At 33.5% G+C, this 57671-nt stretch carries 54 protein-coding genes (2 of these 54 only partly in view); 14 read left to right on the top strand and 40 right to left on the bottom strand.

Translation table 11 applies throughout. The features are described 5' to 3' along the window. Positions 1-149 carry the beginning of a tRNA (adenosine(37)-N6)-dimethylallyltransferase MiaA gene (gene miaA / locus ACUL40_RS10765; protein WP_000504929.1) on the bottom strand. Its footprint begins 805 nt before the window's first position, so the window shows 149 of its 954 coding nt (coding positions 1-149); the start codon lies at positions 147-149; its stop codon lies beyond the left edge, outside the window. Between the two features lie 180 nt (positions 150-329). Here miaA and ACUL40_RS10770 point away from each other — a divergent pair, with 180 nt between their 5' ends. Next, on the top strand, positions 330-575 hold the full coding sequence (locus tag ACUL40_RS10770) for a hypothetical protein (RefSeq protein WP_445422637.1): 246 nt from the start codon (positions 330-332) through the stop codon (positions 573-575). Between the two features lie 62 nt (positions 576-637). Here ACUL40_RS10770 and entD read toward each other — a convergent pair whose 3' ends face one another. The 8 genes from entD to gabP all read right to left on the bottom strand — a co-directional run bounded on the left by entD (position 638) and on the right by gabP (position 9637). Further along, on the bottom strand, positions 638-1588 hold the full coding sequence (gene entD, locus ACUL40_RS10775; protein WP_000734640.1) for a cell wall-binding protein EntD: 951 nt from the start codon (positions 1586-1588) through the stop codon (positions 638-640). 349 nt (positions 1589-1937) lie between these two features. Next, positions 1938-3794: a PTS fructose transporter subunit IIABC gene (locus tag ACUL40_RS10780; protein ID WP_000704605.1), complete on the bottom strand. Its 1857-nt coding sequence runs from the start codon at positions 3792-3794 to the stop codon at positions 1938-1940. Between the two features lie 13 nt (positions 3795-3807). Then, positions 3808-4719, bottom strand: coding sequence for a 1-phosphofructokinase (pfkB, locus tag ACUL40_RS10785; RefSeq protein WP_000640859.1), 912 nt, complete (start codon positions 4717-4719; stop codon positions 3808-3810). Further along, positions 4716-5468 carry a DeoR/GlpR family DNA-binding transcription regulator gene (locus ACUL40_RS10790; protein ID WP_000957279.1) on the bottom strand — a complete coding sequence of 251 codons (753 nt, stop codon included), beginning with the start codon at positions 5466-5468 and terminating at the stop codon, positions 4716-4718. The genes pfkB and ACUL40_RS10790 overlap by 4 nt, the downstream gene beginning before the upstream one ends. Positions 5469-5627: 159 nt before the next feature. Next, a complete protein-coding gene (locus tag ACUL40_RS10795) occupies positions 5628-6791 on the bottom strand; it encodes an iron-containing alcohol dehydrogenase (protein WP_001179093.1) in 1164 nt (387 codons plus the stop codon). A 117-nt stretch (positions 6792-6908) separates the two neighbouring features. Continuing rightward, the gene (locus ACUL40_RS10800) at positions 6909-7451 is read right to left on the bottom strand and encodes a DUF420 domain-containing protein (protein WP_000228315.1); all 543 of its coding nucleotides are present in this window, start codon (positions 7449-7451) and stop codon (positions 6909-6911) included. Between the two features lie 318 nt (positions 7452-7769). Next, positions 7770-8108 (bottom strand): hypothetical protein, encoded by a 339-nt coding sequence (locus tag ACUL40_RS10805; protein WP_002041693.1) that lies wholly within the window; start codon positions 8106-8108, stop codon positions 7770-7772. 134 nt (positions 8109-8242) lie between these two features. Next, positions 8243-9637 (bottom strand): GABA permease, encoded by a 1395-nt coding sequence (gabP, locus tag ACUL40_RS10810; protein WP_000360112.1) that lies wholly within the window; start codon positions 9635-9637, stop codon positions 8243-8245. 270 nt (positions 9638-9907) lie between these two features. Here gabP and ACUL40_RS10815 point away from each other — a divergent pair, with 270 nt between their 5' ends. Next, complete coding sequence (locus ACUL40_RS10815) at positions 9908-10990, top strand: chitinase (protein WP_000932436.1); 1083 nt, start codon at positions 9908-9910, stop codon at positions 10988-10990. 199 nt (positions 10991-11189) lie between these two features. On the opposite strand, the gene ACUL40_RS10820 is transcribed toward ACUL40_RS10815, so the two are convergent. Further along, on the bottom strand, positions 11190-12083 hold the full coding sequence (locus ACUL40_RS10820) for a metallophosphoesterase (RefSeq protein WP_001095335.1): 894 nt from the start codon (positions 12081-12083) through the stop codon (positions 11190-11192). A 193-nt stretch (positions 12084-12276) separates the two neighbouring features. Between ACUL40_RS10820 and ACUL40_RS10825 the strand changes: the two genes are divergently transcribed. Together ACUL40_RS10825 and ACUL40_RS10830 are read left to right on the top strand one after the other, a co-directional pair. Then, positions 12277-13092, top strand: coding sequence for a formate/nitrite transporter family protein (locus ACUL40_RS10825; RefSeq protein ID WP_063220796.1), 816 nt, complete (start codon positions 12277-12279; stop codon positions 13090-13092). 139 nt (positions 13093-13231) lie between these two features. Continuing rightward, on the top strand, positions 13232-13504 hold the full coding sequence (locus ACUL40_RS10830) for an HU family DNA-binding protein (RefSeq protein ID WP_001043904.1): 273 nt from the start codon (positions 13232-13234) through the stop codon (positions 13502-13504). A 15-nt stretch (positions 13505-13519) separates the two neighbouring features. Here the strand turns inward: ACUL40_RS10830 and ACUL40_RS10835 are convergent, their stop codons facing one another. From ACUL40_RS10835 to ACUL40_RS10885, 11 genes are all read right to left on the bottom strand, one after another. Further along, on the bottom strand, positions 13520-14002 hold the full coding sequence (locus ACUL40_RS10835) for a GNAT family N-acetyltransferase (protein WP_000910167.1): 483 nt from the start codon (positions 14000-14002) through the stop codon (positions 13520-13522). Positions 14003-14158: 156 nt separating this feature from the next. Next, on the bottom strand, positions 14159-16540 hold the full coding sequence (locus tag ACUL40_RS10840) for a heavy metal translocating P-type ATPase (RefSeq protein WP_445423148.1): 2382 nt from the start codon (positions 16538-16540) through the stop codon (positions 14159-14161). Between the two features lie 133 nt (positions 16541-16673). Continuing rightward, positions 16674-16880, bottom strand: coding sequence for a copper chaperone CopZ (gene copZ / locus ACUL40_RS10845; protein WP_000436973.1), 207 nt, complete (start codon positions 16878-16880; stop codon positions 16674-16676). A 203-nt stretch (positions 16881-17083) separates the two neighbouring features. After that, a complete protein-coding gene (locus ACUL40_RS10850; RefSeq protein ID WP_000349637.1) occupies positions 17084-17386 on the bottom strand; it encodes a metal-sensing transcriptional repressor in 303 nt (100 codons plus the stop codon). Positions 17387-17714: 328 nt separating this feature from the next. After that, complete coding sequence (locus ACUL40_RS10855) at positions 17715-17942, bottom strand: hypothetical protein (protein WP_000849103.1); 228 nt, start codon at positions 17940-17942, stop codon at positions 17715-17717. Positions 17943-18190: 248 nt separating this feature from the next. Beyond that, positions 18191-19009: an alpha/beta hydrolase gene (locus ACUL40_RS10860; protein WP_031312077.1), complete on the bottom strand. Its 819-nt coding sequence runs from the start codon at positions 19007-19009 to the stop codon at positions 18191-18193. A 16-nt stretch (positions 19010-19025) separates the two neighbouring features. After that, entirely contained in the window at positions 19026-19847 is an 822-nt protein-coding gene (locus tag ACUL40_RS10865) for an ABC transporter ATP-binding protein (RefSeq protein ID WP_000025766.1), read from the bottom strand. A 14-nt stretch (positions 19848-19861) separates the two neighbouring features. Next, a complete protein-coding gene (locus tag ACUL40_RS10870; RefSeq protein WP_000920450.1) occupies positions 19862-20884 on the bottom strand; it encodes a FecCD family ABC transporter permease in 1023 nt (340 codons plus the stop codon). Next, a complete protein-coding gene (locus ACUL40_RS10875) occupies positions 20877-21884 on the bottom strand; it encodes a FecCD family ABC transporter permease (RefSeq protein ID WP_001173042.1) in 1008 nt (335 codons plus the stop codon). The genes ACUL40_RS10870 and ACUL40_RS10875 overlap by 8 nt, the downstream gene beginning before the upstream one ends. A gap of 27 nt (positions 21885-21911) precedes the next feature. Next, on the bottom strand, positions 21912-22877 hold the full coding sequence (locus ACUL40_RS10880) for an iron-hydroxamate ABC transporter substrate-binding protein (RefSeq protein WP_001035506.1): 966 nt from the start codon (positions 22875-22877) through the stop codon (positions 21912-21914). 302 nt (positions 22878-23179) lie between these two features. Beyond that, a complete protein-coding gene (locus ACUL40_RS10885; protein ID WP_000767620.1) occupies positions 23180-23938 on the bottom strand; it encodes an exodeoxyribonuclease III in 759 nt (252 codons plus the stop codon). A gap of 153 nt (positions 23939-24091) precedes the next feature. Here ACUL40_RS10885 and ACUL40_RS10890 point away from each other — a divergent pair, with 153 nt between their 5' ends. The 3 genes from ACUL40_RS10890 to ACUL40_RS10900 are packed head-to-tail and all read left to right on the top strand — an operon-like array spanning position 24092 to position 26107. Further along, positions 24092-24688 (top strand): bifunctional transcriptional activator/DNA repair enzyme AdaA, encoded by a 597-nt coding sequence (locus ACUL40_RS10890; RefSeq protein ID WP_000551322.1) that lies wholly within the window; start codon positions 24092-24094, stop codon positions 24686-24688. Beyond that, positions 24669-25199 carry a methylated-DNA--[protein]-cysteine S-methyltransferase gene (locus ACUL40_RS10895; RefSeq protein ID WP_001089842.1) on the top strand — a complete coding sequence of 177 codons (531 nt, stop codon included), beginning with the start codon at positions 24669-24671 and terminating at the stop codon, positions 25197-25199. The genes ACUL40_RS10890 and ACUL40_RS10895 overlap by 20 nt, the downstream gene beginning before the upstream one ends. After that, positions 25196-26107, top strand: coding sequence for a DNA-3-methyladenine glycosylase 2 (locus tag ACUL40_RS10900; RefSeq protein WP_065212062.1), 912 nt, complete (start codon positions 25196-25198; stop codon positions 26105-26107). The genes ACUL40_RS10895 and ACUL40_RS10900 overlap by 4 nt, the downstream gene beginning before the upstream one ends. A gap of 38 nt (positions 26108-26145) precedes the next feature. Here ACUL40_RS10900 and pepT read toward each other — a convergent pair whose 3' ends face one another. From pepT to ACUL40_RS10920, 4 genes are all read right to left on the bottom strand, one after another. Further along, positions 26146-27378 (bottom strand): peptidase T, encoded by a 1233-nt coding sequence (pepT, locus tag ACUL40_RS10905; protein ID WP_002164459.1) that lies wholly within the window; start codon positions 27376-27378, stop codon positions 26146-26148. 236 nt (positions 27379-27614) lie between these two features. After that, positions 27615-27932, bottom strand: a complete 318-nt coding sequence (locus ACUL40_RS10910; RefSeq protein ID WP_065212063.1) for a hypothetical protein — start codon at positions 27930-27932, stop codon at positions 27615-27617. Positions 27933-28253: 321 nt separating this feature from the next. Continuing rightward, positions 28254-28829 carry a histidine phosphatase family protein gene (locus ACUL40_RS10915; RefSeq protein ID WP_065382185.1) on the bottom strand — a complete coding sequence of 192 codons (576 nt, stop codon included), beginning with the start codon at positions 28827-28829 and terminating at the stop codon, positions 28254-28256. A 138-nt stretch (positions 28830-28967) separates the two neighbouring features. Continuing rightward, positions 28968-29783, bottom strand: a complete 816-nt coding sequence (locus tag ACUL40_RS10920) for an alpha/beta fold hydrolase (protein WP_065212065.1) — start codon at positions 29781-29783, stop codon at positions 28968-28970. 407 nt (positions 29784-30190) lie between these two features. Between ACUL40_RS10920 and ACUL40_RS10925 the strand changes: the two genes are divergently transcribed. Further along, on the top strand, positions 30191-32911 hold the full coding sequence (locus ACUL40_RS10925) for a sensor domain-containing protein (RefSeq protein WP_000773561.1): 2721 nt from the start codon (positions 30191-30193) through the stop codon (positions 32909-32911). Positions 32912-32990: 79 nt separating this feature from the next. On the opposite strand, the gene ACUL40_RS10930 is transcribed toward ACUL40_RS10925, so the two are convergent. From ACUL40_RS10930 to ACUL40_RS10945, 4 genes are read right to left on the bottom strand one after another with little or no spacing between them, the layout of a single operon-like run. Further along, positions 32991-34055, bottom strand: coding sequence for an undecaprenyldiphospho-muramoylpentapeptide beta-N-acetylglucosaminyltransferase (locus tag ACUL40_RS10930; RefSeq protein WP_000047562.1), 1065 nt, complete (start codon positions 34053-34055; stop codon positions 32991-32993). Positions 34056-34103: 48 nt separating this feature from the next. Further along, positions 34104-34454 carry a DUF6572 domain-containing protein gene (locus tag ACUL40_RS10935; RefSeq protein ID WP_079004384.1) on the bottom strand — a complete coding sequence of 117 codons (351 nt, stop codon included), beginning with the start codon at positions 34452-34454 and terminating at the stop codon, positions 34104-34106. Then, complete coding sequence (locus ACUL40_RS10940; RefSeq protein WP_000739078.1) at positions 34451-35362, bottom strand: NAD-dependent epimerase/dehydratase family protein; 912 nt, start codon at positions 35360-35362, stop codon at positions 34451-34453. Before ACUL40_RS10940 ends, ACUL40_RS10935 begins: the two co-directional genes overlap by 4 nt. After that, the gene (locus ACUL40_RS10945) at positions 35359-36345 is read right to left on the bottom strand and encodes a UDP-N-acetylglucosamine 4,6-dehydratase family protein (protein WP_336458539.1); all 987 of its coding nucleotides are present in this window, start codon (positions 36343-36345) and stop codon (positions 35359-35361) included. The genes ACUL40_RS10940 and ACUL40_RS10945 overlap by 4 nt, the downstream gene beginning before the upstream one ends. Before the next feature lie 302 nt (positions 36346-36647). On the opposite strand from ACUL40_RS10945, the gene ACUL40_RS10950 reads away from it, so the two are divergent. Together ACUL40_RS10950 and ACUL40_RS10955 are read left to right on the top strand one after the other, a co-directional pair. After that, positions 36648-37826: a DUF2515 domain-containing protein gene (locus ACUL40_RS10950; protein WP_059303505.1), complete on the top strand. Its 1179-nt coding sequence runs from the start codon at positions 36648-36650 to the stop codon at positions 37824-37826. Beyond that, on the top strand, positions 37801-38202 hold the full coding sequence (locus tag ACUL40_RS10955; protein WP_445422668.1) for a CBO0543 family protein: 402 nt from the start codon (positions 37801-37803) through the stop codon (positions 38200-38202). Before ACUL40_RS10950 ends, ACUL40_RS10955 begins: the two co-directional genes overlap by 26 nt. Positions 38203-38224: 22 nt before the next feature. Here the strand turns inward: ACUL40_RS10955 and ACUL40_RS10960 are convergent, their stop codons facing one another. From ACUL40_RS10960 to ACUL40_RS11000, 9 genes are all read right to left on the bottom strand, one after another. Then, positions 38225-38650 carry a YfmQ family protein gene (locus ACUL40_RS10960; protein ID WP_000214634.1) on the bottom strand — a complete coding sequence of 142 codons (426 nt, stop codon included), beginning with the start codon at positions 38648-38650 and terminating at the stop codon, positions 38225-38227. A 20-nt stretch (positions 38651-38670) separates the two neighbouring features. Beyond that, entirely contained in the window at positions 38671-39342 is a 672-nt protein-coding gene (locus ACUL40_RS10965) for an LrgB family protein (protein WP_000242939.1), read from the bottom strand. Between the two features lie 23 nt (positions 39343-39365). Continuing rightward, a complete protein-coding gene (locus tag ACUL40_RS10970) occupies positions 39366-39722 on the bottom strand; it encodes a CidA/LrgA family holin-like protein (RefSeq protein WP_000878488.1) in 357 nt (118 codons plus the stop codon). 33 nt (positions 39723-39755) lie between these two features. Beyond that, entirely contained in the window at positions 39756-41189 is a 1434-nt protein-coding gene (gene pdxR / locus ACUL40_RS10975; protein ID WP_000454965.1) for a MocR-like pyridoxine biosynthesis transcription factor PdxR, read from the bottom strand. 186 nt (positions 41190-41375) lie between these two features. Continuing rightward, a complete protein-coding gene (locus ACUL40_RS10980) occupies positions 41376-41567 on the bottom strand; it encodes a hypothetical protein (RefSeq protein WP_001008261.1) in 192 nt (63 codons plus the stop codon). Positions 41568-41786: 219 nt separating this feature from the next. Next, positions 41787-42494: a GntR family transcriptional regulator gene (locus ACUL40_RS10985; protein WP_001274912.1), complete on the bottom strand. Its 708-nt coding sequence runs from the start codon at positions 42492-42494 to the stop codon at positions 41787-41789. A gap of 30 nt (positions 42495-42524) precedes the next feature. Further along, positions 42525-43934: a glycoside hydrolase family 1 protein gene (locus ACUL40_RS10990; RefSeq protein ID WP_000671629.1), complete on the bottom strand. Its 1410-nt coding sequence runs from the start codon at positions 43932-43934 to the stop codon at positions 42525-42527. A gap of 192 nt (positions 43935-44126) precedes the next feature. Further along, positions 44127-45116 carry a phosphatidylinositol diacylglycerol-lyase gene (gene plcA, locus ACUL40_RS10995; RefSeq protein ID WP_000066288.1) on the bottom strand — a complete coding sequence of 330 codons (990 nt, stop codon included), beginning with the start codon at positions 45114-45116 and terminating at the stop codon, positions 44127-44129. 179 nt (positions 45117-45295) lie between these two features. Beyond that, the gene (locus tag ACUL40_RS11000) at positions 45296-47137 is read right to left on the bottom strand and encodes a S8 family peptidase (RefSeq protein WP_000689195.1); all 1842 of its coding nucleotides are present in this window, start codon (positions 47135-47137) and stop codon (positions 45296-45298) included. Between the two features lie 292 nt (positions 47138-47429). Here ACUL40_RS11000 and ACUL40_RS11005 point away from each other — a divergent pair, with 292 nt between their 5' ends. The 3 genes from ACUL40_RS11005 to ACUL40_RS11015 all read left to right on the top strand — a co-directional run bounded on the left by ACUL40_RS11005 (position 47430) and on the right by ACUL40_RS11015 (position 52252). After that, positions 47430-48227, top strand: coding sequence for a cell wall hydrolase (locus ACUL40_RS11005; RefSeq protein WP_000771005.1), 798 nt, complete (start codon positions 47430-47432; stop codon positions 48225-48227). 265 nt (positions 48228-48492) lie between these two features. Further along, positions 48493-49830, top strand: coding sequence for an NAD(P)/FAD-dependent oxidoreductase (locus ACUL40_RS11010; RefSeq protein ID WP_445422639.1), 1338 nt, complete (start codon positions 48493-48495; stop codon positions 49828-49830). 502 nt (positions 49831-50332) lie between these two features. After that, positions 50333-52252, top strand: coding sequence for an LTA synthase family protein (locus tag ACUL40_RS11015; protein ID WP_000791026.1), 1920 nt, complete (start codon positions 50333-50335; stop codon positions 52250-52252). 85 nt (positions 52253-52337) lie between these two features. Here ACUL40_RS11015 and ACUL40_RS11020 read toward each other — a convergent pair whose 3' ends face one another. After that, complete coding sequence (locus ACUL40_RS11020; RefSeq protein ID WP_063220790.1) at positions 52338-55121, bottom strand: dynamin family protein; 2784 nt, start codon at positions 55119-55121, stop codon at positions 52338-52340. 504 nt (positions 55122-55625) lie between these two features. Between ACUL40_RS11020 and ACUL40_RS11025 the strand changes: the two genes are divergently transcribed. Next, positions 55626-55811, top strand: a complete 186-nt coding sequence (locus tag ACUL40_RS11025) for a hypothetical protein (RefSeq protein ID WP_000461138.1) — start codon at positions 55626-55628, stop codon at positions 55809-55811. 263 nt (positions 55812-56074) lie between these two features. Here ACUL40_RS11025 and mutL read toward each other — a convergent pair whose 3' ends face one another. Continuing rightward, a protein-coding gene (gene mutL, locus ACUL40_RS11030) for a DNA mismatch repair endonuclease MutL (protein WP_000516465.1) crosses the window boundary here: on the bottom strand, positions 56075-57671 show its 3' portion. It continues 347 nt past the right edge of the window; only the last 1597 of its 1944 coding nucleotides appear in the window; its start codon lies beyond the right edge, outside the window; its stop codon occupies positions 56075-56077.

Raw genomic sequence — 57671 nt, forward strand, 5'->3', positions numbered from 1 at the left:
CCAATATCCATCGTTCGATAGATCTGCATGGAATCACCACTAATAATTTCACCGTTCAACGCTTTGGCAAGATCGATACTTAACTTCGTCTTTCCAACAGCAGTTGGTCCAATGATGACAGCAACTTTTTCACGTTGCACTTCTCCCATATCATTCAACTCTCTTTATGTAATATACTCCATCTATTGATTATACCCAATCTTACCAATTTTAACGGCATGATTGCAAGTTCTTTCATTTCGGTACATGAAATTATACAGAAAAAAGAACATAGTTTGTCCAATTCTGCATATACATGATAAAAATAGTTTCGAGAGGATGAGTTAACTATGAAACAATCCACCATCAATTTTTCATCTTTGACAAAAGACCTCATTTTAGCCACTTCTACAAAAGAACAAAATTGTTCACAAGAGGAATTATACTTCGCCCTAAATTGTTTACTACGGGCTTTTCATTCTACTCTCCATGAAACAACATTATATCCAGAAAATAAAAATACAGAATATATGCAAACGCAATTTTGCAGTGCATATAAAATTATTACAGGTAAAACTATTTATCCATTTCAATAATCCATAAAAAGCGGCTGCTTACATAGTTTCAAGCAACCGCTTTTTATATTAATATCGATAACCTATTGTATAACTTTCACTTTTACAGATTTGCGCCCCCAGCTATTAGCACTACCATCTGAACCGACTAATACATCAATACGATTTCCTTTAATCGCACCACCGGTGTCTCCAGCAATCGCTTCTCCATATCCTTCTACCCATACTTTTGATCCAAGCGGAATTACTTTCGGATCAACAGCAATTACTTTCATATTTGGATTTGCTGTTAAATCATGCCCCATTGCAGTTAATACACGACCACCATACGAACCATTCTCACTCGGATCTGCTGTATATGCCGTCGCTTCTACTGTAATTTCACGACCACCAGTAGGCGCACTTGTTTCAGTAGATTTTGCAACTGGTTTTGCAGCCGGTTTTTCTTTTACCACAGGTTTACTTGATTCTACATTCTTAATAGAATCATTACTCTTAACAGACTCTTTATTCTTAACTACTGTATTATTTTTAACTGGCGTATTTGTTCTAGCTGGCGCTTCTTCTTGAGCTACAACCTCTTTCTTTTCGATTACAGGTGCTGTTCCTGTTAAAAATGGCACGTGAACATATCCAACTTTTCCATTGTAGTCGAATTGTAACCATTCATTTTGAACTTGATTCGTCGTTTCAATCACATCATTTTTATTAAGTTTACCTAAAATTTCAGAATCAGTATTCGCTCCAGCACGAACATTTAATACGCCCGCCGTTACATAATATGTGCTCTTTGTAAAATCGGCACTTACAAACGCTTCCTTACCGTTCAACTTAATTTTTGTCCATCCATTTTCTGTATTTATAACATCTAGTGTATTCCCACTGAACACTTTACCTACAAGCTTTGACTCTACATTTGGGTTTTCTCTAACATTTAATACGTCTGTTGTTACAATTGTTTCCGCTTTAGCAGAACCCACAAAAATCCCAAGACCAAAAACTGCTGCTGTTGCTATACCTAATAATTTTTTCATGAATAGCCTCCATTTGCTTTGTTTTCGTATTTTCATTATAGCAACAGATTTTTAGAATTTTTAGAAATCACACAATTACAAAGCATTCGTAATATACGATTAACGAGTTGTAACATAAATTTCCATATTAATAAAATGCATTTCTAATACAATCTTCAGTGGTTTTCATATATTTTTCATATACGAGCACAAGAACTTTTTCCCAGAAAAAATTACAGTGTTACTTTTTTGTTACAAAAAATTCACAATTCGTTACATCTTTTACCAAAAAACATCAATATTCAATTGTTAACCTATTTTTTTGTAATAAAAAGAGAGCAGCTACTAAAAACTGCTCTCTTTTTATTTGTTATTGAACTTTCTTTTTCCAAACACCTAGCATAACAGCCGAGACAATTGTTCCAATTAATATAGAGAAAATATATAGTAACGGTTTATTTACTAACGCTATTACAAATAATCCACCATGCGGTGCCGGTAATGTAATTTGGAATAACATAGATAACGCACCTGCAATACTTGAACCAACAACACAACTTACGATTACTCGAACCGGATCTGCAGCTGCAAACGGAATCGCACCTTCTGTAATGAACGACGCTCCCATAATATAATTTGTTAAACCAGATTTACGTTCCGCTTCTGTAAACTTTGATTTAAAGAATGTAGTTGCGAATGCAATCGCAAGTGGTGGTACCATCCCACCAGCCATAACTGCTGAGTGCACTCCAAAATTCTGCGCTTCTATTGCAGCAATACCAAACGTAAATGCCGCTTTATTAATTGGCCCCCCCATATCAATTGCCATCATACCACCTAAAATAAGACCTAGTAATATAGCATTCGTACCGTTTAAACCATTTAACCACCCTGTCAACATTTCATTTAATGCTACTACAGGCGGAATTACTACTTTTTGCATTACAACTCCTGTAATCAATAATCCAAAGACTGGATATAACAATACAGGTTTAATTCCTTCTAATTGTACTGGTAGTCCTGAAAATAATCTTTTCAACCCTAAAACAACATATCCAGCTAAGAAACCAGCAATTAATCCACCTAAAAATCCAGCATTCGCATTCGCCGCTAAAAATCCACCTACAACACCAGGCATAAAACCAGGACGATCAGCAATAGAACTTGCAATAAATCCAGCTAAAATTGGTACAAGGAATAAAAACGCACCTGTTTTTCCTCCACCAATTGACATGAACAATTCAGCTAAAGGACCTTCCGCCTTTATACCACCAAACGAAAACGCTAGCGCTATTAAAATCCCGCCACCAACAACGAATGGAAGCATATTACTTACACCGCTCATTAAATGCTTATAAATTCCTAATCCTTTTTCTCCCTCAATACTTTCTGATTTCCCGTCCTCTTTTACACCTTTAAAGATTGGTGCATCTTGTTTGACAGCTCGCTTAAGCAGATTTTCCGTTTTTCGAATCCCATCAGCAACTGGCACTTGAATGACATGTTTACCAGCAAAACGATTCATTTCTACTTGTTTATCCGCCGCAACAATAATAGCTGTTGCACGTTCAATATCCTCTTTCGTTAAACCGTTTTTAATACCTGTTGATCCGTTTGTTTCAACTTTAATCGCTATTCCTAACTCTGTCGCTTTTGCTTTTAAGCTATCCGCTGCCATATATGTGTGAGCGATTCCAGTTGGACAAGCTGTAACAGCAAGTACGTACGGTTCATTTCCTTCTGGTTTTGCGACTTCAATCTCTTCTTCTTTTTCATTCTCTTTTTCATCAAATAGTTGAAGAAGCTCACTTTCATCCTTTGCTTCTAATAGTTGCTTGCGAAATCCTTCATCCATTAATAATGTCGATAAACGAGACAACGTTTCTAAATGAGTATTATTCGCTCCTTCACTTGCAGCAATCATAAAGAATAAGTGTGCTGGCTGTCCGTCAAGCGACTCATAATTGATACCGCTTACACTTCTACCAAAACAAATCGATGGTTGTTTAACAGCCTTTGTCTTCGCATGAGGTATTGCAATACCTTCCCCTATTCCAGTCGTACTTTGGGCCTCCCGCTTTAAAATAGCTTCTTTAAATTCCGTTTTACTATTTAAACGATTTGCCCCGTTTAATTTCTCAACTAATTCATCTATGACAGCTTCTTTATTTGAAGCTGTCAAATCCATAATGACTGTATCCCTTTTTAATAGTTCTGTAATTTTCATATGTTGCTTCCCCCTATCGCTTAGCTACAATTACTTGCGACAATAATTCTTCTACTTTTTCCTTCTTACATAAATCAGCTGAAAATGCTGTTGCACTCCCTGTTGCAACGCCGTATTGAAATGCCTTTTCAATATCTTTTGTCTGTTCATATTTGCCTACAAACCCTGCAACAAGAGAATCCCCGGCCCCAACTGAATTAATTACAACACCTTTTGGAACAGTCGCTTCATATATACCTTCTGCCGTAAATAATAAAGCTCCCTCTCCAGCCATCGATACGATAACGTGTTTTACACCTTGTTCAATTAATTTTCTTCCATAAGGTAAAACGTCCTCTACTGTTGAAAGCTCCACTCCAAACAACTCACCAAGTTCATGGTGGTTTGGCTTAATTAAAAATGGCTTATTTTTAATTACATGTTGCAGTGCACTTCCACTTGCATCTACTACTACACGAATACCTTTTTCAGCTCCAAACGCAGCAATTGATTCGTAAAAGGTACTTGGAATAGAAACTGGTACACTCCCAGCAAGTACAACACAATCTCCAGGTTGCATACTCTCAATTTTTTTCATTAACTGTTCGAACTGCTCTTTTGTTACAATAGGACCTTGGCCATTTAATTCTGTTTCTTCTTCCCCTTTTATTTTCACATTAATGCGAGTATCTTCATCTACTTGGACGAAGTTTGTTGTTACACCTTCCGTCTGTAATACCTCTTTAATAAATTGACCAGTAAATCCACCAGTAAATCCAAGTGCTATATTTTTAACACCTAAACGCTGAAGAACACGAGAAACATTAATTCCTTTTCCTCCAGGAAACTTCATATCTTTTTCCGCTCGATTTATTGTTCCTAAATCAAAGGAAGAAACTTGCACTACATAATCAATAGATGGGTTTAAAGTAACTGTATAGATCATTGTTTATCAGCCTCAATTACATTGGTTTGTTGTTTATATTTTTCTAAATCAATTTCTAAATGGTTTGTAATAATATTTGCATCTTCAACATTTGCAATTTTCGCAAACGCAACTTCTGAAAACTTACTTTCATCAATTAAGAAATATCCTTCGTTTGCTAATGTTAATGCCATTTGTTTTAAGAGCGCTTCTTCTGGATCTGGCGTTGTAAAGCCAAGCTGTTCATGTACACCATTTGCACCTAAAAAACATTTATCAAAACGATACTTCTGCATACTTTCCTGTGCCATAGCACCGATTAAAGCTTTCGTCCTACTCTTCATCATTCCGCCTAGTAAATACGCACGAATATTATTTTCAACTAAAGCTTCAATATGCATAAGTCCATTCGTAACGACAGTAACATCTTTATTTATTAAAAATGGAATCATTTCAAATGTTGTACTTCCTGCATCTAAATAAATACAATCACCTTGTTCAATAACGCTAGCCGCATACTTAGCAATTTGTTGTTTTATTTGAATGTTTTTGGATGATTTTTCGACCATCGTTGGTTCTTGCCCTTTTCCTGTTAAAACAGCGGCACCACCATGAACTCTTTTTAATAACCTTTGCTTTTCCAATTGTGCTAAATCACGGCGAATTGTCGACTCAGAGCTTTCTGTTCTTTCAACTAATTGCTGTAATTTTACAACTTTCTGTTCTTTTACAAGTTGCAATATCATTTGATGACGTTCAGGAGTTAACATTTTATTCACCTCTTCTTTGATTACAGTATAATGAAAACGGTCACAAAAATCAACCATAAACAATCAAAAATAATCAAAAACATCCACAAACATTTATAAACAGCAAAAAAAGAAACCTATTCGATCAAACAATCAAATAGATTTCTTTTCTAAATTCACTTATAAAGAAGCTTTATATATACTTAAAACATCATCTTTATTTAATTTTTTAAAGTTACCAAATTCACCATACGCCATCGCTTTATCCGCCATTAAATCAATTTCATTTTCTCCAATAGCGTAATCAGATAATGTTACTGGCGCCTCAATTGAAGTCCAAAATTGACGTAACGCCTGAATTCCTTCTAACGCAATTTCTCGATCAGTCTTTCCATCTGTTTCTACATTGAATACTCGAATAGCAAACTGTTTAAAACGACTTACATTTCCCTCTACAACATGCTTCATCCAGTTCGGGAATAAAATCGCAAGGCCACCCCCGTGTGGTATATCATGAACAGCAGAAACTGCATGCTCAATATTATGAGTCGCCCAATCTCCTTTTACTCCCATTGCTAAAATGCCGTTTAACGCCATAGTACCACAATATAAAATAGTTTCTCTATGCTCATAATTTTCTAAATCACTTAAAAGCTTAGGAGCTGTCTCAATTACTGTTTTTAAAACAGCTTCACAATAACGATCTTGTAGTTCTGTATTCGTTCCATGATGGAAATATTGTTCTAATACGTGCGACATAATATCTACCATACCGTAAATTGTTTGATCTTTCGGTACAGAAGTAGTATGAACTGGATCTAAAATCGAAAACTGCGGGAAAGTAACCGGGCTACCCCATCCATACTTTTCATTCGTTTCCCAGTTTGTAATTACCGAGCCTGCATTCATTTCAGATCCTGTTGCTGCAAGAGTAAGTACAGTACCAAATGGTAATGCCTCATTAGCAAATGTTTTTTTCGTTACAATATCCCATACATCTCCATCGTACTTACTACCAGCTGCAATTGCCTTCGTACAGTCGATTACACTTCCTCCACCAACTGCTAAAATAAATTCAACACCATTCTCTTTACAAATTTGAATCCCTTTCTTTACAGTTGATACACGTGGATTCGGTTCAACACCTGTTAATTCAAATACTTCTGCATTAATATCCTTTAAAATAGAAATTACATTATCATAAATACCGTTTCTTTTAATGCTGCCTCCCCCGTATACGAGAAGAACTTTTTTACCGAACTGTGGAATTTCAGTTTTTAACTGTTCTAATTGACCTTTACCGAAAATAAGTTTCGTTGGATTACGAAATACAAAATTTTGCATATTTCTTTACCATCCCTTCTATATGAAAAGCAACTATACTTTTGTATACCATATTTTTTTCATTTCACAAAAATATTTGCTTAATAAAAAAATCCCAGCCTACAGGCTGAGATTTTTTTATTGGTAATAAGGTGAGATCATTAAGTAAACAATAACACCAGATAAACTTACATATAACCAAATCGGCATCGTCCAACGTACAATTTTACGGTGACGTGTTAATTGATTTGTAAAACCAAATACAAGCGCAAACAATGCAAGTGGTACGATAATTGCTGCTAGGATAATATGTGTAATTAAAATGATGAAATACACATATTTAATGAATCCTTCTCCGCCAAAATGTGTTGCCGGTGCTAAGTAATGATACGATAAATACGACACACAAAATAGTAAAGTTGTCGTAAATGCTGCAAGGATAAAACCACGATGCATTTTCACATTCTTTTTAATAATAGAGAATAACGCTGCTAATAAAAATACGAACGTAAAGCTATTAAAAATCGCGTTTAACATTGGTAAAATCGTTACATCAAAATGTACTTCTCCTTCATAGCCAACAGGTCCAAAGAACAAAAATAAAATAATCGCATTTACAATTACAGAAAGCGTTATCACAATAGGAGCATAGCTTTTCTGATTTGTTGATTGATCCACCAAAATGGTCACTCCCTCTTCCTTCAAGTATGTATACATAACCTCACTATTTTAACATATTATTCACAGTGTAAATGTGACAATAGTTTGACACAGCAAGACCAGACAAAGAAAAAAATCCTTCTTAATAAAACTTCTTAAGAAGGATTTTATCGCTTTATTATTCAAATAGCAATGCAATTAGTTTTTGTTAAAAAATGTATCGCTATATGCTTGAAAAATTTCAGACACTTGATATCCCATTAATGAAATTGCTGTTAATGAAAAGAAACCAATCATAAGAAATCGAAACCACATATAAATCTCCTCCTTGTATTTAGCTTAAAAAACGTTAGCTACCTTACAAGTTGCGTGGCACTCTTCATCATCACTTTCCTTTTTCCTTACAATTGCTGTAATAAATCGAATCATAAAGAAAACTACAAAAGGAAATTGTTCGTAATTCACATTGGCATAGTTTAGCAACGGCTCGCGCTGCACATCGAACGGAGATGAGAAGGAATAGAACATACCTTGCTCTTCCATATATACAATTACAATTTTCATGCAAAATACGATTCCTAGAAACGAAACAATATCTTGCCATTCTGTCGTATATAACAGGTTATACAGCTCTAATACGTACTCTTCCATCATCATCCCCCCTTCCTTTTTTACCATTTTGCTCGCCTTCGTATAAAAAGTCAAGAAAAAAGTTTATATTCACTATGACAATAGTAATTACTTGTTTCTATGATTATATATGATTCTTTTATAGCAATGATTGGGTGTAACTCTCTTCGAAAATAAGAAAATTAGAATCGAACAGATTCCTCATTCTTACTTTTAGGATGCAAAACTGTGCTATTTTTATTTCTATTAAAAATAAAATAAGAAAGTATGATAAGAACTGTAACAAACATTGTTAAAAATGCTTGTGAACGTAAAGTATCAATTGCGAACATCGCAACTAAAACTGCTATAATAGCAGCAATTGTAACATACGTTACATACGGAAAAAGCCACATTTTCACTTTCAAATTTTGTTGTTCTACTTTCCCCATTTTTTTACGCATCTTTAAATGCGAAACTGCAATAACGAGATAAACTAGTAACGCAATCCCGCCAGATGCATTCACTAAAAACAAAAAGACTTTATCTGGAGAAATGTAACTAAACACAACTCCAATATAAGCGAAGAAAGTTCCAAATAAAACCGCTCGAACGGGAACACCACTACTGTTCAATTTTAAAAATGACTTTGGAGCATCTCCTCTTTCTGCCATTGAAAAAAGCATTCTTGAATTTGTATATAAGCCTGAATTTAAGCAAGAAAGTACAGCTGTTAAAACGATAAAATTCATAATTTGTGCTGCCGCTGGTATTCCTATATGTTCAAGTACAGCTACAAATGGACTTTTTAATATGTTTGCTGAATTCCATGGCAGTAGCGTAACAACTACCGCTATAGACCCAATAAAAAATACAAGAATACGCCAAATCACACTGTTTGTTGCTGTTTTTACTGCTTTTACAGGTTCTGCAGATTCACCTGCGGCTACTGCTACAATCTCTGATCCCATAAATGAAAATATAACAACAGTAATTCCAAGCAGGACCGAACTTATACCGTTTGGCATAAATCCACCTTGTCCAATTAAATTCGAAGTGCCGGGTGCTTCTGTTCCTGGAACAAATCCTAAAATAACAGCAAGACCTAGACAAAGGAACAAAACAATACTTATTACTTTAATAAAAGAAAACCAATATTCAAACTCTCCAAATGATTTCACCGAAAAAACGTTCGTCAGCGTTAATAAAATTGTTAATATTAAACTTAATAACCAAAGCGGTATTTGTGGAATCCAATATTGGATAATACCAGCACCTGCTGTGGCTTCTATTGCAATAACAATTACCCAAAAAAACCAGTATAACCAGCCTATTGTATAACCCGCCCAAGGACCAATCGCTTCTCTTGCATACGTTGCAAATGAACCACTTGTCGGATTAACAGCTGCCATTTCTCCTAGCATTCTCATGACGAAAATGACTAGAAGTCCTGCTAATGCATATGAAACGATAGAACCTGGTCCTGCCGAATGTACAACTGCACCACTTCCAACAAACAAACCAGCCCCTATTACGCCGCCAATTGAAATCATTGTAATGTGGCGTATTTTGAGGTCTTTCTTTAGATTTTTATCCAAATCTTGTACATCCCCTTCCAAACTAAATTTTGAAACTTATGTAAGAGTACTGTGCGAAAGATTTTGTTCTATACGTTAAAATATATCAAAATATTCTGAATTTAACAATTACAATTCAACCTTCTTCAAAAATTATTACATTAGGTTTAATACTTTCCCATACACAATTGTTGAGAAAATTATAGTCCCTTTACAAAAGAAAGAATTTTCAGATATTATTAAATAAACAAGATTATACATCTAGACAACTTTTTGTATAGGAGTGTTGATATGTTAAACAAGTTCAAATTTTTTTGTTGTATTTTAGTAATGTTCTTACTTCTACCGCTATCCCCTTTCCAAGCACAAGCAGCAAACAATTTAGGTTCAAAATTACTCGTTGGATATTGGCATAACTTTGATAACGGTACTGGCATTATTAAATTAAAAGACGTTTCACCAAAATGGGATGTAATCAATGTATCTTTTGGTGAAACTGGTGGTGATCGTTCCACTGTTGAATTTTCTCCTGTGTATGGTACAGATGCAGACTTCAAATCAGATATTTCTTATTTAAAAAGTAAAGGAAAGAAAGTAGTTCTTTCAATAGGTGGACAAAATGGAGTCGTTTTACTTCCTGACAATGCCGCTAAGGATCGTTTTATTAATTCCATACAGTCTCTAATCGATAAATACGGTTTTGATGGAATAGATATTGACCTTGAATCAGGTATTTACTTAAACGGAAATGATACTAATTTCAAAAATCCAACTACTCCCCAAATCGTAAATCTTATATCAGCTATTCGAACAATCTCAGATCATTATGGTCCAGATTTTCTATTAAGCATGGCTCCTGAAACAGCTTATGTTCAAGGCGGTTATAGCGCATATGGAAGCATATGGGGTGCATATTTACCAATTATTTACGGAGTGAAAGATAAACTAACATACATTCATGTTCAACACTACAACGCTGGTAGCGGGATTGGAATGGACGGTAATAACTACAATCAAGGTACTGCAGACTACGAGGTCGCTATGGCAGATATGCTCTTACATGGTTTTCCTGTAGGTGGTAATGCAAATAACATTTTCCCAGCTCTTCGTTCAGATCAAGTCATGATTGGGCTTCCAGCAGCACCAGCGGCAGCTCCAAGTGGTGGATACATTTCGCCAACTGAAATGAAAAAAGCTTTAAATTATATCATTAAAGGAGTTCCGTTCGGAGGAAAGTATAAACTTTCTAACCAGAGTGGCTATCCTGCATTCCGCGGCCTAATGTCTTGGTCTATTAATTGGGATGCAAAAAACAACTTCGAATTCTCAAATAACTATAGAACATATTTTGATGGTCTTTCCTTGCAAAAATAACAAAGTAAAACTATAATTAGCCCCCATCAATCGGACATTTATGGGCAATCAATGCAGGATAAAAACAGCAATAGGACCCTTTATAGGTCCTATTGTTGTTTTTTATTTATGAAAATTACTTTGTCACATCTAAAGTTTTAAGAAACTGTTTTCCATCGCCCAACATCGCACGTTCCTCCGAATCATATTGTTAAATATTCTAGTCACTCTTTTGCTTCAACACAAAAACTGAAAGTTCAGGTACACTACAAAATCTAACAGGCATCCTAGTAGTCCCAATACCACGATTTACATATAAATATAACTGCTTACTCTTCCCCTCCACTTCATACATACCTTCAACATAACTCTCAGCTAGTTTGGTAGTAATTAACGGACCTACAAAAGGGATTTGGACTTGTCCCCCGTGACTATGTCCTGACAGTTGAAGATCAACTGGGTAACGATTTATTTTGGTTACAACATCCGGCTCATGTACTAATAACATGTTGAAATCATTTTGTTTCAAGTTTTTTAAAGTTGAATCTATTTTCGGCTTCCCTAATAGAAAATCATCCAAACCTGATATTGTAATATATTTGCCGTTTTCCACTTTAATTTTCTGCACTTCATTTACTAATACAGAAAAACCAGCTTCCTCGATATATTTTTTGTAAAATAAACTACCGCCCCCGCCCCTATCATGATTCCCAAACACAGCATATTTCCCTAAGGGAGCATAAATTTTCTGCAAAATAGCCTTCGCTCCCTCTCTTTCTGCACTATAAGAACCAAATTTATCTATTAAATCTCCGGTAAAAACTACTATATCTGGATGTAATTCATTCATCTTCTCCACCAAATGTTCAAGTTGCTTCAATGTAAACTCTGGCCCTAAATGTACATCTGAAAACTGTAATATTTTTTTATTATTAAATTCTTTAGGAATTGCAGAAGCTTCTATTTCATTCCATGTAACTGTTACTAGTTTTCGTTCTATTTCTGTCGCATAATAATACAAACTTACTAGTATCATTAATATACTTATAAAACTAATAATAAATATCTTTACGATTGATTTTTTTCGTTCTTTTTTTACATGATTCGTATTCATGTTTTCACCTCTAGAAACACTTTAAATCCTTATTGTTACATTAATGTGACAACATGAACAATGTTATTAATATGTAATTTCCTCCCTATTCACTTTGACAATTTTATACAGAAGTCATACCATATTTTTATAATACATATATTTTCGAATCTTTTTCTATTCATTCCATCATTTTATTACGGAGGGGTTATTCATGTCTGTATTTACACCAGAAGAAATTACGGAACTTGCTGCGAATTCCGGAAGGAAAAAAGCTCATTTATCATTACTCCCTATGCTAATTCTCGGTTTTTTTGGCGGTGCTTTTATCGCATTAGGGTATTTACTCGATATTCATGTTATTGGAACAATGCCAAAATATTGGGGATCATTTACTAGTTTTCTAGGCGCTGCTGTATTCCCTATCGGTCTTATTCTCGTTATTCTTGCAGGCGGTGAACTAGTAACTGGTAACATGATGACAGTTTCTATGGCTTGGCTTCAAAAGAAAATTACTTTATTTCATTTCATACGAAATTTAGTTATTGTTACGTTTAGCAATTTCATAGGGGCTGTATTTGCAGCCTACTTTTTCGGCCATATCGTTGGCTTAACTGAAGGAGCTTTTTTAGCGAAAACTATTTCTATCGCTCAAGCGAAACTACAAGATACACCATTGCAAGCATTTATTTCTGCAATCGGATGTAATTGGCTCGTTTGTTTAGCTGTTTGGCTCAGTATGGGAAGTAAAGAATTTATCGGAAAGATTATTGGTATTTGGTTCCCAGTTATGACTTTTGTTGCGATTGGATTTCAACACGTTGTAGCAAATATGTTTGTCATCCCAGCCGCAATTTTTGCCGGTCATTTCACTTGGGCTGAATATTTTCCAAACTTTATTTTTGTTTTCTTTGGAAATTTAGTAGGAGGTATGTTATTTGTAGCACTACCTTACTTCATATCTTATAATAAGAAACTATCTTCTTATCAAGAGAAGACTGAAATGAAGAACAAATCTCTGTCGGCTTAAATAGAATGTCTATAAAGAACCCTAAAAATATTACAAATTTCATTTTTTTTGCGAATATATGTACGTACACTTGTTCTCGAATGTTTTATACGTTATAATAACAACTTAAATAGCATTATTTACATATGAGGTGAAAAACATGAACAAAACAGAATTAATTAAAAACGTAGCACAAAATGCTGAGATTTCTCAAAAAGAAGCTACTGTAGTTGTACAAACTGTAGTAGAATCAATCACTAACACTTTAGCTGCTGGTGAAAAAGTACAACTTATCGGATTCGGTACATTCGAAGTTCGCGAAAGAGCTGCTCGTACAGGCCGTAACCCACAAACTGGTGAAGAAATGCAAATCGCAGCTTCTAAAGTACCTGCTTTCAAAGCTGGTAAAGAACTAAAAGAAGCTGTAAAATAATGAAAAATATCCTTCTCATTTATGAGAAGGATATTTTTTCATAACATAATTAATAAAAATCTGACCATTATGCTGTTTCTTTTGTTCTTTTATGCAAATAAAATCTTTACTTTCAAAAAAAGGTTTTGCGGTAATGCTCGCCTCTGTATATATCTCCCTATGTCCCAAGTTCACTGCTTCTTTTTCTAACTTCTGTAGTATGTATGAAGCGACTCTTTTCCCTTGATAATCTTTATGCGTAAATAAACGATCTACGTAACGATCATCGTTATAATCCCCAAACCCCACAATCATACCTTTATGATCCGCTACATAGCTAATATTCTTTTCTAAAGACTGTAACCAATTTTCTCTATCTAGTCGCTCCGGTGCCCACGCCTGTAGCTGTAACTCATTATAATCTTTTGCATTAACCGTATGAACTGTTTCATAGAACAATTGTAATACTTGATCTAAATCTTTTTTCTGGAATGTTCTAATTATAATATCTTTTAACATATATAAGTCTCCTTACCAAACTACCTCTTAACTTTTCTACTACATACGATTCTATATTTCTGCTTTATTATATCGTTTTAATTTCTATACGAACAAAAAAACAATACTTATTCAAGTATTGTTTTTTAATTCTATTCAATTACTTAATGTAGCTTTTTAAGGTTTTAATTTAACTCTTTGTAATCGTAATGCATTTAATACAACGGATACAGAACTAAATGCCATCGCTGCTCCAGCAACCCAAGGGGCTAAGAAACCTAATGCCGCAATTGGAATTCCTAACGCGTTATAAGCTAATGCCCAGAATAAATTTTGTTTAATATTTCTTATCGTCATTTTACTCATAAATATCGCATCAGCAATACTATTTAAGTCACCGCGGATTAACGTTATATCCGCTGCTTCCATCGCTACATCCGTTCCCGTTCCAATTGCCATACCAATGTTCGCTGTAGCAAGAGCAGGAGCATCATTTATCCCGTCTCCAACCATCGCTACTTTCTTACCATTTGCTTGCAGTTTTTTCACTTCTTCTGCTTTTCCTTCTGGCAATACTTCTGCAATTACGTGATCAATACCAACTTGCTTTGCAATTGCCTGAGCAGTTTGTGTATTATCTCCTGTAATCATCACAACGTCTAGACCCATTTTTTTCAGTCTTGCGATAGCTGCTTTTGAAGTATCTTTCACAGTATCTGCAACGGCAACTATACCAGCATATTCTTTATCGATTGCAATAAGCATTGCTGTTTTTCCTTCTCGTTCTAGCGCTTCCATTGATTTAGAAACTTCTTCAATATCAATATTGAATTTCTTCATTAATCGACGTGTACCAATTAATAAGTGTTTTCCTTCTACAACTGATTCGATACCAAATCCCGGAATCGCTTCAAACGTTTCTGAACTTGGGATATCAATTTTCTTTTCTTTAATTCCTTCTACAATCGCTTCTGCAAGCGGATGTTCAGAATTTCTTTCTGCTGCCCCTACTAATCTAAGCAGTTTATTTTCATTGAATCCATCTGCTACAATTACATCTGTTAATACCGGCTTCCCATTTGTCACTGTACCCGTTTTATCTAGAATAACCGTATCTAATCGGTGCGTTGCTTCTAAATGCTCTCCACCTTTAAATAAAATACCATACTCAGCCGATCTTCCTGATCCTGCCATAATAGATGTAGGCGTTGCAAGACCTAATGCACATGGACAAGCAATAACAAGTACTGCTATCATTTTCTCAAGTGCTCCGCCAAAATCACCAGGTGTAACAAATATCATCCATACTGCAAAGGTGATAATCGCAATCACAACTACAACCGGTACGAAAATACCTGAAATTTGATCTGCTACCCTTTGAATAGGAGCTTTTGAACCTTGTGCCTCTTCTACTACTTTAATAATTTGAGCTAATGCAGTATCTCTTCCTACCTTAGTTGCTTTCACTTTTAAAAATCCATTTTTATTTATTGTCGAACCTATTACTACATCCCCAATTGACTTATCAACAGGAATACTTTCACCCGTTAACATCGATTCATCAATTGCTGACTTTCCTTCTACAATCTCACCATCTACTGGTATTTTTTCACCAGGCTTTACATAGACGATATCACCAGCTACTACTTCTTCAATCAAAATTTTTATTTCTGTTCCATCTCGCACAACTGTAGCTGTCTTTGCTTGTAAACCCATCAATTTTTTAATTGCTTCTGATGAGCGCCCTTTTGCTTTCGCTTCAAATAATTTACCTAAAATAATTAATGTAATAAGTACCGCACTCGTTTCAAAATATAAATCTGTCATATGTTCCGAAGAACCAATAGATTGAATACTTAAATATACACTATAGAAGTACGCGGCCGACGTTCCAAGCGCCACGAGAACATCCATATTAGCACTTTTATTGCGTAACGCTTTATAAGCCCCAACATAAAACTGTCCACCAATGATAAATTGAACAGGAGTTGCAAGTGCTAGTTGCACCCAAGGGTTCATTAACATATCCGGTAAATAAATAAATGACGTAAATGAGAAATGACTAACCATTGCCCACAATAATGGGAAAGATAAAATAAACGAAATAATAAACTTCTTCTTTTGTCTTTCAATTTCTTGTAATCGATGATCAGTTGATGCATCTTGATCATCTGGTTTCACTTCTAATTTATATCCTAGCTTCGTAATCGCGCTCTTCATTTCATTTACATTAACTTCATCAGGGTTAAAGTCTACTGTGGCTGATTCTAAAGCAAAATTTACTGTCGCCTTGTTCACACCATCTAACTTATTTAAACACTTTTCAACTCTATTTGCACATGCTGCACATGTCATTCCTGAAACAGTAAATTCAGCTTTATCACTTACAATTCCATATCCTAATGATTCAACTTTTTCTTTAAATTGTTGCGGATTTGTTTTAGTTGGATCGTACATTATTTTTGTTTTTTCAAGCGCAAAATTTACATTTGCCTCATGAACACCTTCTACTTTTTTTAGACCTTTTTCAATTCTATTTGCACATGCCGCACATGTCATTCCTGATATTTGAAGATTGGCCTCTTTTTTTCATTCATGTCTCTCACCTCTATATACCCTTATGAGGTATAATGATTAGCAAAATAAATCGTACTTCATTTAAAGTACGATTTATTTCCATATCTAAAAATAATTATTGAACATCGTATCCTTGATCTTCGATTACAGCAACGATATCTTTTAATGTTACAGCAGACGAGTCGATAGTAACTTCAACAGTTCCTTCTGCTAATTGAACCTTCACTTGTTCAACACCGTTTAGCTCTTTCACACTGCTTTCGATAGCATTTACACAATGTCCACAAGACATACCTTCAACCTGTAATGTTAACTGTTCCATTTAAAATCCTCCTCTTGTTTATTCATTGTTTGTTAATCACAATTATATCTTACCATACCCCCCTAAGGTAATCAATGGTTTTGTATCATGATTTTTCAATTATTTTCTAAAAGTTTATTTTACACACACTTTTTCACTACAATACACCCAAATCCAATATGAGGGTAAACAAAAAAACAAGCCAGTTAAATACTAGCTTGTTTTTACGCTTTTGAAAAACGTTCAAATACTGTCATTAATTCTTCAATTGCTTCGTCACCATTTCCATTTTTAATAGCTCCTGAAACACAATGACTCGTATGATTTTTGAGAACGCCCATTCCTACTTTTTTCATCGCTGCATTAATCGCTGAAATTTGCACTAAAATATCTACGCAATAACGATCATTTTCAATCATGTTTTGAATACCGCGGACCTGTCCTTCAATTCTCTTTAATCTATTTATAATCTGTTCTTTTTCTTTTTCTGATCTATGTGTTACTGCTTCATGCTCTTTATGATCCATATTATCACCTTCTTAAAGTTTCTCTTCATCCAATAAAACAATTGTTTTTTATGAGTATACCAATTATAGCATTAAATATCTACGCATGATACCCCATAAGAGTATATTTACACTTTATGATTATTCTTAACAACGCATTAGCTTCTTAATCTCAATTTTCAGTATACCCTTTCCTTTTTGTCAAAAAATCATTATATCTCTCATCAAAATTCAATAAAGTGAAACAAGAATAAGCGGGGATTACCCGCCCCCGCTTATTCTTCGTCTATAATGTTTTAATTTAAATTTTCAGATATTTAACCCGAGAATTTTTTCTTTCCATATATAATTATTGCTGATCACATACTTTTGTATCATTCACTACTGAAGTTCCTTCAACGGTTACCGTATGAAAACAGTCATTTACTCGAACTGTCACAACATTATCTTGCCGATCAATGATATGATATTCATTAAAATTTTTATTTAGAGCACTGCGAATTTGTTCTCCTTCATAAATTGGAATGCCATGTGATAGAACCCAAATAAGTCCAGCGATAGCAAGAATAGTTTTCATACGATCTACCTCCTTGGGAATATAGTGAACTTTTCATCCATACTTTTTCAGCTCTACAAATCATGATCGGAATAAACCAAGCCTTTTTGGAAATAAGTTCATTTCGTCTATTTTATGTTTATGCTAATTGTGACCGTTTTGTGACAACTTTTTGTCTCTTTAGACGAAAAGTTGAAACAAAACTTTCGAAAAGGACAATTCTACACATTAAAAAAGGTTATGGAATGTTTCATCCATAACCTTTTTTCCTATACGTAACTAATAAACCTCAATCCTTTACTTAAAGACGTCGGCACAACAGATGCATGATTCTCCCCTTCAGCTTCATAAAACTTAAATTTAAGTTTATCGTGGTTTACTTGGAGAAGGCGCTCTGATAATTCATTTGCACCTACAACCATATGCTCTCGTTCAAGTGATCCAACTGTAAGGAACACTCCTGTTTCAAACTTAGCATTGTTTAATTCATGTATAAGGTTCTCTTCTTTTTCAAGAACGGATTTATTATTCCACCATATAGATGGACTACTAATAAAATAATTTTGAAAAGCGTTTAAGTTTGTAAATAGTATATGCAAAGCAAATAGTCCACCTAAAGAATGTCCAAATAACGTTTGCTTACTTTTATCAATCTCAAAATTCTTTTCAATTTGTGGTTTCAGTTCTTCTTCAATAAAAGTAAAGAAATTATGTGCTCCTCCTGTTTTAGGCCACGGTTTACCGTCTGGTTTTAAAGGGGCATCTTTTGAAATTACGCTAGGCGTAAAATCATAGCACCTTTCTTCCCCTGAAAATGCGCCTTCAATCGGATAACCCACTCCAACTATAACAGCTGGTGAAACACCAGTTTTTTCCGCTCTTACTGATTGTATTTTAACTGCTTCATGAAATGTTTGAAAAAAGGCATTGCCATCTAATACGTAAATAACGGGATATCCTGAATCCGGTGCTGGTTGCCTCGGCTTTGAAATATGAATTTGATATTCCTTACCTTCTAATTTTGAATACATTTTCCACTGCTCTGTATTAGATGTTATAATCTGCTGTTTTTCAACTGTAGTATTCACCCTATCCCCCCCCTTTTTAACTTGTTACATATATTTCGATTTTTTCTTCTTGAGATACAACGCTATCATAACCGAAACAAACAGGAGCCCCGTTATACGGATCAATCATGACACGCGCATCAATATGAAATACTTCTTTTAACACTTCATTTGTAATGATTTCTTCTGGGCTACCAGTTGTAACAATTTCGCCTTCCTTCATTGCAATAATTTCATCTGAAAACCTTGATGCATGGTTAATATCATGTAATACCATAACAACCGTACAATTATGTTCTTTATTTAACTTCTCCACAATTTGTAATACATCTAATTGATGAGACATATCAAGGTATGTAGTTGGCTCATCTAATAGCAACACTTCTGTCTCTTGTGCTAATGCCATCGCTAGCCATACCTTTTGTCTTTGACCACCTGATAAATTTGCAATTTGTCTCGTTCGAAATTCAGAAGTTTTCGTTATATCTAATGCCCAATCAATCATTTCTTTATCTTTTGTCGTTAACTTATTTACGTTATTTCGATGTGGATAGCGTCCATAAGAAATTAATTCTTCCACTTTAAGCTCACCTGGTGCAATTGGAGTTTGCGGGAGTAAAGCTAACTGCTTCGCAATTTCTTTCGTTGGAATTGTATGTAAATCCTGTCCTTGCAAATATACTTTACCGCTTTTTTGTTTTAAAATTCTTCCCATTGTTTTTAACAATGTCGATTTACCGCAACCGTTTGGACCTATAATTGTCGTTACTTTTCCTTCTTGTATTTCCACATTTAAATCGCGAAACACTGTAAGCTTTTCATAACTTGTTTCTAAATTTTTTGCACTTAAAATACTCACTTTTATTCCTCCTCTTACGCTTTCGCCTTATAAAGTAAATATAAGAAATACGGTACACCGACAATAGAAATAACGATTCCAACTGGTAGCTCTACAGGTGTAAAAACTGTTTTCGCAATAAAGTCTGAAGCAATTACAAGAAACATTCCGATTACGCCGCACGTAGGAATTATATACTTATGTTGAATACCGACAAGCCTTTTCGCTATATGCGGTGCCATTAAGCCAATAAAACCGATACTCCCTGAAACAGCAACACATGCGCTCACAAGCCCGATACTACTTAGTAGTAAAATCGATTTCTCTCTTTCTACTGAAACACCTAAACTTGTAATACTCGTTTCTTCCAATTGAAATAAATCTAATAAATAAGCTTTCTTTTGTATAAGCGGAATTAAGATAATAAGCCATGGTAACATAGCCACAATATACTTCCAGTTTGCACTATATATGCTTCCAGACACCCACACTGCGGCCATTTCAAAATCAGTTGACTTCATTTTGAGTGATAAGTACATAGAAAAGGCTCCAAATCCTGATCCAATTGCAATCCCTGTTAATAAAAGTCGCTGCGAATCTAATTTACCGTTTTTCCAAGAAAACAGATAAATGATGATAGCTGCACCTAATCCGCCTACTAAACCAAACATTGGCATCATCATAATAGAAACCCAGTCTGTGCTTTTTAATTGCCCTTGAAAGAAAAACATAAAAATGACAATCGCTGTTCCTGCTCCGGCATTTACGCCTAAAATACCTGGGTCCGCCAACCCATTTCTCGTAATCCCTTGAATAACGGCACCCGCAACACCAAGGCCTAATCCTACTAATCCAGCAATTACGATGCGCGGAAGGCGAAACTCAAAAATAACTAAATCATGTTCTGGTACTGGATCAATTCTAAACAGTGTTTTAAATACATCTGTAATCGTAATGTCGAACGTACCATTTGTTAAACTAATATAAATAGCACATAGTATTAAAAATATAATAATCCCCATCGTCATTCCGAAACGTTGACTTGAACTTTTAAGCATGTCTCTCTCCTCCTCTAGTACGGATTAAATAAAGGAAGAAAGGAATTCCAATTAAAGAGGTAACGACTCCAATAGGTGTTTCAAATGGATAGTTTACAAATCTACTCAAAACGTCACATAACGCTAAGAAAACGCCACCAATAACACCTGCACATGGCAAAATCCACTTATAATCTACCCCAATTATAAAGCGCGTAATGTGCGGAATAATTAAACCTACAAAACCAACTTTCCCCACTAAAGCAACTGCTGTTCCTGTTAAGAAAATTACCGATAAAATTGCCATCGCTTTAACTAGTTTTGTACGTTGCCCTAAATTAATAGAAACCTCTTCGCCTAATGAAAGAATGGTAATAGATTTTGATATTAACAATGCTAAAATTATTCCAATTATCCCAAACGGTATCGTGATTTTAATGATATTAGGATCTACTTGATCTAACTTTGCATTAAACCAAAAACTAACATTTTGAGAAATTTGGAAATACGAAGCCATTGCAGCCGATACACTACTTAAAAATGTTCCAATAACTGTTCCTATAATCGCTAACCTAACTGGTGATAAGCCATTTTGAAGGAGCGAACCAAAACCAAACACGATACCGGCTCCTAGTGCAGAACCAATCATTGAACATACAACCATACCAATTGATGACATTCCCGGAAGAAAAATCATGCTAAGTGTAATAACAAAGGCAGCGCCATCCGTCACACCCATAATAGAAGGGGATGCAAGATAGTTTCTTGTCATCCCCTGCATAAGTGCTCCTGATATGGCTAGAAATGCTCCGACTAAAAGAGCTGCAACTACCCTTGGTAAACGTGAAGTAATAATAATATTATGATTTACATCGCTTGAATCAAAATGAAATAATGCGTTCCACACTGTTTCAGCGTCAATACTTTTTGCCCCATACAAAATCGAAAGTATAATTGTAAATAAGATGAGTATGGGTGCTATACATAATATAGTTACTGGTACTGCATTTGTTTTCTGCATATCATTCAACGCACCTTACTTATTGTATTATTTAGATAAATTTTTCACGGCTTCTTTTAAGAATGCTGTTTTACTCCAAGCTGTACCACCTTGTGCCATTGGATCTACAACATTTACAAATACTTTCTTTTCCTTCGCAGCATTCATACTTTGCCAAATTGGATTACTTTCAATTTCTTCTAACACTTTCGGGTTTTTATTTTCACTTGCCTCATATTGTAAGAAAATATAATCTGGGTTAAGTTCAGCAAGTTTTTCAAATGAAATTTTCTCTTGTGCTTTTACAGTTTTCAATTGTTCTGGAGCAGTTAGTCCAAGATCTTTATAAATTACAGGGTTGAAGTATACTCCTTCTGGATATAGGAATAATTCATTTGCTCTTAGTCTTATGACAAGTACTTTTTTATCTTTTAACTTATCTCCTAGTTTTGCTTTTGCTTTTTCAGCGTCCGAATTGTAATCCTTAATAATTTTTTCTGCTTTATCTTTTTTACCAGTTAATTCTCCCATTAACTTTAAGTTATCTTCCCAATTTGTTGAAACGTGTGATACCGGGAATGTAGGAGCTACTTTCGTAAACTTTTCAGCTGTTTCTGCTGGGAATTTCGTACTCGATGTAATAACATCTGGTTTTAATTGTAGTAATGTTTCGAAATTGGGTTGCATTTTCTCACCAACAGATTTAGCACCTTCTAACTCTTTTTCAAGATATTTTGGTAATTTACCACCTACAGTAATGGCACCAACTGGTTTAATTCCAAGTACTGCCGCATCTTCCATTGACTCTAAACTAGCTGTCGCAATTTTATCTACTTTTGCTGGCACTGTATACTCTTTACCTAAATATGTGATTTTTCTTTTTTCATCTTTTTTCGTTTCCGTAGCTTTTGTCTGTTGTTTTTGCTCGCCTGAAGTTTTATCCGCACTATTACATGCCGCTAAACCTACACTTAAAACTGTAACCATCCCTAAAGTAAATAATTTCTTGTTCATCTTTATATGTCTCCTCTCGAATTTTCAAACTATATTCTCAATAAAATTTAACTATATGAACCTTGTCCCATATATATATTTCATTAGATTAATAATTTTATCCAGAACTCATTCCCGTTCACTTCCCCTAGACTATAATTCTTTTACGCCTTCATCACTTGATAATCATTTTCACTGATAATGATTATCGTTACTAAGTATATATTTAATATGAAATTATTTCAAGAATGATTTGAAAAATTTTAACAAACTGAATTAAAAAAAGAAGTATCTCCCTAATATTAGGGAGATACTTCTTTTTTTTAGAAATTTATATGTAATTCAACTGGACAATGGTCTGACCCCATTACTTCACTATTAATTTTCGCTTCTGTTATTTGGTCTTTCATTCTTTCCGAAACAACAAAATAATCTAAACGCCATCCGATATTTTTCGCTCTCGCGCCCATACGATACGACCACCACGAGTATGCACCTTCTTGATTAGGATAAAGGTAACGATATGTATCAATAAATCCTTCTTCTAAAATACATGAAAATTTCTCTCGTTCCTCATCAGAGAATCCAGGATTTTCACGATTACTTTTCGGATTTTTCAAATCGATTTCTTTATGAGCAACATTTAAGTCTCCACAAAAAATAACTGGTTTCTTCTCATCTAATCGTTTGATATAGGACCTGAAATCATCTTCCCATTTCATTCTGTAATCTAATCGTTCTAATCCACGTTTTGAATTTGGTGTATATAACGTTATCATGTAAAAATCTTCGAATTCTAAAGTAATAAGTCGCCCTTCTTGATCATGCTCTTCAATGCCTAAACCATATGTAACTGAAAGCGGTTCTTTTTTCGAAAAAATAGCAGTTCCTGAATATCCTTTTTTCACAGCATAATTCCAGTATGTATAATATCCCTCTAAATTTAAATCAATTTGCCCTTCTTGTAATTTAATCTCTTGTAGACAAAATATGTCAGCACTTGATTCCTCAAGATATTCCAAAAATCCACCTTTTGCGATAACAGCTCGCAAACCATTTACATTCCATGAAATTAACTTCATTTATAGTCCTCCTCTTGATGTTTATTTCCAAATTTCATGCTATCACAAAATAGAAAACAATCATATTTTCACCTTTGTAATCTTGCTCTTACATTTATGAATACATACATACGCACTTTATTCAGGTTATACTAATTTCAGAGGTGATGTTCTATGCACAATGAAGGAGTTACATTAACAAATGAGTATTGGCAAGCAATTATTCATAATGATTCTTCCTATGATAGCAAATTCTTTTATGCTGTGAAATCAACTGGAATCTTTTGCAGACCATCATGCAAATCAAGAATACCGAATAGAAACAATGTACGAATTTTTCATCATGCAGAGCAAGCATTAAGTGAGAACTTTCGCCCGTGCAAACGTTGTAAGCCAAATGGGATCACTTTACCTAATGAAGAGTGGGTAGAACAAATTAAAGACTATATCGAAAAGCATTATGACGAATCCTTAACTCTCGACATGCTTGCGGAAATGTGTCACGGTAGCCCTTTTCATTTACAACGTACTTTCAAAAGAATAATAGGGTTAACTCCTATAGAATATATACAACAATTCAGGGTTCTTAAAGCAACCGAATACCTTTTACACACAAATCAATCTATTAAAGAAATTAGTACTGCTGTCGGGATAGAAAACCCAGAGTATTTCGCAACTTTATTTAAAAAGAAAACCGGATTTACTCCTACTGAATATCGAAAAAAGAACGAAATGAAAGAGGGATACGATAATGAATTCCTACAAAAATAATTATATATATTGGACGCTACTTACACATAAAAATTGGCGATTTCATATTGCTGCAACTGAAAATGGACTATGTTTCATTGGATCACAAGACGAAAACTTTGAAGAATTAAATATATGGGCTAGAAAAAAACTGCCCCAACATATATTGACCCATAGTCCAGGTTACTTGCAAATATATACGCAAGAAGTTATCGAGTATTTAGAAAACAAGCGAGAAACTTTTACATTTCCTATCGATGCTTATGGAACTAATTTTCAATTATCTGTTTGGAATACGGTACGTGAAATTCCTTATGGAAAGACATATTCTTATACAGAAATTGCTGAAAGAATTCAAAAACCTAAAGCTGTGCGCGCCGTTGCTTCTGCTATTGCTGCTAACCCTCTTCTTATTACCATTCCTTGTCACCGCGTTATTGGGAAGAATGGGAAACTAACCGGATTTAGGGGTGGATTAGAAATGAAGAAAAAATTGCTTACATTAGAAAAGTTGCAGGTGGAATTCATATGACAGCAGAATATAATAGCGTATTATCTATAGCAGTTCCAAAAGAATTTTGTTTCCAAGAAAATTTACGTTATCTATCACGCTCTAACAATGAATGTATGTTCCATATTGAAGATAACAAAATTTATAAAGTTATCCCTGTTCAAGATGTAAATCCTTTAGTTGAAATTAGTGTGAATACAGATGGGAATATTCAAATACGTTGTTTAGAAGAACCATATACATCTGAAAAATCGATACGTGAAGCTGTAGTTAACTATGTAAAAGAATGGTTTGATTTAACTACTGATTTAGCCCCATTTTATACATTAGCTAAACATGATTTACTCCTTCAAGGACCAATTGAACAATATTATGGCCTTCGTACTTTAGGCATTCCAGACTTATTTGAGGCACTTTCCTGGGGAATTATCGGTCAACAAATTAACTTAACATATGCTTATACACTAAAAAGGAGATTAGTTGAGCAATTTGGAAGTTATGTAGAATGGGACGATAGAAAACATTGGATATTCCCATCACCTGAAACAATTGCAAATCTACATGTAGAAAATCTTCAACAATTAAAAATGACGACTAGAAAATGTGAATATTTAATCGGTATTGCGAAGCTTATTACAGAGAGAAAATTATCAAAAGAGGATTTACTGCAAACACAAGATGTAAAGGTTGCTGAGAAACAATTAACTGCTATCCATGGTATAGGACCATGGACTGCCAACTATGTTTTAATGCGTTGTTTAAGATTTCCTTCGGCTTTTCCAATTGATGATGTTGGTCTGCATAATGCAATTAAATTTATAACAGGTTCCGAAAATAAACCAACAAAAAATGAAATAAAAGATTTCGCGGCAAACTGGGCTAATTGGGAGTCTTATGCGACTTTTTATTTGTGGCGAGTACTATATTAAAAGAACCAAGTAGCACATTCGTACTACTTGGTTCTTTTTTAAGCTTGCTCCTCAAAACGTCTTGCAATTTCCACAATAACTTGAACGGCTTTTTCCATAGTATCTACCGAAACATACTCAAATTTACCGTGATAGTTTTCACCACCAGTGAAAATATTCGGCGTCGGTAATCCCATATATGATAATTGTGATCCATCTGTGCCTCCGCGAATCGGATGAATATTTGGTTCAATGTCTAAACTTTTCATTGCTTCATATGCAATATCAACAATTTCTCTTACCGGTTCAATTTTTTCAAGCATGTTATAGTATTGATCATTCATTTCTAAAACGACTGCATCTTCGCCATATTTTTCTTGCATAGTCTTCACAATATTTTTAACGTTATTTTTACGTGCCTCAAAATTTTCACGATCAAAGTCTCGAATAATATAATATGCTTTACTTTGCTCAACATCACCATTTAAAGAAAGTAAATGATAGAATCCTTCATAGCCTTCTGTATATTCTGGCGCATCTTCTACTGGTAAATACCCATTAAACTCCATAGCAAGTTTAGTAGCATTGCGCATTTTATTTTTTGCTGTTCCAGGATGTGTATTCGTTCCGTTAAACGTTAACTTAGCACCTGCAGCATTAAAACTTTCATACTCTAAACCACCTAATGGACCTCCATCCATCGTATAAGCGAATGATGCACCAAACGCTTCTACATCAAAATGCGCTGGCCCACGACCAATTTCTTCATCCGGTGTAAATGCTACTCTTATTTTCCCGTGCTTAATTTGTGGATTATGTATTAAATGGTTCATTGCAACCATAATTTCTGTAAGACCAGCTTTATCATCTGCTCCTAGAAGTGTTGTACCATCAGTTGTAATAATGGTATGTCCTTTATATGATGGTAATTCCGGGAACTGCTCTGGTGTTAACACAACATTTAGCTCTTCATTTAACGTAATTGCATTACCATCAAAATTTTCATGAATTTGTGGTTTGACGTTTTTCCCTGTAAAGTCTGTTGCCGTATCTAAATGGGCTAAAAATCCGATTACAGGAACATCCTTGTCCGTATTAGCTGGAAGTGTTGCCATTACATAGCCATTATCATCCATCGTTACTTCTGTTAAACCAATTTCTTTTAGCTCTTCCACTAATAACTTACCAAACTCAATTTGTCCTGGTGTTGTTGGTACTGTATGACTTTCTTCATTTGATTGCGTATCAATTTTTACATATCTCGTAAATCTTTCAATAAGTTCTTGTTTCAAGTTCATTCACTCCCTTTTATGTTCCTCCCTCCATTATAATCCTTAAAACGAAATATTTTAACTTTTTTGACTGTGAAGATGTATATTTCATTTACATTGTTAACACTTTTACATAACAAAAAGAAAATTAGTGAACATATTTAAAGTACAGCTTAATACAAATAAATTCACCCTATTTACGACTCTCATCGCAAATAGGGTGTTTCTGTTTTTATCTCGCAATTTAAGAATATATACTACTCATTTACAATAAAAGTATATACATCATCATAAATACAGCCATTTACTTTAATCACATACTTCCCAGGTTTATTAAAACTAATTGTGTATTTATTTAACTGAATTGCTTCTTTATCTCCAGAAAGAATATCAATGCTTCTGCCACTTAATACATACAATTCATTTAGATTCATCGTTACATCAATTGCATTGAAATTTTCTACTTTCACTTGCTGTGCTTCCGCAACGCTTACACTTGGTTCTAAAAACAGTAATCCACTTAATCCAATCGTCCCCGCTAAAGCAACTCCCGCAAACTTTTTAATCTGTTTCATTACAATGACCTCCTTATAGATTTTACGTAAAGGCAATGTCCTCCCTTACACCACAAAGCCTATATGTAATGAAATGAAAAGTAAACGGGGACTGTAAGACAAAATTCTACATCTTTTTCTCCTATTGAATATAAATCCAACGTTTGGAATTTTGACACATTTAAAATTGTTTCCCTAAACCAATTTCTCCATAATTTATTCAAAGACTGAATAATTACTTATTTATTTAACATTCTAACAATAGTTGATAAAGATGCTTTCTATTCAAAAAAAGACTTTGCTATAAAAGTAACTTTTACAACAAAATCCATGCAACTAATTTTATTCAGCTTTCCATAATCTCTCTACATTCATTAATTGTTCTTCTTTAAATTCCATCTTATATATATCCGGTTTTGACGTATTCATTAAAAATTCAAAACCATATTGTTTATCAAAATAGTTCATCATTAATGTCATGACAAGCCCATGTGTACCAATTACAATTTTGCATCCTCGAAAATCCATTAAGATTTCTTTTAATACTTTCACTACTCTTCTCTGGCAATCTGCATATGACTCTCCTTGCGTTCGTGCAAAGTCCGGATTAGAGAACATCTTCTGTACAAGTGGATACACCTCTTTGTCTGATATAACCTGATCCTCACTTGAAAACATACACTCTTTAAGATTTTCATATACTACTATTTCTTTTTCATGGAAATTAGCTGACTCCTCTATCGTTAGCATAGCCCGATTATAAGGACTGGAAATAAAAGTATCAATCCTCTCCGCTTTTAATATGTCAGTTACTCTACGGGCATCCATATGTCCCCTCTCAGTTAATCCACGCATTCTTTCATTTCCTTCTAGTTTTGGTGATTCACCGTGTCTAACCATATAAATATATGTGCTCATAATTTCTCCTTAAAATTTTTTATAAAGTGAAACTTTAATCAGCCCTCACTAATCGGGCTGCCCGGCAAATAGCAAGATAAGTTAATAAATCACGTTCATTTATCCCATTTCAACACTTAGGGGTAATACTAAAATACTTTATAAACTGTGCTGATTTGTTCGTCTAATCCATTCTCCTACTAAACTCTCAAATAATTCAGGCTGCTCAATTTGCAAATTATGCCCTGCCATATCTAACACTGCTAATGTTGCCCTTGGATATTCTTCAATAATTTCTATAATATTTTGATAACCTACTGATATATCTTGTCTTCCAGTCAGTAAAAGAACGGGATTTTCATATTTTTCATGCTGAAAATCCATAGTAAGAGAGTAATTCTTTTGCAACCTTTCAATAAATTCATAATTAGCAACATCTAACCCAGGCTTAATTTCTTCTTTAAATCGCTTATATGTATATTCATTTGCTATTACAGCTAACTCACAAAACCCCTCTCTTTCTGTGGAAGTGAGCGTATTTAAAAATTCCTCATCTTGTACAATTACCTGTTTATCTGGAAGAATCCTTTTTTCTGGCTCCGCTACAACAACAGGACATACTAATAGTAATCCGCTAACTCTCTCAAACATCTTTGCAAGTATACCTTTGGCTAAATAGCCTCCATATGATTCTCCTACCAATAAAAATTTTTCAGTAGAAATGATTTCCTCAATAAATGTGATAAGCACTTCTACTATACGATCTGAACTATTTATCCAATTTGGAGCATTCGATTTTCCCATTCCAGGTAAATCAATATATATTCGCTTATAACCTTCATATTTCTGAAATACTGATTCCATACATTTCATCATTAACCTATGGTCAGGGGCGCAGCCATGTATGATAATGACCGGTTTACCCTCTCCCACAATTTCATAGTATATTTCTGCATCTTTAATTCGATATATCATAAAAAAGCCTCCCTATTTAGTGGCAATACTATTCCACTCTGTAAGAATACACGTTCTTATTTTATATCTTTTCTCAACATTTTCACAAATATTAATCTTCAGATTAAAAGTAAAAAGCTCACCAAAAAAAGATACTCATCATTTTATATGCAATTTTGCATCTCCACTTACAAATCACTAAAAAAACTTTACAATTCAAAGGATGACTAAATATACAATTTCTATTTAAAGTCTTGATACAGTCTATACTATCAACCGCAATATTTTTTCAACCTTAAGAATACTTACACTCTTTAACACTTTCCTTATAAACATGATTTTTATAAGGAAATCTGATACAATTCTTAAATAATATTATTATGTATAGATATAACGAACATAGTGCATAATTAAAGAAGGTGATTTCATTGAAATTAAATAAAAATTTACAATTATGTATATTAATCGGAACATTAATATGCTATTCAATCTATTTTATGTTTTTCTATCTGTTCCCTACTCATTTTTCAAATTCAGATGTACGCTTCGCTTCACTTGTCGTTGAAGCCATTACATTTGTATCACTGATTTACTCTATATATTCTAAAAAAGTCAGTTCAAATCCGTTTTGGATATGTATTACAATAGCAATTGGTAGTTTTTTATTAGGGAAAATAGTATATACATATCAAGATAGCTTCTTCGAAATTCCAATACATCGTTTTACGGTTTCTGATGTATTTTACATGTTTTTTCTATTTTTCTGTCTTATCGCTTTCTGCTATAAAATCTTAAAGGAATGCAATAAATGGGAAAAAGCGTTCTTTATTTGTGATATATGCATAGTGCTTACTTCCATATTTACATTAGAATGGTATTTATTTAATCAACCAAATTTAAATATATTCGCTCTTTCACTAGGAGATGTTTTCCTTTCATTTTTATACCCAATTGCAGATTTATTATTTCTACTGCTAGGTGTTAGTCTCTTTTTCCGTCCAACAATTTTTAATTCCAAACGGAAAATTTATATCTTTATTTTTGTATTAATAAGTTCTGCAACTTTTAACTATATTTATTTTTACTTAAATAACCACTTATCAACTGAAACGATAATATTATTACGTCTTTTATATAGAATACCTATATTACTTATTGCAATAGCTGGCTCTATTTCAGAAGATCATAATAGCCATAGAAATTATTTCCTTGTAAACCCTATAATAGGAAAAAAAGCTTTAGTTGTATTTCCCTATCTTGCTGTTGCAATACTAATCGGGTTTACATTAAAAGAACAAACATCATCTTCAACTCTCATTACAGGAAATTGTATTACTTTTATTTTCGTACTCATTCGTCATTCTATCGTACGTATGCAAAACAATTCCTTAACAAAACGTTTGCAGGCATTTAATGCCCAACTAGAAGAAAAAGTTACTTTACGGACTTCTGATTTAGTTCATAAATCAGAGGCTCTTTCTCAAAAACAACAAAAATTCAAATCATTATATGAATATCATCCTGACCCTATTTTCACCATTGATTTAAATGGAATATTCTTAAATGTAAATAAGGCTGGGAGTGTACTACTTGGAGCACCAACAGATGAGTTACTCGGTGAAACTTGTTTTTCGATTATTTTAGATGAAGATAAGCATAAGCTAGCATTGGCGTTAGAGAAAGTGAAACAACAAGAATCGGCATCCTTACAACTTAGTTCTCAATATAAAGATGGCTTTACTTATTTTTTATACGTTACAATCATTCCTATTATAATAGACGGACAAATTTCAGGAAGCTATATTATGGTGAAAGATATTACTGCACTAAAAAAACAGCAAGAAGAAATAAAATATTTAGCATTCCATGACACTGTAACGAAAATTGGTAACCGTGCCTTTTTCCATAAGAAATTAAAGAGAGTTATAAAAAATGCTGAAATAACAGAAAGCGAGTTTGCATTATTATATTTAGATTTAGATCGCTTTAAAGCAATTAACGATACACTTGGACATTCATCAGGAGACTACATATTAGAAGAAGTAGCAAAGCGCTTCCAATCATGTCTTCCATCACATACTCATCTTTCAAGAATCGGTGGCGATGAATTTACAATCATAATTGAAAACTATACTGACGAAGATTACTTATTCCAATTATGTAACCAATTATTTAAATGCATGAAAAAGTCATTTATCATACATGAGCATAAATTAACTTTATCACTGAGTATCGGCATCGCTATTTATCCACATTCCGGAATCGATACCGCTACACTTCTGAAAAACGCTAATGTTGCAATGTATGATGCAAAAGCAAAAGAACTTAACTCTGTATCTATTTATGACGATGTAATCGCTAAAAAAATTGAAAGACGATTGCGATTAGAAAAAGATTTACCAAACGCACTACAAAATGAAGAATTGTTCCTTTTGTATCAACCTCAAGTTGATAGTGAATCTAATAAAATTATCGGTGCAGAAGCTTTAATTAGGTGGAATCATCCTGAATTAGGTATTATTTCTCCATACGAGTTTATTCCGATTGCAGAAGAAACACTACAAATTATTTCAATAGGTAAATGGACATTAGAGCAGGCTTGTAAACAAATGAAACGTTGGCACGCACTCGGATATTCACATTTAAAAATAGGTGTAAATTTATCTGCTAAGGAATTTGAACAAGAGGATTTTGTAAAATCTATTTCTTCTACTTTAACAAATACAGGTTTACCAGCAAGCTCTCTTGATCTTGAATTAACAGAGCGAATTGCAATGATGGATGAGCGAGAAACATTGATAAAACTGCGTACACTAAAAAGTTTAGGGATTCACATTTCTATCGACGATTTTGGTACAGGTTATTCTTCGCTAGCCTACTTACCTTTGTATCCAATTGATACGTTAAAAATCCCGAGAGAATTTATTACAATGTCTGAAACATGTGATGATGGAATGGAAATTATTAAAACGATCATCACATTAGCAAATACATTAGGAATGTCTGTCATTGCTGAAGGTGTAGAAACGAAAGAGCACGTAAATTTCCTTCAAAAAAATAAATGTCAGTTTATTCAAGGTTATTATTACAGTAAACCTATTCATATTCATGCATTTACTGAGCTATTAGAAAACGGCATTCACCCATAGTACATAACTAATTAGAACAAATATAGCAAAAAGGAAAGAAGATACCTTCTTTCCTTTTGTTTTTCTATTTACATTTCTATTACTTCACCACTTCATTTATTATATCTATTATTTGATGAATTCCCTCATCATTTGTTTTCTTATATCCATTCATGTTTTGAATATATTTCTCCTTATTTGTATACAACTTATTTACTGCATGTATAAATGTATTCGTACTTACTCTGTCTTGGAGTATAACTTCCGCATATCCTTGCCGTGAAAAATATTCAGCATTTAAAACTTGATCTCCCCTACTGGAACTGTTAGTTAACGGGATAAGCAACATCGGTTTCTTCAAAAATAACAATTCAGAAATAGCAGTAGAACCCGCTCTAGAAACTACAACACTTGCCATATTTAGTATATGCGGCAACTCGTCGCCTATATATTCAAATTGCATATATCCCTCCATGCCAATAGATGGGTCTACCTTCCCTTTACCACATATATGAATAATATTAAAGTTTAATAGTATTGTATCTAAACATTCCCTTACCATATCATTTATCCACTTAGCACCTTGACTCCCACCCATAATTAATAATACTGGTTTATCTTGCTGAAATTCACAATATCTTCTTCCTCGTAATACGTTACCCTTCTCAATTTCTTCCCTTACAATTGGTCCTACATAAACCTTCTTCTCATTACTTACATTTTCTCCTGTCTGAGGAAATGTTGTGCATAGCTTTGTAGCAAAAGGTAATGCTATTTTATTGGCAAGCCCTAATGTGCTATCTGGTTCACGTATAATTATAGGCACACGATTTAACCATGCTCCTATAGCTACAGGAACTGAAACAAATCCTCCTGCTGAAAAGATAACGTCAGGCTTTGTTTTCTTAATTAAATTATAACTTTGTAAACAACCGCGTATAATTTTAAAAGGATCTTTAAAATTCTCCCAATCCCAATATCTCCTAAGCTTTCCCGTTGAAACACTATTGTACTTAACATTTTGCACTAATGATTTTTCAATTCCATTTTTGGATCCAATATACTCGACTCTCCAGCCTTTCTCTATAAATTTAGGAATTAATACAATATTAATCATAACGTGTCCGGCTGTACCGCCCCCAGTAAAAAGAATCGTTTTGCTCATAACTTATACCCACCTTTATTATTAAAAATCTAGCTTTCTCTTTACCTTTTAAATGTAAATAAACTGATTATTTTTTATATAAATCTTTAACTCCACCTCTATATCTTGTAAAAGATCGTTAATGAGTTCATAAAAATCATTTCCATACTCACTACACTCGTATTGAGCAAAGATTTGAATCACATATCTAGTTTCCGTCTCTAATGCTGACTTTATTCGATTAACCCTTTTTTCTTCTACATACGCTTGATATTTATGTATTGCCTCATAAATAAGCAATACATGCGCTTCTTCATCTCTCCAGTCCAGCGTATCAACAATTGAAAGAAATAGCGTATTTTGATTATCTATTACTTCATAACCATTCATATATTTCTTACACCCTTTTTTGTTTTTCATTGCACGCAGATGTCACTACACTTCGCATACTCAAGTACATCTTTTAATGATTGATGAAATTCAATTTCTGGGATCCAACCTAAATTTTTTATTTCCTCTGTTGCTAAACTCTCATTTGAGTCGCTCCCACTTTTCTCTGTTTCCTCTATAAAAAAATTTAGCTGTGTTAATTCTTTATATTGTTCTAGTACATCTAATAAAGATCGTTTTACTCCTGATCCGATATTATATTGTTTTCCATTTATTCCATCTCGTAATAACACATGATACGCTTTGACCGCATCACGTACATCTAGAAAATCTCTACTATCTTTCAAACTGTTTACTTCGATAATAGCCTTACTTCTACCTGATTCTATATCTATTATTTTCTTTGCGAGAATCGAACAAATACCATTCGATACCCCTGGACCAATTAAGTTTGAGGGCTTTGCAATGATAATATTTGAATCCATTAATCCTCCCCAAGCCTCTGCAATAATGACTTGCATCGTTTTACTTAAACTATATGGATTTGAAATTTTCATTTCGTTCATACTATCTGCTTGCAAAGCAGATCCTATAACTAATGTTCTACAATGCGAGGCTTCTTGCTTAATTGCTTCTAATAAATATAACGTTCCTATTACATTAATCTCTATATACTCAAGAGCAGCTGTCCAAGATTCTATAACCGAATTCCTTCCCGCTAAATGCAATACGTAGTCTGGCTTTATTTGTTTCATTACCTTCATTACTTCGCTCTTATTAGTTAAATTACACGTAATACCATTTCTAATTTTTTCTCTATGTGCACGATTTTGAAACATAGGAATTACATGAAAGCCCTGCTCTAAAAAATAGTGGCAAGCATGGCGGCCTGTGAAACCATTTGCACCAGTTATTAAAAGGCTCGCATTTTTTTTCATCGCAAAAACCCTCCTTTTAATAGCATTTGTTTCACCTCATGTTTTGCAAGTAAATCTTGTTGAGAACTAAAATTCTTCACATCCACTAGCGGATAGCTAGAATAATATTCTTGAAGTCCTTCGATAGGAATCGTCGGTAGTACCACAAAATAATTTTGATCAAAACTTATACTTGTTTTACTCTCTACCTCAGATAGAAGCATTTCACTTAATTTTTCACCCGGTCTTATCCCTACCTCTTTCACCTTAATATTTTCTTTTTTTGAATCTTCAATTAATATTTCCGCTAAATCTGTTATTTTACATGCCGGCATTTTCATAACAAAGATTTCCCCGCCTCTACCTTGATATACGGCTTTAAATAACAATCCAACAGCATCTTCAACTGTTAAGAAAAATCTAGTCATATTCGCATCGGTAATCCCTACTTCTGAAGATCTTTTAATTTGTTGTTTAAAAAGCGGTACTACACTTCCACTCGTTCCTAAAACATTTCCACCACGAACACAAATGAATTTTGTTTTCTTCGTTTGTATATTCGCATGAACCATTAATTTTTCACCAATTGCTTTTGTCATCCCATACGTATTTGATGGATCAGCTGCTTTATCCGTTGAAACATATATAACTTTTTCAACTTGCATCTGTGTAGAGGCTTCAATTACATTTTGCGTACCATGTATGTTAGTTTTTATAGCTTCATAAGGATAATACTCACATACTGGAACGTGTTTTAAAGCTGCAAGATGGAATACATAATGTACACCTTGGCATGCATAGACTAGTTGATCTTTATCACGAATATCTCCAATAATAAATTTTAGCCTATCATCATTTATAAACTGTTGCTGCATTTCAAACTGAACCGTTTCATTTCTTGAAAAAACTCTAATTTCTTTCGGTGATTTTTCTAATAGTTGTTTTATAAGTTCATGCCCCCACGAACCTGTACCACCAGTAATTAAAATTATTTTATTTAACATTCCTTTTCCTCCTACGAAACATCTCAATTTAAATAATATTTATTGAATTATTTTCAATTGATTCAAATCATAATCGTCGTTTGTTACATTTAATTGACAAAATAAAAAAACAGAAACTATTAAACTTAGTTTCTGTTTTTCATTTCACCTCACAACAGTAAGATTTTCCATACTGTTTGCATGATAAATAAATTCCTTGTAAAAAAACACCGCTCATTTATTTCTTATACTCGTAATAAAATAAATAGAATGATTCATAGCCAATAATCATGTTTAAATTTATGAAAAAGGGAGGTAACGGAATGGACCGAAGCAATTCAAATCATACATATAACGGACCTTCCAAAGCACTGCCTCTCTCCCTATTCGACGTAAAAAATGAATTAAAACAAAAAAGCAAGCTTATTCCTTCTGACACCATGTATAAATTAACGAAAGAAGAACAACTCATCATCAACAAAATTAAAATACAAACAGAACAACTAAATAAAAATAATGTTACAAGAACACGCGCATACTACCAATTTTACATTCAATATCCAGAAATACATTGGGCACTGCTTGGACATATGGTATCACGTAACGGCGGTTGGAATATGACTGATTTAAAGGGGGATTTATATACGAGAATTTTATCAGAGAAAGATCAATTCATATTTTTTTCTTTTTTAGAAAGAGGGAATTGGCTTATTTTCCAAGATGTATACCCTCAATTTTTACTTTACGAACAAAGTGTAAAGAGATCACAAAAGTTATTTCACCTTCTCCCTCACCTAAATGTTTCTACATTTATGGAAACGATGTGGAACGATTTTTGGAAAACAGGCAACAAAAAAACATTAGCGATTGCAACTATTGTTAATGAACAAAACTACTTAGAAAAAAGAGTGATTCAAAATGTACAATTTAAAAAGACTGTACTAAATAGTATTGGATTTAAACTCTTTGATTTCTTTCAGTTTAATCATATTCTTTTCCCATTCTACGAAAATGATAAGAAACAAAAAGTATTACTATTTGGTGATACAATGAAACATTTCACTTCCTTACATGAACGGATATTAATTGGAAAAAGATTGTACTCATTATTATTTCGAGATACACATGTTTTATCTCAAATAATAAGCTGGGCTCAACACCATCCACATACAGGATCAAGGAAAGATTACTGGCCCCATTTATTTTCAAGTGTAAATGAATCTTTTTCCCGTGAGTTTTATAAGCGCCGAATAAAGAAATGCCAGTTACGAAATGGCGCTTATCGCATATACAGCCCTGCACTCATCTATGCATGGCGAGATATGAAGCATGAAGAAGTTGACAGTGAAGATTGGTTTACCGATTGGCAAGTTGTAAATTACTTAGTTGATAAGGAGGAAAATATAAATGGACAAATTACAGAAGACTACTGCAAAACACTCGAAAAAATTGAACTCGCCATTCTCGCAAAGAAAAATGTCCTCCTCCGAGAAGAAGAATGAGTTTCTAGCATTAGTAGTTACAATCTTTCTCTCTTCTATTATTGGAACTTGCTTAGATGCCTTTTTTGTTCATAAACAAATATATTCCTTTCCGGCTAGGCCCTTCTCATCCACATTTTCGGTTAATATAGCTTTTACATTGTTCGTACTGCCGATTTTAACAGTTATCTTTATACACATTTCAAAAAAATTATCTAACGTTTCTAGAATTTTATTTATTATTTCAATCGGTATTTGTGCTAGCCTTTTTGAACAGATTGCTGAAAGTTTAGGTTTATTTGTACATAACGCGAATTGGAACCATACATTTTCTTTATTTGGTTATATGATTTTTCATTCTTTTATTTGGAACGTATATAATTGGATAAAAAAATAAAGAGACCCTTATAGGTCCCTTCTTAAGCATACTCTTCCGTTATTGCTAATGGTGCCAATGTTTGAAGGCTTTTAGAGCGTAAACGATAGGCAACGACTTTCTTCTTATATTGCTTAATGACATCAACATGTTCTTCATAGCTATATAGCGAAAATCTAATCTCTTTATTCCCTTTCTTCGTATCAATGACTATGGGTGTCCCTTCTCCGTGCGGCGGGAAATAATGTTTATCTAAAAACAAAGCCTCATTAAATTCATGAATAACTTGTAGTTTCATTTCTCCCTCTATATTTTTTCCATCTATCGATATAGAAGTATTTTCCGCCTCAAGCTTTTGATGCAATTCAAATTTACTAATAATTGATTCCACAACAGAAGTGGGCATGCTAGAAACTAATACTTTAATAGCTCCAAAAACAAATAATGTAACTATAAACCATGTTGTCATTGTTATCATCTCCATTACATTTAAAAAATAAATTTCGTTCCATACGGTATTAGTATACTAATGAGTATTCCAGTTACAATCATCGTTACCGAACCGATTGTCGCCTCTTTCTCGCCTTCCTTCACGAGACGGCTCACACCGATAATATGTGATGCACAGCCCATTCCAACTCCTTTTCCAATCGTACTTGTTATACTGAAAAACTTAAGTACTGTTGGTCCGATAATAGCGCCTGTTATTCCTGCAACAACTACAAAACTAGAAGTCATAGATGGAATACCACCAATTTGATCCGCTAATGATAGGGCAATAGGCATCGTTGCTAACTGTGGTAAAGTAGTTAATATAAGTTCCTTATCTATATTTAAAATTCCGCCAATCACTACATTCATACTCGTTACAGCCACTATACCTATCACTACTCCAATAAGTATCGATAAAAAATTTTTCATAAGTATCTTTCGCTCTTTAAATAGAGGTATGGCTAATGCTACAATTGCAGGGCTCAATAAGCTTGAAAGAATGTCTCCTCCATTTTCCCTATACTCATGATGAGAAATACCAAAAATGAAAAATAAACAAATCATAATTGCCGTAACTGTTAACACCGGTAACGTAAATGCAAACGTAAATTTTTTATATAGCTTTGTCGCCAAGAAATAAATTGCTACAGTAATAATAATTAAGACCATTTGAATCGTGCACCTTGTCGATTTTATTTTTTTGTTGTTATTAATAATTGACTTATATACCCTGAAACAATCAAAGTTACTACAGTACTTGCAACTACTAAAAGGAATATAATACTCTCCTTACTGAAAAGAAAAGACCCGTATTCCATGAGCCCTGTTGTCGAAGGGATTAAAAATAACGGTAAAAATACGATTAACTTTTCCGCGCCTAACTCAAACCATTTTAACGGTAAAACGCGAGTGGAAAGGAGCAGGAACAGTATTAACATCCCTATTAAACTTCCTGGCATTGATAGATGGAATACTCCTTGAATCCACGTACCCACTAGGCTAAATACATATAGCACGCCTACTTGAAGTAAAAGCGTCACGTACTTCATTTCTTTCCCTCATTTCACTATCACACATCCATATTATGAAATCTCATTTAGCGTGTCGGCAAACCGTTTAATTCCAAGTTGAATTTGTTCTATATTCGCTCTACCAAACGTAAATCGTATATATTCATTTTTCGAACCTAAAACACTGCCCGGAACAAATGCGACACCATTCTGTATAGATTCACCTAATAAGTGATATTCATCAAACTTTCCTTTCACTTTACACCATACATGTATTCCACCCTCTGGCACGAAACATTCAACTCGGTCTCCCAATGTTCCTTCAAGCTCTGCAATTAATACATCTCTTCTTTGCTTCAATTGTCCACGAAGTATCGTAATATGTTTATGGAAATCCTTTGATTCTAAAAATTGATTTGCTACCCACTGCGTAAATACACTATGGCCAAAATCAACTTGTTGCTTTGCATCTGCTAAACGCTCAATTACACGTGTAGGACCAATTATCCATCCAATACGTAATCCTGATGCAACAATTTTTGATAATGAACTTATATAAAGAACATTTCCATTTTGGTCCATTGATTTTAATGTCGGGTTCACTTCTCCATTAAAAGAGATTAAACTATACGGATCATCTTCTACAATTGGTATACCGAACTCAGAAGACAGTTCTAAAATTTTTTTACGTCTCGCTAATGAAAGCACAGTCCCCGTCGGATTCTGATAATCTGGATTCAAAAACACCATACGAATGCGATGCTTTTTGTGCAAATCGATTAAGTCATCTGGATTCATTCCATGCTCATCAACAGGTAAATGAAATATGTTTAAACCGGCCGATTTAAACATTGGAAGCGAAAAACAATACGAAGGATCTTCAATCGCGATCGCATCACCAGGTTTTAATAAACATTGAACGATAAGATTAAGCGCCTGTTGTGCTCCTGACGTAATAAGAATAGAGCTTGAATCTGCTTCAATTTGTTTATATTGCTGAACATGTGCTGCAATTGTTTTTCTCAACATCTCATTTCCAAGTGGATGATCATAACCGAGGTTTTCCATAAATGTTTTCTCCGACAAAATTGTTCGAAATCTATCACTTGGAATTAATTCTGGTGACAGTTCACCGCTTGCTAAATTAATTAAATCATCTTTTTGTGTTTCCGTTCGAATTTGTTGAACGAGTGGTACGTTAGGTAAGAACGATCCATCCTCCACGTACCTACCCCAGTTCGGTATTCGTTTATGTGAGACACCCCATATGTCTGTATTGACCCGTGTTCCGCTTCCCTTTTGCCGTTCTACTACTCCAAGTGATTTTAATTCTTCATACGCAGCTACTATTGTACTCCGGTTCACCTGTAATTCCTTTGCTAACATACGCTCAGAAGGTAACTTACTATCAGAAGGAAATTCACCTGAAGAAATGCCTCTTTCAATATAATCCGCAATTTGTTTATATACAGGTGTCTTATCTGCACGATTTGGTTTCCATTCCATCTAGTTTCCTCCTTTCAAAACGAACTATCCTCATTTTTTACTAACAGTATTCACCGTAAAAATAGTATTAATTAGTCACATTTTCTTATCCGTAAATGGATATATCCAAAATGGTTCTCTTTCTGATTACTCAATAGCTTCTGAAATTCCAACTTCATACTCTCATTTCAATTCTTTTACAAACTATTAAATCATTACCGCGTACCATGTTACCCCGGCCAGTAGAACAAATAGAAGAAGAATATAGATTGCAGATAAGTTTTTCACATTTCTTTTTGTAGACTTACCGTAATTCTCCTCCACGTTTCTTGCAACTAGTACAGTCCCAAATAGCGATACAATTACAATAATAACGACTAGTGAAATTGCAAAATTCATTGTCTTTTCACCTCTCTAAGACCCATCTATTTTAATTAAAGAACTTACATAAAAACCTTCCTCTTTAAAACGTTGATAACATACTACCTTTCTTCTCTTATCATAATAGATGTTTGCAAAAAGCGGACCAACCACTTTCATGTTTTTTTGCTCATCCACTTAAAAAATAAAAAGCAACTGATCACTTAGGACCAGTTGCTTTTTTCAAACGATAATTTTTCATTTAAAATTAATTCGATTTAAAAGTTTCGCCTTTTCATAATGAAACATCGACTGAGATAACTCAAAAATTGTTCCATTTACAAGATACACTGTATTTTCAATAAGAAGCGCCGGATCACCTTCATTTAATTCTAAAAGCTGTGCATTTTCTTTATTTACTTTTTCACAACTAATAACTTTATCAGCAAAACCAATATTTAATCGTAAATCTTCAATGAAATAACTGTATACAGAGCTTAATGCTATTTCTTCGTTCAAATATGGAATAATATCCTTTTTGAAATAACTTACTTCAATAGAGAATGGTTTAGCATCTACAATTCTTAAGCGCTTCAAAAAATACAACCTAGTTCCAGCTTCGCATTGCATCCGCTTTGCTATCTCTTCGTCCGCATCTATTACTTCCAGCTCTAACACTTTCGTTTCAATATTTTGTGAAACAAGATTTTTCGTTAATCCACGTAAACTTCCTAAATTAATGTAATCTGTTACAGAAGTTTCGCGTAAAAACATGCCACTACCTTGCACTTGAAAAATATAACCTCTATTCACAAGCTGACTAATTACTTTACGTATCGTATTACGGCTTACTTCAAATCGATTCATCAACGCTTCTTCTGTAGGTAGTTTTTTCGTTTCATTAAAAAGCCCATCTCGAATGTTTTGCTCTAACACATCTGCAATTTGTTTATACTTTGCACTCATACACTTTCTCCTAAAATACGCTTTTATCTGTTATAACTCTTCCCCTCTCGTTTCGACCACACGTTTATACCAATGAAACGAAAGTTTCTTCTTACGTTTTAAGTTATCATTATGATCGACAAAAATAAAGCCATATTGCTTTTTATATCCATTTAACCAACTTAAAAGATCAATCACTGACCATGCATAATAACCTTTTAAGTTAATTCCCTCTTCAATTGCACGCTTCATTACTTTTAAATGCGCTTCAATAAATTTAATTCTCGGAACATCTACAATTTCTCCGTCAATGATTGGATCTTCATCACCAAGTCCATTTTCCGTTACATACATCTTTATGTCACCGTAACGCGCTTTCAACATATGCAATCCCTCTAAGAAACCTTCGGGAGATATTTCCCATCCCCATTTTGTATATGTTTTATCATCCATTTTAACTGTTCGATAAAAACCATCAAAAGAAGGGTTACCTGGAGCAAGCGTTGAGTTTTCTCGAGAATGTTCCTCACTCTTTATATCCATATCGTATCTTTCTACTCGTATTGGTTGATAATAATTCAAGCCAATAAAATCATTTTCTTCTGCATTTTGTTTAATGATTTCTAATTCTTCAACCGTCCAATTAGGAGTCCATCCTTTTTCCTTTAATTGTTGTACAACATAAGACGGATACTCGCCTTTTAAAATTGGATCATAATACCAATACGTTTCATATTCATTCGCATGATTTGCTGCTTGTATATTTTCTTTTTGATCATCCACACTATAAGCTGGTAAGAAAACATGTGTAATCCCAATCTCACCATATTGTTTCAGCTGCTTGTACACCGCAACTGTTTTCGCGTGTGCATAAAATACATAATGAGTCGCTTGAAAATACTTTGGAACATCATTTTGTATTCCTGGTGGATGTGCACCTTTTAAATAACCTAATCCACAAAACATTACGGTCTCATTAAAAGTAATCCAATGCTTAACTCTGTCACCAAATGCCTTAAAACAAGTTTCTGCATATTTTACGAAAGCCTCTGCTGTTCTTTTATTCGTCCATCCACCATCTTTTTCTAACGGTAATGGTAAATCCCAATGATATAAAGTGACAAACGGCACAATCCCGTATTTTAAACATTCATCAATTAAGTTGTTATAAAATTCAATCCCTTTTTCATTTACCTTTCCATCTCCAGTCGGCAATATTCTCGCCCAAGAAATAGAAAAACGATACGATTCTAATCCCATCTCAGCCATTAAGCGAACATCTTCCTTATATCGATGATAATGATCAACAGCTACATCACCATTTGTTCCATTGTATGTTTTGCCAGGAATTTTTGAAAACTCGTCCCAATTCGTAACACCTTTTCCATCTTCATTCCATGCACCTTCTACTTGATAAGAAGCTGAAGCAGCTCCGAATAAAAAATCATGTGGAAACTTCATAGTATATACCTCCATTTCATTACAACAAATCAAATTCAATCATACATATAAAATTTATAGGTACAAATTTTATATGTATGATTATATCTTATGTTTTTATTTTTTTCTATTATAAAAGTACAATTTATATTGTTGGTTATTGGAAAAGAAATAAGAAGCGATATATTTTATCGCTTCTCACTCTCATCATCTTTATTCTTTTATTAATGACTTATTCGCTCTTATAACTTCTTGATACAATAATGGTGACCACTTTTCATTTATGTAGTCTTGAATTACCCAGCCTACTCTCGCAGGATTCTTTTGTTTTATATGGTTTGCAATTTCAGGATTTATATAAGAGGCATAGTAATATGGACTATTCCATGCTGTACCACCAGAAGACAAGCTTGTAAAATTTATATATAGATGATTTAAATCCTCGCTATTGTTCATCGTTTCATTCATTGTATCTTTAATAGATTTTACTTTCTCATCATAACTCACTTTATATTTATCTTGTACTGTTACATTTACATTTTGATTTACAGTTGTGGTAAACGTCTCATTATCTGGCCAATAAAAATTATTATATCCTCCAGATTCATTACTACCACTATATCTTTTTAGTAGTACAATTTTCCCACGAGCATCTCCAAGTTTTATATTTCCTTCTGTTTTTAAAAAGATAGGATCAACAAAATAATTTTTTTCAAACGTACTACTAAATGAATCTTCTGCCCCTTTCATATCCTCATACTCTTTTTTTAAAGACATAATAATCGTTTCACTCGGGTTATCTCTTAAAAATTGTTTCGCTTCGTTTATGAATTCATGCAGTGTTACATAAAGATATAATGGCCCATGATGAAGAACTATCGTATTATCATCTGTTAAACGTCCTCTTATATCAAAAATGCGAGCTCCATGGTCCATTTGATAGCGAAAATCATATTCTTGCGTCATTCCCCATACTTGCTTAATCGGATTTTGCAACTTGAACGTCCCACTATCGTGTGTTCCTGGAATTGAAATTCGTGCTAACGGGATATTATCAGGTATAGGTTGCATCCATTTCGACCAATTTTCAAGCTCATTAACAGAGCTAGCTGCAACTACTTGCTTATCATGTAAAGCAAATACAAATGTGATAAATATTGTACTACATATGAATAATTTCAAAATTAACTTCTTATTGCTCATTATTATCCCTCTCTTTTTCTGTTTTTATATCAAACTTATTGAATATAATATAAGCTAGTTCAGAAAAAATAAATAACATTTCATCAATATGAAATATTGCATAGAAGTAAAGTTAAAAAATCATTCACATATACTAAATTAGAAAAATTTAAAGGAACTTCATCTGAAGTTCCTTTTACTTATTTTATGTTCAATACGTATGAACCATCTGTATTCTCATATTTATAGACGTATAAATAATATTTACCTGGCTTTGCATTATAAGTTCCTTTAACTACATTGCCTTCATTTTCACCATATGCTACATAGTTATTTAAATCTGATTCATGATGAAGTACCCATGTCATTCCGATATTTTGTTCATTTAGTAGAGAAATATTAATATTTTCCGGCGAGTCAATTTGGAAAGTAAATACATCTACTCTATCACTATTATGTAGCATTCCTTTCACCGGTGTATGAAAGTTAACTTTATTTGCCTGTCTAGGCTCATTATTTGGTTCATTTTCTGTTACTTGTAATTCATTCCCACCGTTTGGTTTTCTTTGTTCATAGCCTAAGTTTACTAGTATAGACTTCAAATCTGGTAAAACACCAATTTTATCTGCATATGGATCTTTAGATTTTGTTCCTGTGCTCTGGTTGCTTAATATTGCTCTTAGTTCACTAGGTCTATATGGTTGTCCTAAATTTTCTTTAGCAATGCTTTGTACTAAAGTCGCTGCCCCAGCAATAATTGGCGAGGCACTAGATGTTCCGCTAAAGCTTGAAGTATATAGATTTACAGCACTTCTACTTTGTTCAGCTGTAGTTGTATCTACATTTTCTCCCCATCCGTACACATCAATACGGCTTCCATAATTCGAAAACCACATACGTTCATGAGGGAAAGATGAAGAGCCAGCGCCTACCATAATTGCACCCGAATCTTTAAAATCTTTACTATTACGATTTAAGACTTGCTTACCTTTTCTATCTTTGAACTGGTCTAAATCATTCCACCCATTTGCTCCAGCCTCTATAATTACAATCCCTTTATCTGTACCAGCACGAATTGCATCAAAAATATCTGGTTGTACTTCAACAGGTAAATATTTATCACCATATCCATCAAAGGATGCTTGCGCCTCTAATAATAAAACATCCCCAGCTTCTAACTGATTTACAGCGCTTAATATTGCATCAGCCGTATTATACTGTCCGTTATCTCTTATTTGAGAGATAACCTTTGCTTTCGCTTTTGGCGCAATCCCAATATTCCCGACTTCATTGTCCTCAGAGGATACAATTCCTAGTACAGACGTCCCATGACCGACATGCTGATCTATATTTCTTCCAGACATTAATTCAATATTTTGATGTAATAAATCCTCATGATTTAATAGCCATCCGTATTCCATATCAACAAAAGTAATACCATTTCCATTACCGCCTTGAATTCCCCAGGCGAAAGGCGCATTAATACCGTATGGGGCTGCTTCAAGATAACCTTGTTTTTTAAATCTAGGATTGTTATTAGGATTAAGAGCTACACTTGATGATTGCACTTCAGGTGGCATTATTTTCTCTTGTTTCTTCATATACGCATCTTCTATTAAAGAAGATGCCTTTAACTTATCTACTATTTCTTCTTCATACCCACTATTTTGATTTTGAAGAATATAGTAGTTTAATAGACTTGTAGATACATGATTAGGTGCTTTCACTTCAAGGTTTTGTATTTGTTCCGGGCTTACAGATGTGAATAAACGAGTAAATGTTACATCTGGATATTCTGTCAAAAGATCTTTTATTATTTTATCATTCGTTTGAGATTGTATTTGTTTTTCAATACCATCTTCATATGGCAAATCCAAATCCGCTTTAAATTTTACAATGATTTGCTTATCTGTTTCTTGTTCTATCCCTAATTTACTCTGCTGTTCTATAGAATCAGCATATACACTATTGATAGTGCCTCCTGTTCCTAAAAGTGTTGTAATGATTACAGTTGACGCACACATTTTTTGAAATATTTTCATTACATCAATCCTCCTATTAATAATTATTAATCATTATATTAATCTATAATGATTAATTCTATAACGTATTCCCTTTCTACTAAATAGATTATAGTAATCAGAAATATGAACTTCAATGTATTTTCATATGCAATATTTCATATTCTGACTCTACACTAAACGAATATGAAACTTATAGTGATTATTTATTTTATATGTGCTAATATACTTACATTAATATATTACGCATATACACATTTCAAACTACATTACTTAATCGTTTCACCTTAATTTTTTCTTAGGAGGATTTACAATGAAATTACTAAAAATAAAACATATAATTCCTTTATCTGCGGCCGCAATTACATTCGTATGTAGTCAAAGTACAGCTGAAGCTTCTACCATTCATACAGTAAAAAAGAACGATACACTTTGGGGCATTAGTAAACAATACGGAGTTTCAATACAATCCATTAAACAGGCTAATAATAAAGGAAACGATAAAACCTTTATTGGCGAACAGTTACATATTCCAGGGTCCGTGAAATCAAATGAAATCACTGTTCCTCAAAATGCCAAGCCTGCGAACATTTCTGAACAAATTATTTATCAAGTACAACCGGGAGATTCATTAGAAACGATAGCAAAGCGTTACAATGTCACTGTCCAATCTATAAAACAAATGAACAATACAGTCGGAAACAAGCTTTATACAGGACAACATTTAAAAATCAACTCAAGTATTTCACAAAAAGAAAAAGACTTAATGGCACGCTTAGTTACCGCTGAAGCAGGTGGCGAATCCTATAAAGGAAAAGTAGCAGTAGCCAAAGTTATACTAAATCGTGTAAATGCAAAAGGTTTTCCAAATACAATAACAGGCGTTATTTATGAACCTATTAAATACGGATATGCATTTACTCCTGTTACAGATGGAAGAATTAATCAACCTGCAAGTGCAGAAGCAAAAATGGCTGTAGAAGAGGCTATCTCCACAAATGGAGTAGATTCAGACTGGATTTATTTCTACAATCCAAAAACATCAACGGACAAGTGGATTACGACACGTCAAACAGTAGCAGTAATTGGTAATCATGTGTTTGCTAAATAAGATTTAAAATCATTAACAGACCTCTTCACTTAAAAGGTCTGTTTTTTTCTATGTAAGATGTTATTAATCATATGACATAGTTATTTTTTAAACTGTTTCTTCTTTCAAATAAAAATTTTTGTATTTACTCCACCACTCGTAGAAATTAATAAAGCATCAAGTTCAAAAACTCCCACTTTATTAATAAAAGCTATTTCTTAACTTCATAAAATTGTTATACACTAGAAAAATAAAAAACAAACTATTCGTTAGCAGGTGGAAGAATATGTATGATGTTACGATTATCGGCGCTGGAGTAAGTAGCATTTTTATGGCTTATTCACTAGCTAAAAGTAACAAAAAAGTTTTAATTCTTGATAAAGGTAAAGCGCTAGAAGATCGCCATTGTCCTTTAGACGAAGGAAAAGTGTGTAATTGTACTACATGTGATAAATATTTCGGGTTTGGTGGTTTAGGCAAATCTGAAGGGAAATTTAATTATACAAACGGATTTGGCGGAGAACTTGAGAAAAAAGTCGGTAAAGAGGGTTTTTTACAACTCATGGCTGAAGTAGATGAAATTCTATGTCAGTTTGGTGGAAGTTCGGTTTCAAAATATTCTACTGAAAATTCAAGTCTCACTAAGAGAGCTGAAGCGTGTGGTTTACAAATGCTAACAACAGAAGTAAGACATCTTGGTACTACACTTTCCAGTAACATTTTTCAGCAGCTCTATGAATTTTTACTGACGAAAATAAAGATTCAATTTCATATAGATGTACAACATATTCTGAAACAGGAAGATCATTTTACAATAGATACAAATCAAGGAACAGTTCAAACTAAGCAACTAGTATTTGCAACTGGGCGCTCTGGGGCCGATTGGTTAAAAGAAATGTGCAGTTCCCTAAATATTTCTCAGGAGCAAACACGTGTAGATTTAGGAATTAGAGTAGAAATGAAAGAACATCAATTACGTTCTATATTAAAAGATACTTTTGAAACAAAACTTTCTTATCAAGGTGAGCATTTCACAGCAACTACTTACTGTATGAATCCAAAAGGACACATCATTCGAAAGTACGAAGAAGGTTTAGTTATGCCTGACGGTCAAAATTTTCGAGAGCAAGGAACTGGCACTTCTAATTTAAATTTCACTTTATTTATTCCTAGCTATTTTCCAACTCTCAAAGAAGCAAATGTATACGCAAGTTCAATTATTAAAGGCATTAACCAAGGACGAGATCGGATTGTTATACAGCGCTTAGAGGACTTACTAAAGAAACAACCTACGGCGGAAAACAGCATGGAACATAGCCGTATACAGCCTACACTACAGGGGGATTATGGAGATTTGAATCAAGAAATTCCTCAATTATATATTGAAGGGCTCAAAGAATTTTTATTACGTTTAGAACAATTTATACAAGAACCTATTGATCAACATACTTTACTATATGGAATTGATGGAAAGTTCTATGCTCCTACGATAAAAATTAATAATCATTTTGAAACTAGTATACATGGGCTATTTTTAATTGGAGATTGTTCAGGCGTTACGCATTCATTATCTCAAGCAGCTGCAAGTGGTCTGTATGTTGGAAAGTACTTATCTGACATTTAATTTCTATCATTAAAATGTCAGTCAAATATTTTCAATTTCAAAACACTTTACTTACATATAGTAAAATTATATTAATAAACCCCCTATCCTTCCCTGCTAATAATTAACCGACAAAAAATCGGGATTTTACAAAATACATATGTAATATAACTGTATATTTAAAACGATTGACATTCAATTCTAATAAATTGAATGTCAACAGTTTTAAAAGTCTCTATCCATTTTCACTTTTATTTGTTCGATATTTTGTAACATCATCATAGTGTTTAATATGGTAGGATGTCTATAAGTCAATTTCACTACAACTATGACTTGTTCTGCCCGTTTCTCAAAAAGAGTTATATTTATGCTACTACGCTTTAAAAATCCCCATTGTATATATATGAATACTTCAAATTATTCCCTTTAGAAAACAAAGTCTAAATGGTTCATTACACTCTAATAGTTATAAAAACATAATATATAACTTTAGTTAAATAAATTATATAAAGAAGGTGTAAAAATGAAGAACAAAATAAATTTACAAATGCAAAATATAAGTTTTGTTATAATAATGGCTTTAGCGGTATGGTTAAAAACATATCTTATTACGCGATTCAGTTTTGATTTAAAAATCGAGTCTTCAACGCAAGAGCTCATTTTGTTTATTAGCCCTCTAGCCGCATCATTAGCATTTGTTGGATTAGCATTATTTGCAACTGGTGAAAAGCGAAATTATATAGCGCTCTGTATTAATTTCTTATTAACAATCGTGCTTGTTGGAAATGTAATGTTCTATGATTTTTATAGTGATTTCGTTACATTACCAGTACTTGGACAAACCTCAAACTTCGGCCAATTAGGCGGCAGTATTATAGAAATATTAAACTACAAAATTATACTCGCATTCGTAGACATTGTTTTCTTCTTTATTTTATTAAAAAAGAAATCATTGGTCTTTAAAACAGAACGTGTAACTCATTCTACGCGCTTGTTATACTTTCTTTTAACGATTGGTGTATTCTTTGCGAATCTACATCTTGCAGAAAAAGAGCGCCCTGAATTATTAACAAGATCATTCGACCGAGTCATGCTTGTCAAAAATTTAGGCTTATATACTCACCAAGTATATGACTTAACACTGCAAGTAAAAGCTGGGTCACAAAAAGCACTTGCTGATAGTAGTAAATTACAAGAAACTGAAAACTACGTAAAAGCAAATCAAAGCGAGCCAAACCCTAATATGTTTGGTGCAGCGAAAGGAAAAAACGTAATTGTCGTCACTCTTGAATCCTTGCAGACCTTCTTAATAGGCGCATCAGTGAACGGGCAAGAAGTTACACCATTCCTAAATGAATTCATAAATGAAAGTTATTACTTTGATAACTTTTTCCATCAAACTGGTCAAGGGAAAACATCTGATTCTGAATTTCTAATCGATACGTCGTTGTATCCATTAAATCGAGGAGCTGTATTCTTTACACACGGTAACAATGATTATACTGCAACTCCAGAAATTTTACGTCAGCAAGGTTATTTCACTTCTGTATTCCATGCGAATAATGCAACATTTTGGAATCGTAACATTATGTATTCTGCTCTCGGTTATGATCGTTACTATAATGAACTTGATTACAAAATTACGCCTGAAACAAATTTAAATTGGGGCTTAAAAGATATCGAGTACTTTGATCAATCAGTAGATATATTAAAAACTGTTGATCAACCATTTTACGCTCGTTTCCTTACTTTAACAAACCATTATCCATTTACGTATGATGAAGATACAAAATTCATTGAACCATACAACTCTGGTAATGGCGTATTTGATCGTTACATCGTAACAGCACGTTACTTAGACGAATCCATTAAAAAATTTATTGAGCGTTTAAAAGCTGAGGGAATGTATGATGATTCTATTATTGTTTTATATGGTGATCATTATGGCATTTCTGAAAAACATAATCGTGCAATGGCACAGTTTTTAGAAAAAGATCAAATAACAGAATTTGATACTCTGAATTTACAACGTACACCTTTATATATTCATATGCCTGGCCAAACAGAAGGTGAAACGATTTCAAAGCCTACAGGACAAATCGATATGAAACCTACTATTCTAAATTTATTAGGTGTTGATTCTACGAATGATATTCGTTTTGGCCATGATATGTTTTCAGATGAATATACTGGCTTTGTTGTTTTACGTGATGGTAGCTTCGTTACAGATAAGTATGCATACAAAAACAACACTTTCTACGACCGTATAACAGGTGAAATTGTAGATTTACCAAAAAAAGAAGCTCAAGCCCTCATTAAACGTGCCCAAAATGAATTACGAATGTCTGACAAAATTATTGAAGGCGATTTATTACGCTTCTCAGAAAGCAATAAAATTAAAACTGGCGAAGTACAAACTAAAATTAAAGAAACAGAAAAATAATGTAAATATGAAAAGGGAGCAACTGTAATGAGTTGCTCCCTTTTATTCTCTTCTAATACATGATGCAGTTTCATATATTTCACTTTTATTCTACGCTTGTCTCTAAACTTACATCTGTATAAGTATGATCATCACCTATATGTAAAATCACTTCACATTGACGTAATCTCAATTCAAAGAGCATGATAGAATCATGATAGACTTCAGGATTTGATTTCATCTTATGTAACAGCTCTTGTTTTTCTTGTATTTCTAATTGCATATTTTCTACAGTTTGTTTCAAACAGTTAAATGGATTCCTAAAGAATATATGAATATCTCGCTCTTGTGTGTTTTCAAATAGCTCAAATTGCAAGAAAAATTTCTTCATAATAGAAGCCGTTACTTCAGTATAATCTTCATTTTCTACATACTGTTTGTATTTGTTATATAGCATAGATTTATTTTTAGGAAGAACTCCAAACAATTTACCGGCACTTTTCAGTAAAAATTGTGCTGGCGTAAATCGACGTAAAATATTTACTTCATCCATTTGTATTCTAGTCGTCATCCTGTCAGTATCTCTGCGCCAGTCATCAAGCACTTTAAAGTCACATTCTAACTGTATTCTATTTTCTCCAAATAGTGAATTAAGCCCTTCACTAAGTTCTTCTAAATACGTTTGACTTTGAAGAAGCTCATTATTAGAAGTTGCAATCCAATTTTGCATAGAAAGAGCCAGATTAGGTAACACAGTTTGTTCTAAATATTTATGCACTCTTTCATTCATTGCTTTATTTAGTTCCGTATCCATGTGCCCGAAATCACTTTCTTCACTAATTAAATTAGAACAGCTCTTTAATATCTTCGGAATATTTTCAGTAAGATCATTTGTAATTTCAGTCTTCATTGAACGATATGATTGTGTAATGAAATGAATTTTTTCCCTCTCAAATGTAGTAAGGTTATTAATGCTACCGTTTAGTTTCACTAGCATATCTTCATTCCAATTAATAGCATCCACCAGATTATTTTCTTTCTCAACACGTTTATCCAAAAGATATGTAATTGTTTTTCGAATGAAAAATAATAACTTTTCAGTACGTTCTGCATCGATATTTTTATGATTAAAGTTAAAATGAATAAACTCAGTTAAATCATTTAATTGTTGACTACTTGTATATAACGAGGAATAAGGGAAAATTCTTGCATACGGGAAATATGTGTTTATTCTCGTTGCCGTATCATGTAATACCCTTTTCACTTCTGCTTCACTGTAAATGTTATCGATTTTATTTAATAAGAAATGAATTTGTAAATTTGGCGTATGTTCTTGAATACTTAATAGAATGTCACGTTCTTTATCAGTAAAAGGTGAATCCGCATTCAATACGAACAGTAATTCGTCTACAGAATTTAAATATTCGAATATCTCATCTCTAGTGTCGTTATTCCTATTAAAGCCAGGTGTCACTACAAATGTAAGTTTATTTTCATTTAAAAATCTGCATGGTAATTTAAATTCAACACACGCTCTATCTCTATATGTTTGATGGTGCTGAGACATCATATTATGGTAATCAGAGACATCTTCCGTTGTTGTAATTGCTGAGTCTGTTATAGCGTTTATTTCTATATGAGCATCATTTTTTAAAACTACTACATTTGAAATTGATTTTTCTAATATATTTTCTCCTAATATAGAGTTAATAAATGTAGTTTTTCCGTTCCCTGAAGTTCCCGTTACTAAAATACGATTTGTTCTTAAATCTGCGAGCTCGTCAACTAACCATTTAAATCGGTGACCTATTTCTATATTCTGCTTTTGTGCCCACTGTGTAATAGATTCAAAAAGGTGTAAGCTGTACTCTAAGCCATTTACATGATTAATAGAATGTGACAGTAAGTTTTCCGCATGTTCTATATTTGCTGAATCTATTTTGGAAGGGAAAATCTCATCCCATGCCAATACAGCTGCAGATGGAAATACAGCATAAGATGGATTGACTACCTTTAACCAATTTGCTAACAGATTTGGTATGATATCGTTTAATTGTCTAAGCGTATATTGACCTTGAATTAATGCAAAGTACGTTTCTTCGTAAAGAGCAGAAACTTTGTTCCATATATCGGACGAATGTATTTCAATATGTAAGAAAAATTCATTTATTGTGTTAAGCCACAATAAGTAATTTTTTTCATTTTTATAACTGTTCCAGAGTGATGAAACCATTTGCGTAAATTGTACTTGATCTACATTATTTAATGTAGCTAATGCATCATAAAAATAGTCTGGTGAAATATGTTTAGTAAACCCTTTATCGATATATCCTTTTAACACCTCAAACCAAGGATACGATTCTATGCGAATTAACTCATTCACAGCAAGCTCTACTGCACTATCAAAATCTTGCTGTTCCTCATAAAAGGAACGGGCAATTTTTGTGACATTCGGATAATCAGGATTTAAAGAAACTGCTTCTTTAATAACACCGAAAGCTGAGTCAAAATTATTTTGCTCAATGTAAAGAGAAAGTAATTGTAGTCTAATTTCGGTCATCAATATTTTATTATCAGTAGTAATAGAAGTATAAATATTTTCAGCAAATGATAACTGATTCAGTTCGAAATAAGCATCCGCAATATTTTTTTGTGCCCATGGTGCTAATTCATTACTAACCTTCTCCCATTTAAAAATAGCTGCTTCAAAATCTTGATGACGATAATAAAATTCACCTTGTGCAAAACGAATATAAGACCCATCAGAAATCTCATTTTTTTCTTCGTTTACATAAGCTTGTCCAAGTACGTCAAGAGTTGGTTTTGTTTCATTCTCCATTAGGAATGTTTCATAATACATCTTTTTTATTAATTGTTTTTCTAATCTCATCTTTTCCCCCACTATATCTTGAAAATACATTTTTAAGATATGTCAATACTTTTTGTATGTATGCTTTTTATCTTAACAAAGAATATCTTTTGGAAAATTTCATTTTCCTTTCATTTTTCAAGTTAGATTGAATTTTTATGAGAAAAGTTTCAGTTTTTTTTCAATTACCTTTCAGTTATGAAACAGCATTAAATGTTCCTAATAACCTAATAACACTATAATATTCCACATTATATTATCAAGAAAATCCCATATAAACCATATTATAAAAACAATCTATATTGAATTTATATACATAATTAACTGTGCTGTCAAACAAAAAAACAACAATAGGAGCCAACAGCTATTCATACCATTTCTTTCTCAAATTGTTTTCCTTTAAAATGTTTCAGTAGTTATGTAATTAAATTCCATTAACCTATATAAATAACTAGTCCAAAAAATATCTATATGCATATCATGTTATAGTAAAGAATTTAGGAGATCCTAAAAGGAGGCATTTTCATGTTTGAAGATAAATCTAAAATAAATTACCCATATGAATTTACTGAAACTACAACAGTTCCTCTAAAGAACCCCATTGATAAAAAATTCAAGAACGGCACAGGTACACATAACTTCCCAATTAAGAAGCACTATAAAGAGCAAGTTCTATACACTGAAAAAATTAATAATAATAAAAATAAGTAATTGTATAGATCTTTATAACAATTAGCTAAATAAGAAGCAACATTCAACCATGCATAGTTATTTAGTTAGTAATGATACAATTCATGCACATTTTAAAAAGTGCTGTATACAGCGCTTTTTTATACATAGATAAATTTAAGCTAACACAACCAAGAAATAAACGGTAAAATTACTCCACCATATTCTCGTTTAACTATTAAATCTACATATGAAAAGGGAGCAACAGTAAATGTTGCTCCCTTTTGAAATATAATTTATTCACTCTACATAACCCTCTTAAACATCTTCTCCAACTCATAAGTAGAATGATGCACAAGAATCGGTCTTCCGTGTGGGCATGTGTATGGGTTTGTTGTTGTACGTAATTCTTCCAGTAAGGCAAATATTTGATCGTTCGTTAAATATTGATTCGCTTTAATGGATGCTTTACAGCTCATCATGATGGCTGCTTCTTCACGTAACTTTTTAATATCCACTTTTTTTAGTTTGACAACTTGCTCCATCATTTCATCGATAATTTCTGTTTCTTGTCCTTTCGGGAACCATGTTGGATGCGAGCGGACGATAAAGGATTGATGGCCGAATTGTTCTAAAAATAGCCCAACTTTTTTTAGTTCTTCTAACTGTTCTTCGACACGTAAAAATTCAGTAAGAGATAGATCAATACGGTACGGTACAAGTAACTCTTGTACTTCTTGCGCTACCCTTCCTACTTTATCACGGAAGTATTCATAATTAATACGTTCCTGCGCGGCATGCTGGTCAATCATATATAAGCCTTTATCATTTTGAGCGAAAATATATGTTCCATGCATTTGTCCAATTGGATAAAGCGGTGGTAAGTCATTCCCGTTCATTTCAATCTCTTTTATTTCCCGAACTTCTTCTTCTAATTCCTCTAGTTCAAAATCCTCTTCATTACTATCCCACGATTTCTCTTCTTGAATTGGTTCTTCGATTATCGGTTTAGTGGATGGTTGCCAACTTTGTTCTTCTCTTATGAGCGACTGTGGTGGTTGCCATTCTTGTTTCGGCGGTTGCCACAGTTGTGGTGGCTGTTTCACAGCCTGCGGTTCTTCTTGTTTTGCATCCATGCCAGTTGGTAAAACAATGTCCGGCATAGATGGTTCTTTCGGCTTCGCATGCTCAAACTGGAACTGTTCTTGCACACTTTCGTCTTTTTCTTTTTTCTTCGTTGTTACGCCTGCATCTGGAATGAGCTGTATTTTTTTAAATGCAGCTTGCAATGTTTCTTCGATCAGCTTTAGCAATTCTTGTTCTTTACTAAAACGAACCTCTAACTTCGCTGGATGTACGTTAACGTCAACTAGCATTGGATCCATTTCAATCGATAAGAAGCCAATTGGATACCGGCCAACTGGCAGTAATGTATGGTAGCCTTGCTGAATTGCTTTCATTAGTACAAAGTTTCGAACGTAACGACCATTTACGATCGTTGACATATAATTACGAGATGCTCTCGTTACTTCTGGTAATGTTACATAGCCTTTAATTGTAAAGTCTAAAGATTCAGCTTCAATTGGAACAAGCTTCTTCGCAACTTGAATACTGTAAATCGATGCAAGTACTTGTCTTACATCACCGTTACCTGATGTATGAAGCAATTTCTTTTCATTATGAAACAGTTTTAACGATACTTCTGGATGTGACATTGCAATACGATACACGATATCTGTAATATTCCCGAGCTCCGTATGAATGGTTTTCATATATTTAAGACGCGCTGGTGTATTAAAGAATAAGTTTTGTACTGTAATATCTGTTCCTTTTCGGCTCGCAGTTTTCTCTTGTTTTATAATGTCTCCACCTTTAATTATGAGGTGTGTACCAGGCGCATCA

The organism is Bacillus sp. KNSH39 (assembly GCF_052656585.1).

What these genes read in the sequence shown, in the direction of transcription:
- ACUL40_RS10990 (WP_000671629.1), bottom strand. Translation starts at nt 43,934, where the DNA reads ATGAAGTTTCCACATGATTTTTTATTCGGAGCTGCTTCAGCTTCTTAT.
- pdxR (WP_000454965.1), bottom strand. Translation starts at nt 41,189, where the DNA reads ATGGAATGGAAACCAAATCGTGCAGATAAGACACCTGTATATAAACAA.
- ACUL40_RS10815 (WP_000932436.1), top strand. Translation starts at nt 9,908, where the DNA reads ATGTTAAACAAGTTCAAATTTTTTTGTTGTATTTTAGTAATGTTCTTA.
- ACUL40_RS10935 (WP_079004384.1), bottom strand. Translation starts at nt 34,454, where the DNA reads ATGAAAAACAAAAAAGGGTGTAAGAAATATATGAATGGTTATGAAGTA.
- ACUL40_RS10900 (WP_065212062.1), top strand. Translation starts at nt 25,196, where the DNA reads ATGACAGCAGAATATAATAGCGTATTATCTATAGCAGTTCCAAAAGAA.
- ACUL40_RS10855 (WP_000849103.1), bottom strand. Translation starts at nt 17,942, where the DNA reads ATGAAAACTATTCTTGCTATCGCTGGACTTATTTGGGTTCTATCACAT.
- ACUL40_RS11020 (WP_063220790.1), bottom strand. Translation starts at nt 55,121, where the DNA reads ATGAGATTAGAAAAACAATTAATAAAAAAGATGTATTATGAAACATTC.
- ACUL40_RS10985 (WP_001274912.1), bottom strand. Translation starts at nt 42,494, where the DNA reads ATGAGTGCAAAGTATAAACAAATTGCAGATGTGTTAGAGCAAAACATT.
- ACUL40_RS10870 (WP_000920450.1), bottom strand. Translation starts at nt 20,884, where the DNA reads ATGCTTAAAAGTTCAAGTCAACGTTTCGGAATGACGATGGGGATTATT.
- ACUL40_RS10885 (WP_000767620.1), bottom strand. Translation starts at nt 23,938, where the DNA reads ATGAAGTTAATTTCATGGAATGTAAATGGTTTGCGAGCTGTTATCGCA.
- ACUL40_RS10980 (WP_001008261.1), bottom strand. Translation starts at nt 41,567, where the DNA reads ATGAATTTTGCAATTTCACTAGTCGTTATTATTGTAATTGTATCGCTA.
- ACUL40_RS10795 (WP_001179093.1), bottom strand. Translation starts at nt 6,791, where the DNA reads ATGCAAAATTTTGTATTTCGTAATCCAACGAAACTTATTTTCGGTAAA.
- ACUL40_RS10945 (WP_336458539.1), bottom strand. Translation starts at nt 36,345, where the DNA reads ATGTTAAATAAAATAATTTTAATTACTGGTGGTACAGGTTCGTGGGGG.
- ACUL40_RS10790 (WP_000957279.1), bottom strand. Translation starts at nt 5,468, where the DNA reads ATGTTAACTCCTGAACGTCATCAAATGATATTGCAACTTGTAAAAGAA.
- copZ (WP_000436973.1), bottom strand. Translation starts at nt 16,880, where the DNA reads ATGGAACAGTTAACATTACAGGTTGAAGGTATGTCTTGTGGACATTGT.
- ACUL40_RS10970 (WP_000878488.1), bottom strand. Translation starts at nt 39,722, where the DNA reads ATGAAGTACGTGACGCTTTTACTTCAAGTAGGCGTGCTATATGTATTT.
- pfkB (WP_000640859.1), bottom strand. Translation starts at nt 4,719, where the DNA reads ATGATCTATACAGTTACTTTAAACCCATCTATTGATTATGTAGTGCAA.
- entD (WP_000734640.1), bottom strand. Translation starts at nt 1,588, where the DNA reads ATGAAAAAATTATTAGGTATAGCAACAGCAGCAGTTTTTGGTCTTGGG.
- ACUL40_RS10875 (WP_001173042.1), bottom strand. Translation starts at nt 21,884, where the DNA reads ATGCAGAAAACAAATGCAGTACCAGTAACTATATTATGTATAGCACCC.
- ACUL40_RS10820 (WP_001095335.1), bottom strand. Translation starts at nt 12,083, where the DNA reads ATGAATACGAATCATGTAAAAAAAGAACGAAAAAAATCAATCGTAAAG.
- ACUL40_RS10920 (WP_065212065.1), bottom strand. Translation starts at nt 29,783, where the DNA reads ATGATATATCGAATTAAAGATGCAGAAATATACTATGAAATTGTGGGA.
- ACUL40_RS10830 (WP_001043904.1), top strand. Translation starts at nt 13,232, where the DNA reads ATGAACAAAACAGAATTAATTAAAAACGTAGCACAAAATGCTGAGATT.
- ACUL40_RS10965 (WP_000242939.1), bottom strand. Translation starts at nt 39,342, where the DNA reads ATGGTCTTAATTATTATTACTGTAGCAATTTATTTCTTGGCGACAAAG.
- plcA (WP_000066288.1), bottom strand. Translation starts at nt 45,116, where the DNA reads ATGAGCAATAAGAAGTTAATTTTGAAATTATTCATATGTAGTACAATA.
- ACUL40_RS10915 (WP_065382185.1), bottom strand. Translation starts at nt 28,829, where the DNA reads ATGAGCACATATATTTATATGGTTAGACACGGTGAATCACCAAAACTA.
- ACUL40_RS10880 (WP_001035506.1), bottom strand. Translation starts at nt 22,877, where the DNA reads ATGAACAAGAAATTATTTACTTTAGGGATGGTTACAGTTTTAAGTGTA.
- ACUL40_RS10955 (WP_445422668.1), top strand. Translation starts at nt 37,801, where the DNA reads ATGTCCTCCTCCGAGAAGAAGAATGAGTTTCTAGCATTAGTAGTTACA.
- ACUL40_RS11010 (WP_445422639.1), top strand. Translation starts at nt 48,493, where the DNA reads ATGTATGATGTTACGATTATCGGCGCTGGAGTAAGTAGCATTTTTATG.
- ACUL40_RS11005 (WP_000771005.1), top strand. Translation starts at nt 47,430, where the DNA reads ATGAAATTACTAAAAATAAAACATATAATTCCTTTATCTGCGGCCGCA.
- ACUL40_RS11000 (WP_000689195.1), bottom strand. Translation starts at nt 47,137, where the DNA reads ATGAAAATATTTCAAAAAATGTGTGCGTCAACTGTAATCATTACAACA.
- ACUL40_RS10840 (WP_445423148.1), bottom strand. Translation starts at nt 16,540, where the DNA reads ATGACATGTGCGGCATGTGCAAATAGAATTGAAAAAGGTCTAAAAAAA.
- ACUL40_RS10895 (WP_001089842.1), top strand. Translation starts at nt 24,669, where the DNA reads ATGAATTCCTACAAAAATAATTATATATATTGGACGCTACTTACACAT.
- ACUL40_RS10910 (WP_065212063.1), bottom strand. Translation starts at nt 27,932, where the DNA reads ATGAAACAGATTAAAAAGTTTGCGGGAGTTGCTTTAGCGGGGACGATT.
- ACUL40_RS10835 (WP_000910167.1), bottom strand. Translation starts at nt 14,002, where the DNA reads ATGTTAAAAGATATTATAATTAGAACATTCCAGAAAAAAGATTTAGAT.
- ACUL40_RS10940 (WP_000739078.1), bottom strand. Translation starts at nt 35,362, where the DNA reads ATGAAAAAAAATGCGAGCCTTTTAATAACTGGTGCAAATGGTTTCACA.
- ACUL40_RS10890 (WP_000551322.1), top strand. Translation starts at nt 24,092, where the DNA reads ATGCACAATGAAGGAGTTACATTAACAAATGAGTATTGGCAAGCAATT.
- ACUL40_RS11025 (WP_000461138.1), top strand. Translation starts at nt 55,626, where the DNA reads ATGTTTGAAGATAAATCTAAAATAAATTACCCATATGAATTTACTGAA.
- ACUL40_RS10770 (WP_445422637.1), top strand. Translation starts at nt 330, where the DNA reads ATGAAACAATCCACCATCAATTTTTCATCTTTGACAAAAGACCTCATT.
- ACUL40_RS10930 (WP_000047562.1), bottom strand. Translation starts at nt 34,055, where the DNA reads ATGAGCAAAACGATTCTTTTTACTGGGGGCGGTACAGCCGGACACGTT.
- ACUL40_RS11015 (WP_000791026.1), top strand. Translation starts at nt 50,333, where the DNA reads ATGAAGAACAAAATAAATTTACAAATGCAAAATATAAGTTTTGTTATA.
- ACUL40_RS10805 (WP_002041693.1), bottom strand. Translation starts at nt 8,108, where the DNA reads ATGGTAAAAAAGGAAGGGGGGATGATGATGGAAGAGTACGTATTAGAG.
- ACUL40_RS10950 (WP_059303505.1), top strand. Translation starts at nt 36,648, where the DNA reads ATGGACCGAAGCAATTCAAATCATACATATAACGGACCTTCCAAAGCA.
- ACUL40_RS10960 (WP_000214634.1), bottom strand. Translation starts at nt 38,650, where the DNA reads ATGACAACATGGTTTATAGTTACATTATTTGTTTTTGGAGCTATTAAA.
- ACUL40_RS10850 (WP_000349637.1), bottom strand. Translation starts at nt 17,386, where the DNA reads ATGGATCATAAAGAGCATGAAGCAGTAACACATAGATCAGAAAAAGAA.
- ACUL40_RS10825 (WP_063220796.1), top strand. Translation starts at nt 12,277, where the DNA reads ATGTCTGTATTTACACCAGAAGAAATTACGGAACTTGCTGCGAATTCC.
- ACUL40_RS10780 (WP_000704605.1), bottom strand. Translation starts at nt 3,794, where the DNA reads ATGAAAATTACAGAACTATTAAAAAGGGATACAGTCATTATGGATTTG.